Raw genomic sequence first — 55,982 nt, 5'->3', positions numbered from 1 at the left:
GTCCCAGCTGTCGGGGACGTCGGCGAGGCGGGTGTAGCCGGAGCCGTTGGCGAAGCTGGAGTGGAGATAGCCGACGAGGGCGTGCGTCGGCAGGTCCGCCGAGCCGCCGCCACCGCCGCCCGTGCCCGTCGTCGCCGTCACGACCGCCGACTTCGCGGACTCTCCCGCGTCGTTGCTCGCCGTGACCTGGAAGCTGTACGCCGTTGCCGCCGAGAGCCCCGTGACGGTGGCCGAAGTGCCGGTCACGGTCTGGGACTTCACCCCGTCGCGGTAGACCGTGTAGCTCGTGGCGCCGGTCGCGGCCGACCAGGACAGGGCCACGGAGGACGCGGTGACGGATCCGGCGGTCAGGCCCGCGGGGGCGGCGGGCGGCTGTCCGGTGCCGGTGCCGCTGCCGCCGGGGCCGACGAGGGAGATGTCGTCGGCGTCGTAGGCGCCGGTGCCGTACCAGCCGTGGGTGTAGACGGTCACCTTGGTGGTCGTGGGGCCGGTGGTGAAGGTGGTGCTCAGCTGCTGCCAGTCGGGGGCGGACTGGGTCCAGGTGGAGACGTCGGTGGTGCCGGTGCCGGTCGCGCCGAGGTAGACGTAGGAGCCGCGGACGTAACCGGACAGCGTGTACGTCGCGTTCGGCTGAACGGTCACCGTCTGCGTGCACTGGGCGTCGTCGCTGCCGGCCGGGGTTGCCTGGAGCGCCGAACTCCCGCTGTGCACGGGCGAGTCGACCGTCGTACCGGCCGTACAGGTCCAGCCGGTGAGGCCGGACTCGAAGCCGCCGTTCGTCAGGACGTCCGCGTCGGCCGCACGGGCCGCCGACGAGAGCGCGGTGACGCCGGGGACGGCCAGAGCCGCGGCCGTGAGCAGCGCGAGAAGGGGTCTGGGAGGTCTGGCGCGGTCCACAAGGGCCTCCGGTGTCGGGGGAGTTGGAGGAACGGAGCGCCCGCTCCGGGATCGCACCCAACTTGGTCCAGACCAATCTGGTTGTCAAGGCGTCCGGGCACCCCCGCCGGAACGTCCGGCGTCCCAGCCCCAGGGGGTGTCGTTTGGATCATGCCGGCGTCGCGGGGTCGGCCGATCCGCACCGTTCGCCTCGGCCGGCCTGATCCGAACGACACCCCCTAACCGTCCGCACCCCCTCCTCCGCCCCTGGCCAGCCCTGCCGCCGCCTCGTGCATCGCCAGTTCCAGCAGCGCGGGGTCGGTCAGCGTGCCCGAGCCGTCCGGCGGCACCAGCCAGCGCACTCCCCTGGCCGTCCGGCCCGGGTGCGGTACGACGATCCAGGTGCCGGGCCCGGCGGTGCGGATGCCGGTGCCGACCCAGCGGGCCGCGGTGCCCGGTGCCACGAAGAACCCGACCCGGTCGTCGCCGAAGTCGGCGAGGACCGGGCCGGGCCGGTCGAGGACCCGGGTGAGCACGTCCAGGGTCGGGTAGCCGAGGTTGCCGGGCAGGATCAGTACGTCCCAGGCCTTGCCGGCGGGCAGCAGTGCGACCCCGAGGGGGTTGCGTTCCCATTCCCGGCGGCAGGCGCCGGGATCCGGTGCGACGGATGCCAGCCATTCGACGGCCGTCTTCGCCCCAGTCATCAAGAAGGCCTCCCTGCTCTTCCTGTCGACGCGGTCGCGTCAGCAGGAGAGAGGGAGGCCGCCTCGCGGCATTACGCGGGTTCCGCGCACCCGGTGAAGTGACATGGGTCACACTTCAGGAGAAGGTGTCAGCTGTCGAAGCCCAGCCCCAGCCGGTCCATCGTCCGCAGCCACAGGTTGCGCCGGCCGCCGTGCGCGTCCGCGCGGGCCAGGGACCACTTGGTGAGGGCGATGCCGGTCCAGGCGAACGGCTCCGGCGGGAACGGCAGCGGCTTCTTGCGGACCATCTCCAGCTCCGTCCGCTCGGTGCGCGCCCCGTCCAGCAGGTCCAGCATCACGTCCGCGCCGAACCGGGTGGCGCCGACGCCGAGCCCGGTGTACCCCGCCGCGTACGCCACCTTCCCCTCGTGCGCGGTGCCGAAGAACGCCGAGAAGCGCGAGCAGGTGTCGATCGCGCCGCCCCAGGCGTGGGTGAAGCGGACGCCCTCCAGCTGCGGGAAGCAGGTGAAGAAGTGGCCGGCGAGCTTGGCGTAGGTCTCCGGCCGGTCGTCGTACTCCGCGCGCACCCGGCCGCCGTAGTGGTGGACCGCGTCGTAACCGCCCCACAGGATGCGGTTGTCGGCGGACAGCCGGAAGTAGTGGAACTGGTTGGCGCTGTCGCCGAGGCCCTGCCGGTTCTTCCAGCCGATCTCCGAGAGCTGGTCGGCGGTCAGCGGCTCGGTCATCAGCGCGTAGTCGTAGACGGGGACGGTGTAGGAGCGCACGCGGCGCAGCAGGCTCGGGAAGATGTTCGTGCCGAGCGCGACCCGGCGGGCGCGGACCTGGCCGTACGGGGTGCGTACGGCCATTCCGCCGCCGTAGCTCTTCAGGGTCAGGGCGGGCGTGTGCTCGTACACCCGCACGCCCAGCTCGACGCAGGCCTTCTTCAGGCCCCAGGCCAGCTTCGCGGGGTGCAGCATGGCCACGCCCCTGCGGTCCCACAGGCCCGCCTCGAAGGTGGGCGAGTGCACCTCCTCGCGCACGGCGTCGGCGTCCAGGAACTCGATGCCGTCCGCGAGGCCCTTCTCCGTCAACTCCCGGTGCCAGTCCTTCAGTTCCCAGGCCTGGTAGGTCTCGGTGGCGACGTCGATCTCGCCGGTGCGCTCGAAGTCGCAGTCGATGCCGTGCCGGGATACGGCGGCCTCGATCTCGTCGAGGTTGCGCCGGCCCAGCTCCTCCAGTTTGCCGATCTCGTCGGGCCAGCGGGTCAGGCCGTTGGGCAGGCCGTGGGTGAGGGAGGCGGCGCAGAAGCCGCCGTTGCGGCCGGAGGCGGCCCAGCCCACCTCGCGGCCTTCCAGGAGCACCACATCGCGCTGCGGGTCGCGCTCCTTGGCGTTGAGCGCGGTCCACAGCCCGCTGTAACCGCCGCCCACGACCAGCAGGTCGCAGGTGTCGGTGCCGGTGAGGGCGGGCTCGGCGTGCGGCTTTCCGGGGTCTTCCAGCCAGTACGGGACCGGCTGGGCTTCGGAGAGAGAGGCGATCCAGTTGTCTTTGCCACGGCTCATGGCGCTTGGGGCCATGATTTCAACTCCCTACGAGGGCTTTCCTGAAAAGGCAGGACCTGAAAAAGGTTATGCCTTTTGCTTGTTACGGCGGTTGGTGACGACCATCGAGAACAGCGTGATGAGGACGGCGACGAGGAACATGGCCGTACCGATCACGTTGATCTGGACCGGAGTTCCGCGCTGTGCCGAACCCCAGACGAACATCGGGAAGGTGACGGTCGAGCCGGCGTTGAAATTGGTGATGATGAAATCGTCGAAGGAGAGCGCGAAGGACAGCAGCGCGCCCGCGGCGATTCCGGGTGCCGCGATGGGCAGGGTGACCCGCAGGAAGGTCTGCGCGGGACCGGCGTACAGGTCCCGGGCGGCCTCCTCCAGGCGCGGGTCCATCGACATCACGCGCGCCTTGACCGCGGTGACGACGAAGCTGAGGCAGAACATGATGTGGGCGATGAGGATGGTGTAGAAGCCGAGCTGCGCGCCCATGTTGAGGAACAGGGTGAGCAGCGAGGCGGCCATGACGACCTCGGGCATCGCCATCGGCAGGAAGATCAGCGAGTTGACGGCGCCGCGTGCGCGGAAGCGGTAGCGGACCAGCGCGAACGCGATCATCGTGCCGAGGACCGTGGCGCCGATCGTCGCCCACACGGCGATCTGGAGGCTGATGGACAGCGAGCCGCACATGTCGGCGACGCCGCACGGCTGTTTCCAGGCGTCCAGCGAGAACTGCTGCCATTCGTAGTTGAAGCGCCCCTTCGGCTTGTTGAAGGAGAACACCGTCACGATGACGTTGGGCAGCAGCAGATAGGCGAGCGTCAGCAGTCCCGCGATGACGACGAGACGGCGCTTGAGCCAGTTGACGAGGGGCATTTAGACCAGATCCTCCGTCCCGGCCCGGCGGATGTAGATCGTGACCATGGCCAGGATGGCGGCCATGAGGATGAAGGAGAGGGCCGCGGCCGTCGGGTAGTCCAGAATGCGCAGGAACTGCGTCTGGATGACGTTGCCGATCATGCGGGTGTCGGTGGAGCCGAGCAGCTCGGAGTTGACGTAGTCACCGGCCGCCGGGATGAAGGTCAGCAGCGTGCCGGAGACCACGCCCGGCATCGACAGCGGGAAGGTCACCTTGCGGAAGGTGGTCCACGGCTTGGCGTACAGGTCGCCGGCCGCCTCGTGCAGCCGTCCGTCGATCCGCTCCAGCGAGGTGTACAGCGGCAGGATCATGAACGGCAGGAAGTTGTACGTCAGTCCGCACACCACGGCGAGCGGGGTGGCCAGCACCCGGTCGCCGGCCGTCCAGCCGAGCCAGTTGGTGAGGTCCAGGATGTGCAGCGAGTTCAGCGTGTGCACGACCGGGCCGTTGTCGGCGAGGATCGTCTTCCAGGCGAGCGTGCGGATCAGGAAGCTGGTGAAGAACGGCGCGATCACCAGGATCATGATCAGGTTCCGCCAGCGGCCCGCGCGGAAGGCGATCAGGTAGGCCAGCGGGTAGCCGAGCAGCAGGCATCCGACGGTCGCGGCGGCCGCGTAGAGGACGGACCGCAGGAACTGCGGCCAGTACTGGCCGAACGCGTCCCAGTAGGTCGCGAAGTGCCAGGTGACCTTGTAGCCGTCCTCCAGCGAGCCCTGCTGCACGGAGGTGGAGGCCTGGTAGACCATCGGCAGCGCGAAGAAGACGACCAGCCACAGCAGGCCGGGCAGCAGCAGCCAGTACGGGGTGAAGCGGCCGCGCTTGCGCGGGGGCTTGGTCTCCCCGGTCGTGGGAGACAGAGGCGGGGGCGCCTCGGTTTCGGTGAGGGTCGACATCAGGCGGCCGCCTCTTCCTCGGTGCCCGCGTCGATGTCCTGGGCCGCGTCGAGGCCGAACGTGTGCGCAGGGCTCCAGTGCAGGACGACGTCGGCGCCGGGCACGAGACGGCCGTCGCGCTCGACGTTCTGGACGTACACGGCCAGTTCGTCGCAGACCGGGCTGTCGATGACGTACTGCGTGGAGACGCCGATGAAACTCGCGTCGGCGATCGTGCCGGTGAGGCGGTTGCGACCCTCGGGTATCTCGCCCGCGTCGTCGGCGTGCGTGAGCGAGATCTTCTCGGGACGGATGCCGACCAGCACCTTGCCGCCGGCCGTCGTGGGCGCCGAACATCGCGCCTTCGGCAGGACGAGCTTGCCGCCGCCCGCCTTGAGGACGATGTCGTCGCCGTTCTTGGTGTCGACCTCGGCCTCGATGAGGTTGGAGGTGCCGAGGAAGTTCGCGACGAAGGTGGTGTTCGGATTCTCGTACAGGTCGGTGGGCGAGCCGAGCTGCTCGACGCGGCCCGCGTTCATCACGGCGACCGTGTCGGCCATCGTCATGGCCTCCTCCTGGTCGTGCGTGACGTGTACGAAGGTGATGCCGACCTCGGTCTGGATGCGCTTGAGCTCCAGCTGCATCTGGCGGCGCAGCTTGAGGTCGAGGGCGCCGAGGGGCTCGTCGAGCAGGAGCACCTTGGGGTGGTTGATCAGGGCGCGGGCGACGGCGACGCGCTGCTGCTGGCCGCCGGAGAGCTGGTGCGGCTTCTTGCGCGCCTGCTCGCCGAGCTGGACCAGGTCCAGCATGTCCTCGACCTGCTTCTTCACGCTCTTGATGCCGCGCCGGCGCAGCCCGAAGGCGACGTTCTCGAAGATGTCGAGGTGCGGGAAGAGGGCGTAGGACTGGAAGACCGTGTTCACCGGCCGCTTGTAGGGCGGCAGGTGGGTCACTTCCTGGTCGCCGAGGCGGACGGAGCCCGTCGTGGGCTCCTCCAGGCCGGCGATCATGCGCAGGGTGGTGGTCTTGCCGCAGCCGGAGGCGCCGAGCAGGGCGAAGAAGGAGCCCTGCGGGACGGTCAGGTCGAGCGGGTGCACGGCGGTGAAGCCGTTGTCGTACGTCTTGCTGATACCGGAGAGGCGGACGTCGCCGCTGTTGTCTGGTGTCGTCATCGTCGTCGTCACGCCCCTGTGAGCTTCGAGAACTTCTGCTGGTAGGCCGTCTCTTCCTTCTGCGTCAGCGCGCGGAAGGCATGGGACTTGGCCTGCATGGCCTTGTCGGGAATGATCAGCGGGTTCTTCGCCGCCGAAGCGTCGATTTTCGCAAGGTAGGGCTGTACTCCGGCGACGGGGCTCACGTAGTTGATGTAGGCGGCCAGCTCGGCGGCGGGCTCGGGCTCGTAGTAGTAGTCGATGAGCCGCTCGGCGTTCGTCTTGTGGCGCGCCCGGTTGGGGATGAGCAGGTTGTCCGTCGACGTCATGTAGCCGCTGTCGGGGATGACGTAGCCGACGTCCGGGCTGTCCGCCTGGAGCTGGACGATGTCTCCGCCCCAGGCGATGCAGGCCGCGAAGTCGCCCTTGGTGAGGTCCGAGGTGTAGTCGTTGCCGGTGAAGCGGCGGATCTGGCCCTTGTCGACGGCCTTCTGGAGGCGGGCGATCACCGCGTCGTAGTCGTCGTCGGTGAACTTCGCCGGGTCCTTGCCCATGTCGAGCATGGTCATGCCGATGCTGTCGCGCATCTCGGTCAGGAAGCCGACGCGGCCCTTGAGCCTGGGGTTGTCGAGCAGGTCGGAGACCGACTTCACCTCGATGCCGTCGAGCGCCTTCTTGTTGTAGGCGATGACGGTCGAGATGCCCTGCCAGGGGTACGAGTAGGCGCGGCCCGGGTCCCAGTCGGGGGCCCGGAACTGGTCGGACAGGTTGGCGAAGGCGTGCGGCAGGTTGGACGCATCCAGTTTCTGGACGTACCCGAGCCGGATCATGCGGGCGGCCAGCCAGTCGGTGAGCACGATGAGGTCGCGGCCGGTGTCGTGGCCGGCGGCCAGCTCGGGCTGGATCTTGCCGAAGAACTCGTCGTTGTCGTTGATGTCCTCGGTGTAGGTGACCTTGATGCCGGTCCGCCGGGCGAAGTGGTCGAGCGTGGGGTGGCTCTTGCCCTTGGCGTCCACGTCGATGTACTCGGGCCAGTTGGAGAAGTTGACGGTCTTCTCCGTGGCCGAGTGGTCGTCGGCGGAGACCCCGCCCTGGTTCTTGGTCGCCGCGGGGATCCCGCAGGCGCTCAGCGCCCCGAGTCCGCCGACCGCGAGCGCGCCGCCCGCCGAGGCGCGCAGCAGCGACCGGCGGGTCGGGGCCGCGACAGGGGTCGGGCGGTGGGGCTCGTAGTGCTCCATGCGCGTGGTGCCTTTCGGGAAGTGCCCTTGGAGGAAGTGCCCTTGGAGGGGGAGGTGCCGGCCCGGTCGGTGGCCGGCGGGTGCTGAGCGCTCCGCTGGAAGCGCCGCGATGTGCCGTCGGTCGTCTGCGGGTCCGTCGTGGCCGGTCGCGCAGTTCCCCGCGCCCCTTCGGGGCGCTGCCGAACCGGACCGGACTTCGCCGGGCCTGCTCAGCGGTCCCCGAAGACGGTGCGGTGCCAGTCCTTCCTCGCCACCGCCGTGTTGTCGAACATTACGTGCTTGACCTGCGTGTACTCCTCGAATGAGTACACCGACATGTCCTTGCCGAACCCGGACGCCTTGTAGCCGCCGTGCGGCATCTCGCTGATGATCGGGATGTGGTCGTTGATCCACACACAGCCCGCCTTGATCTCGCGGGTCGCGCGATTGGCCCGGTAGACGTTGCCGGTCCACGCGGAGGCGGCCAGGCCGTAGGGGGTGTCGTTGGCCAGCCGGAGCCCCTCCTCATCGCTGTCGAAGGGCAGGACGACCAGGACCGGGCCGAAGATCTCGGACTGGACGATCTCGCTGTCCTGGGCGGCGTCGGCGACCAGCGTCGGCCGGTAGTAGGCGCCGTCCGCCAGCTCCCCCTTCGGTGCCTCGCCGCCGGTCACCACGCGCGCGTAGGCACGCGCCCGGTCCACGAAGCCGGCGACCCGGTCCCGCTGGACGTGCGAGATGAGCGGCCCGAGGTCGGTGCCGGGTGCGAAGGGATCCCCCAGCCGCACGGTCTCCATCAGCGCGGCGGTCCGCTCCACGAACGCCTCGTACAGCGGGCGCTGCACGTACGCGCGCGTGGCGGCCGTGCAGTCCTGGCCGGTGTTGATGAGCGCGCCGGCGACCGCGCCGTTGGCGGCGGCCTCCAGGTCGGCGTCGTCGAACACCACGAAGGGGGCCTTGCCGCCCAGCTCCAGGTGCAGGCGCTTGACGGTGGCGGTGGCGACCTCGGCGACGCGCTTGCCGACGGCGGTGGACCCGGTGAACGAGGTCATGGCGACGTCGGGGTGCCCGACGAGGTGCTCCCCCGCCTCCCGCCCGGTCCCGGTGACGATGTTGATCACGCCGTCGGGGAGGCCGGCGTCCGTGGCGGCCTGAGCGAACAGCAGCGAGGTGAGCGGGGTCAGTTCGGCGGGCTTCAGCACGATCGTGTTGCCCGCGGCGATCGCCGGGAGGATCTTCCAGGCGGCCATCTGGAGGGGGTAGTTCCAGGGGGCGATGGACCCGACGACACCGATGGGTTCCCGGCGGACGTACGAGGTGTGGTCCCCGGAGTACTCGCCGGCTGACTGACCGGCCAGGTGCCGGGCGGCGCCCGCGAAGAAGGCGGTGTTGTCGATGGTGCCCGGCACGTCGAACTCGCGCGTGAGCTTCAGCGGCTTGCCGCACTGGAGGGACTCCGCGCGGGCGAACTCCTCCGCCCGGTCGGCGAGCACGGCGGCGAAGCGGTGCAGCGCGTCCGAGCGCTCGCCCGGGGTGGTCGAGGACCAGCCGGGGAACGCGGCGCGGGCGGCGGCCACGGCCGCGTCGACGTCGTCGGCGCCGGCCAGCTCGTAGGTGTACACCTCCTCGCCGGTCGCGGGGTCGACCACGGCGTGGGTGCGGCCCGAGGTGCCTTTCGTCAGGCGGCCCGCGACGAACTGCGCGCCTTCGGCGAACCGGTCCTGTGCGGGAAATCGTTCCGGGGTGGCGGTGCCCGGGTTGTGCATGTCGCTCTCCTCCGCCGTGCGCCCCGTCCCGGGGGGTTGGGTGGCGTAGCTCCAGCTCGATTTGAGTGCCGATCCTGACAGAGCAAGTGGACTCCAACAAGTGATTCCGTTGTTGCCTTTTGGTTACGCGACGGAATCTGTCGACCAGGTGTCGAGTCGGGGCAGAAAAGGACGGACGGAGTGTCAGTGGTGCGTGCCAGACTCGCGTGCATGGGGAAGATCGACGGGCTCGAAGCCCTGATCAGCGAGGTCCGGTCCGGGGCCCGGGTGAAGTACCTGCACTTCTGGGGGCACCGGCCGACGAAGGACGGCAGCATCGGCGCGAGCTGTCTGAGCCAGTGGTGGCCGTCACCGTTCGTGGTCGAGGGTGTGGAGTACGCGACGGCCGAGCACTGGATGATGGCGGGCAAGGCACGGCTCTTCGAGGACGCGGAGGCCGAGCGCAAGGTGCTCGCCGCCGGGCATCCCTCCCAGGCGAAGAAGGCCGGGCGGCTGGTCCGGCGCTTCGACGAGGAGATATGGGAGCGGGAGCGGTTCCGGATCGTGGTCGAGGGCAGCGTGCACAAGTTCGCGTCCGACGACGCGCTCCGCGCCTTCCTGCTCGGCACCGGTGACCGGGTGCTGGTGGAGGCGAGCCCGGTGGACCGGGTGTGGGGAATCGGCCTCGCGGCGACGGACGAGGCGGCGATGGACCCGCAGCGCTGGAAGGGCCCGAATCTCCTGGGGTTCGCGCTGATGGCGGCGCGGGAGAGGCTGGCGTAGCTCTCCCGCGGGCCGCGCGCCGCTCGGGTCGGCCGCGGTCGGGGGACTCAGTGGAGAAGGGCGATGACGACTGCCCAGAATCCCAGCACCAGCACGATGCCCGCCGACCCGCAGATGAGTCCCGCCAGAGCCATGCCCGGGTTCGTCGCCTCGCCCCGCTTCGCCTTGCCCCGGCCGATCGCGCCGAAGATGATCGCGAGGATGCCCAGCACCAGGGCGATCGGCCACAGCAGGAAGCCGACCGTGGCCAGGATGCCGCAGACCATGGCGGCCGTGCCCAGGCCGTTGCTCGGGGCCGGCTGCATGCCCGGCCAGCCGTAGGCGTTCACGGCCGGGTAGGCGCCGGGGTCGCCGTAGGCCGACGGCGCGGGCGGGTAGTACGGCAGCTGCCCGGGGCCGTCGGGCGCGATGGGCGGCGGGGGCACCGGCTCGGACGCCGGGTACTGCCCGAGGGACGGGGCGTACGGGTGCGCGGTGGCCGGGGCGCCGTACGGGTTCGCGGGCGGCGCCGTGGCCGTCGGCGGGGCGGCCGGGGCCGCGAAGGGGTTCGCCGGGGGCGCGGTGGCGGGGGCAGGCGGGGCCCAGGACGCGGCCGCGGCGTCGGGGGGCAGCGAGATCACCGTCTGCCGGTCATGGACCGAGCCGAAGGAGCCGGACCCGGGGCCCTGGCCGGGAGCCGGTGCCTGCGCGGCCGCAGGCACCGTACCCGCCGGGGCCTGCGGAGCCGCCGGTGCCGTGCCCGCGGTCCTGTCCTGCGACGCCTGGTTCCCCGCGGTCTGCTCCTCTACGGTCTTGTTCAGCGACACCGGGGACGACGCGGGCCGCTCGCCGGCACGTTGCTGTTCCGGTGGCGTGTAGTGCGGCACCTCGTCGGACATCGTGAACGCAACCCCCTCAACTGGATGTGTTCATGCTACGAGCAGCCCCGGACGGCGGCGCGCGCCGGGGGCCTACGATGATCCCGCGCAACCGATCAGCCGATCACCGCGCCCGCACCACGGACCGGTTCCACGGACCCCGTTCCAGGGATCCCGTCCCGAACCCCGTTCCGCGGGCGCCCGTTTCCGGGGAGGACCCCTTGACCGACCACAGCTCCGCACCCGTCACCGGCACCGCCGACCGCGATCTGCGGACCTTCATCGCCGGCCTCCCCAAGGCCGAACTGCACGTCCACCACGTCGGCTCCGCCTCCCCCCGCATCGTCTCGGAACTGGCCGCCCGGCACACCGACTCCAAGGTCCCGGCCGATCCCGAGGCCCTGGCCGAGTACTTCACCTTCACCGACTTCGCGCACTTCATCGAGGTGTACCTGTCGGTGGTGGACCTGATCCGCACCCCCGAGGACATCCGGCTGCTGACCTACGAGGTGGCCCGTGACCTGGCCCGCCAGCAGGTGCGGTACGCCGAGCTGACCATCACGCCGTTCTCCTCCACCCGGCGCGGCATCGACGAGCTGGCCTTCATGGCGGCCATCGAGGACGCCCGCAAGGCGGCCGAGTCCGAGTTCGGGACCGTGCTGCGCTGGTGCTTCGACATTCCCGGCGAGGCCGGGCTGGAGTCCGCCGAGGAGACCGCCCGGCTGGCCACCGACGACCGGATCCGGCCGGAGGGCCTGGTGTCGTTCGGGCTCGGCGGGCCCGAGATCGGCGTACCCCGGCCGCAGTTCAAGCCGTACTTCGACCGGGCCGTCGCCGCCGGTCTGCACTCCGTGCCGCACGCCGGGGAGACGACCGGCCCGCAGACGGTGTGGGACGCGCTGACCGAGCTGAGCGCCGAGCGCATCGGGCACGGCACCAGCTCCGCGCAGGACCCGAAGCTCCTCGCGCACCTCGCCGAGCACCGGATCCCGCTGGAGGTGTGCCCGACCTCCAACATCGCCACCCGCGCGGTGCGCACCCTGGACGAGCACCCGATCAAGGCGTTCGCGAAGGCCGGGGTGCTGGTCACGATCAACTCCGACGACCCGCCGATGTTCGGCACCGACCTCAACAACGAGTACGCGGTGGCCGCCCGCCTGCTCGACCTGGACGAGCGGGGCCTGGCCGGACTCGCGAAGAACGCGGTGGAGGCCTCCTTCCTGGACGCGGCGGGCAAGGCGCGGATCGCGGCGGAGATCGACACCTACACCGCCGCCTGGCTGGCCCGCTGACCCATTCCGTTCGGCCGGGCCCGCCACAATGGGCGTCATGCAGACCGTGACCGCCGTGGCCCACCGCGGCGACCCCTACCGCTTCCGCGAGAACACGACCGACTCGCTGCGTTCCGCGCTCGACCAGGGCGCGGACGCGGTCGAGATCGACGTACGGCTCAGCCGTGACGGTGTCCCCGTGCTGCTGCACGACGAGACGCTGAAACGGCTGTGGGAGGTCGACCGGCCGCTCGCCGCGCTGTCCGCCGAGGAGGTCCGCGGGCTCACGGCGGGCGGCGTGCCGACGCTCGCGCAGGCGCTGGCCGCGACCGGTGACGCCCGGGTGATGGTGGACCTGTGCGGGCGGGTGGAGCGGCGCATGGTGGACCGGGTCATGGACGTGGTCCGGCAGAGCGGGGCCGAGGACCGCGTCTACTACTGCGCGCACGCCGAGGCCATGCTCGCCGTGCGCGCCGCCGACCCGGCCGCCGAGATCGCCCTGACCTGGACGACGCTCGCCCCGCCCCGGCCCGCGCTGCTCGACGTGATCAGGCCGCGCTGGCTCAACTACCGCTTCTCGCTGGTGAGCCGGGACCTGGCCGCGCGTGTCCACCACGACGGCTACCTCGTCTCCGTCTGGACCCCGGACACCCGCCGCTCGATGAACCGGCTGCTGGACCTGGGCGTCGACTCGGTCACCACGAACCGTGTCGACGTGCTGCACGCCTTGCGCGGCGGCGGCTAGACATCGGCCAGACGTCGGACCGCTGGGCCACGGTCGAGGTGTCCGCCGGGGTGGCGCGGGTGAGGTACTGCGGGACCGCGGTGTCGTCCCTGCCGGTGTCGCGGACCAGGCCGTGGCGCCTGGCGCCCTGGGCGGGGCCGGTCGTGACGTCCTTCCCGACGGCGTCCCAGGTGCTCGGGAGGACGTCCGCGTGGCCGCCCAGGGCGCGGCCGACGATGTTGTGGACGAGCGGCAGCCAGCCCGCGGTCAGCTCGTCCAGGGCCCGCCGGTCGCCTCCTTGCGCGGCCGCGACCGTGCCGCGCCGGTCCCGCCCGTCCACCGATCCCGACTCCCGTACGTGTCTCACTTGCTGTAGAGCAGCGTCCCGAAGCCGAGCTGGTCATAGCCTCCGCTGTTCGGCCCGTAGTCGCCGCCCCCGCCCTCCGTACGCACCTTCTCGGCCATGGCCGTGACGTACGGCGTGCTGAGCCTGCGGCGGCGGGCGTAGTGGTTGTGCAGGATCTCCCAGACGGGCCGGAGCCGGCCACGGGCCGTGGCGGAGATCGCGGTCTGCTCCCGCCACTGGCCGTGTCCGGTGCCCGAGCGCCAGCCGTACGGCGTGAAGGGCACGTCCGCGCCGAGGTTGTAGCGGGCGACGTACTCGGCGGCGTGCAGGAAGCGGTTGTCGTCGTAGCCATAGAGGTCGACGCCCTGGTTCCAGGCCATCTCGCAGATCGCGCCGAGCAGGCCGACGCCCATCATGCTGTGCCCCTGGTCGCGGCCGCTCTCCTGCCACTGGGCGAGGCCCCGCCCGGCGTAGCGGAAGGGGATGGCGTTCTTGAAGGAGCCGTTGCCCTCGCCCTTCTGGAGGTACGTCACGGCGCCGCGGAACAGGGCGTGGTCGTCGAGCAGGATCCCGATGGCCATCACCGAGGCGAGGTTGCACAGGTCCCAGTTGGCCCAGTAGTTGGAGATGACGGCGCCGTTGTGGCGGGTCAGGAAGTCGATGTTCATCGGGTAGAAGATCGTGCGCAGCATCTTCCGGAAGCGGGCGAAGTCGAAGTCCGGGTGGTCGCGGACGAGTTCGGCGGCGTTGGCGAACTGGTAGCCGTAGATCCCGGCGGCCAGGAAGCGGTCGGCGTTGCCGGTGAGCCTGGTGAGGGTGGCCGACCAGGTGTTGAGGAGGGCGACGGCCGTGTCTCCGTTGGCCCTGGTACCGCCGATCCTCCAGCGCAGGGCGTTCTGGTAGGCGGCGTGGATGTCGTTGTAGAGGACGGTGTGGTTCCGGCCGGGCACGGCGCCGCGGACGACGGTGGCCTGCGGGCGAGGCCGCCAGGAGCTGGCGGAGTGCGGGTTGGCGGTGAGCCGCTTCCAGCCGGCGAGCCATGGGTCCCGGCCGGCGGCGACACGGGCCTTGGCGCGGTGCAGGTCACCGGCGTTGTGCAGCAGGCCGGGGTGGGCGAAGTGCTTGCGCCCGGCGGACGCCGTGGAGGCGGCGCTCGCGGAGGGGCTCGGGGAGGGGCTCGGGGAGGGGCTCGCACCGGCCGCGCGGGGGGACTGCGCGGCGTCCGCTCCGGCACCGGAGAACGCGGCGATCCCACCGCCGAGCACTCCGGCCGCCGCGAGTCCGCCGCCGACGGTGACGAGACCCCGGCGGCCGAGTCGGTGCTTGTTGACGTGCTGGTGGGCGGGGCTGGGCATGAGGGGGACTCCACACGTGAGGGAACGGTGACGTGCGAAGAGACGGAGTGGAGGGGGCGCGGATCACAGTTTTTCGTCCGCCCGCGCACCGTCCCCGACGACGGTCCACGCACCGGCACGGCACCGGCGGGCCCGCCCTGCGGTCAACCGCTGACGGCCGGCCGGGTCAGCGCCTCCAGTCGCTTGATCTTCTTCCGTACGACGTACAGCGGGACGACCCCGAAGATCCCGAAGGACATGTCGATCAGGCTCCACCAGAAGGGGATCGAGCGGATCGGCCCGCAGACGAGGGCCAGCGGGATGATCCCGGCGCAGGCGATCATCCCGAACTCGACGACCCAGATGTTGCGGACCGGGTCCCGGTACGGCCCGTAGAAGGCGACGGCGATGACGAGGTGGGCGAAGGCCAGCCAGTCGGTGCCGTAGAGGAGGAACGGGTAGTCGGCGTCGGCGGTGTCGAGCCCGTGCCGCACCCGCACGATCCAGCCCATCAGCCCCGGCAGCCGCTCCGGCACGGACAGCGCGCGCAACAGGCTCTCGGTCCAGCGCAGTTCGTGCACGAGGGGGAAGGCGGTGGCCCCACTGAGGACGAGACACACCACGAAGAGGACCAACCAGACGCGAATGCCCTTGAGCAGGGCGGCTCTGTCGCTCATGACAGCAGCCTACGCCGACAATTGAACACGTTCAAAAGCGCTCGATGACGAGCAGAACCCGTCGCCGCGCCCAAGGCGCCTGCGACGTCCGGGACTTCCGGGACACTCGGGCACATGGCTGCGCTCCCGCCGCTCCAGCTCCGCGAGTGGCCGCGCCTTCGACATCGTTGTCGAAGGCGCGGCCTGCGGAAGGTGCGGTCGGCCTACGGCGCGTAGACGGCGTCGCTGCCGTACAGCTCCCTGGTGAACGCGGAGACATCGGCGCTGCGATCGGCGCCGTCGAGGTTGTACGTCAGGTAGACGCCGTACCCCTCAGCGACCGTGCGGCGGGCGAGGTCGGCGGCCGTGCTCTGCGAGGTCCCGCCGATCTCGACGGCCGCGGGCGACAGCTTCGACTTGGGCAGTGCGATGCCGGGGACCTGCCAGGTGCCGTAGTACGGGTTCCAGGCGTAGTCGAAGTCGGACGAGACGTCGACGCCGCCGTAGGACAGGCGCGACGCGGCCGGGCCGATGTCGTAGAGGCTGATGATCTTGTCCGGCATGTTCGCGCGCAGTGCCGACACCAGGTACACGAACGAGCTGTCGTTGGGCTGGCCGGTGCCGTTGTTGCCGTACTCGGCGTACTCGTCGTCGAAGTCGATGCCGTCGAGGCCGTACTCGGCCACGGTGTCCGAGAGTTGTTTCGCGAACGCCGAAGCCGCCTGCCGGGACGGGAAGTTGGCGAAGCCCGCGCCCTGGTGGTTGCCGAGCACCGAGAGGACGACCTTGATGCCCCTCTGCTGCAACGGCCGTATCTGCGTGGCGGCGTTGTCGAGGACGCGTTGCACGTTCTCGTTGAAGTACAGGGTCGCCGCCCTCGTGCCCGTGTCGTAGTTGATGTTCGCCGCGAAGATCACGGCGATGTCGAAGACGTTGCCGCCGCCCGCGAGGGTGTACTTGCCGACGTTCAGCATGCTGTTGTTGTTCACCTCGACGTAGGCCACCGAGGTTGGTCCCTGTTTCGCGGGAGCGGGGGCCGCTGCCGCGCCGGTCGTGGGGGTCGCGCCGAGGGCGAGGGCCGTAGCGGCCAAGAGCGCGAGCGCGGCCGTCCGTACCCTGCTCCGCACCGGAGTGAACATCGTCGATCGGTCTCCCATCGCATGGAGCGGCGCCCGACCTGTCCGCAAGCGCCGAGTGCCCTCCGATCTTTCCGCTCCCGTGACCGAATCCCCAGAACCCTGCGAGAGCTCTTCACGACTCCCACACCGACGGAAGGCATGGGAGATCGGCATGGCCACAGGGGATCCGAGCCCCCGTCAGAGCCCCACGATCGTGTTCCAGCGCTTGGCGAACTCCACGCGTTCCGTGGAGGTGATGTCGCGGGCGATGGCGAGGCGCCCCCGCATGGTGGTGTCAGGGAAGATCAGGGGGTTGTCGGCGAGGGCCGCGGTGTCCTTGTCCTTCGAGGACGCCAGGACCTCCTTGGCCGCGGGGACCGGGCAGACGTAGTTGACCCAGGCGGCGAGCTTCGCGGCGACCTCGGGGTCGTAGTAGTAGTCGATCAGGCGCTCCGCGTTGGCCTTGTGACGGGCGCGGTTGGGGATCATGAGGGAGTCCGACCACAGCTCGGCGCCCTCCTCGGGGACGACGAAGCGGATGTCGGGGTTGTCCGCCTGGAGCTGGATGACGTCGCCGGAGTAGGCCTGGCAGGCGAGCACGTCGCCGCTGACCAGGTCCTTGGTGTAGTCGTTGCCGGTGAAGCGGCGGATCTGGCCGCGGTGGACCTGCCGTTCGACCTCGTCGCAGACGGCGTGGAAGTCGGCCGCCGTCCACCGGGTGATGTCCACCCCGTTGCCCTGCATGAGCAGCGCGAACGACTCGTCCAGGCCGGACAGGAGGGTCACGCGGCCCTTGAGGTCGCTCGCCCAGAGGTCCTTCACCCGGCGGATCTCGCGGCCCAGCTTCTTGTGGTTGTAGGCGATGCCGGTGATGCCCGACTGCCAGGGCACGGTGGACATGCGGCCCTTGTCGAAGGCCGGTGAGCGCAGCAGCGGGTCGAGGTACTTCGCGACGTTCGGCTGGTGGGCGCGGTCCATCCGCTGCACCCAGCCGAGGCGCACGAACCGGGCGCACATCCAGTCGCTGATGACGATCAGGTCGCGGCCGGTGGACTGGTGGTTCATCAGCGCGGGGCTGATCTTGCCGAAGAACTCGTCGTTGTCGTTGATCTCCTCGACGTATTCGACGGAGATGCCGGTGCGCTTCCCGAAGGCATCCAGCGTGGGCCGCCGGTTCGGGTTCTTGTCGTCGGTGTCGATGTACAGCGGCCAGTTCGCCCAGGTCAGCTTCTTGTCGGCCGCGGAGTCGTCCGGGACGGCGCGGTCGCCGGGCTGGACGTAGGCGGCGGGCACCCCACAGCCGGCCAGCGCGCCGAGCGCGGCGGTGCCGCCGAAGGCGCGCAGCAGGGAACGGCGGGACATCACGGACGTACGAGAGGAAGTCTGGGGCACCCCGGAAGGATGCCCTCCCGCCCGCCGAACGGACAATCGACGCTGCGTCGAGCATGCCGTTCCCCGTCCGACACCTTGTCGATCGCGGTCGCGGGGCCGCGGTGTCGACGCGGTCGGGCGCCAACTCCCGAGGGGCGCGGGGAACTGCGCGACCAGCCCCCACGCGCCCGCACCCGGAACGCGGCCGAAACCAGCGGAGCGTTACGCGCCGAGGGACGTCATCACGTGCTTGATGCGCGTGTAGTCCTCGAACCCGTACGCCGAAAGGTCCTTGCCGTAGCCGGACTTCTTGAAGCCGCCGTGCGGCATCTCGGCGACCAGCGGGATGTGGGTGTTGATCCACACGCAGCCGAAGTCGAGCCGCTTGGACATGCGCATCGCGCGGGCGTGGTCCTTGGTCCACACCGAGGAGGCCAGGGCGTAGTCCACGCCGTTGGCCCACTCCACCGCCTGGTCCTCGTCCGTGAAGGACTGGACGGTGATGACCGGGCCGAAGACCTCGTTCTGGATGATCTCGTCGTCCTGCTTCAGGCCGGAGACGACGGTCGCGGCGTAGAAGTAGCCCTTGTCGCCGACCCGCTGGCCGCCCGCCTCGACCTTGGCGTGGGCGGGCAGGCGCTCGATGAAGCCGGAGACCTGCTTGAGCTGGTTCGGGTTGTTCAGGGGGCCGTACAGCACGTCCTCGTCGTCCGGCTGACCCGTCTTCGTCTCGGCGGCGGCCTTGGCGAGCGCGGCCACGAACTCGTCGTGGATGGACTCCTGGACGAGGACACGGGTCGCGGCCGTACAGTCCTGGCCCGCGTTGAAGAAGCCCGCGACCGAGATGTCCTCGACGGCCTTGGCGATGTCGGTGTCCTCGAAGACGACGACCGGGGCCTTGCCGCCCAGCTCCAGGTGGACCCGCTTGAGGTCCTTGGACGCGGACTCGGCGACGGACATGCCCGCGCGGACCGAGCCGGTGATCGAGGCCATCGCCGGGGTGTCGTGCTCGACCATCAGGCGGCCGGTGTCGCGGTCGCCGCAGACGACGTTGAAGACGCCCTTGGGCAGGATCGAGCCCACGATGTCGGCGATCAGGACGGTGGAGGCCGGGGTGGTGTCCGACGGCTTCAGGACGACCGTGTTGCCCGCGGCGATCGCCGGGGCGAACTTCCACACGGCCATCATCATCGGGTAGTTCCACGGGGCGACCTGGGCGCAGACGCCGACCGGCTCACGGCGGATGATCGAGGTCATCCCGTCCATGTACTCACCGGCCGAGCGGCCCTCCAGCAGCCGTGCCGCGCCCGCGAAGAAGCGGATCTGGTCGACCATCGGCGGGATCTCCTCGGAGCGGGTGAGCCCGACCGGCTTGCCCGTGTTCTCCACCTCGGCCGCGATCAGCTCCTCGGCGCGCTCCTCGAAGGCGTCCGCGATCTTCAGCAACGCCTTCTGCCGCTCGGCGGGCGTCGTGTCGCGCCAGGCCGGGAAGGCGCGGGCGGCGGCCTCCATGGCGGCGTCGACGTCCGCCGCACCGGACAGCGGCGCGGTCGCGTACGCCTCGCCCGTCGCGGGGTTGACCACCTCGGTGGTCCGTCCGTCGGCGGCGTCCCGGAACTCACCGTCGATGTAGTTGCGCAGACGACGCAGCTCGGTGCTCACTGCCGGCCTCCTGATTCAGGTACTCGCTGTTACTCGCTGTCCGATTACTGAGACACCCACCCTAGTCGTCAGGCCCACGTTTTCAACACCCCCAGCGGCACCACTTCTGCGAAATCCGCAAGCTTCGAAGCCGTAAACAACGAATTTCATCGCTGTAGGGTTGCGGAACTGTCGAGACCTCGTGCACAGTGAGGTCGTGGCCAGTCGAAGCGCAGACCAGAGGGACTCCACCCGCGAGTCCAGGAACGGCAACAGCCCCCAGCTGGACGCCGTCTCCCTCGCCATCATCCAGCAGCTCCAGGAGGACGGCCGGCGGCCGTATGCCGCGATCGGCAAGGCCGTCGGCCTGTCCGAGGCGGCCGTGCGCCAGCGCGTCCAGAAGCTGCTGGACCAGGGCGTGATGCAGATCGTCGCCGTCACGGACCCGCTCACCGTGGGCTTCCGCCGGCAGGCGATGGTCGGGATCAACGTCGAGGGCGACGTCGAGTCGATCGCGGACGCGCTGACCGCCATGTCGGAAGTCGAGTACGTGGTGATGACCGCGGGCTCGTTCGACATCCTCGCCGAGATCGTCTGCGAGGACGACGACCACCTGCTGGACGTCATCAACAAACGCATCCGGGCCCTGCCCGGGGTGCGCTCCACCGAGAGCTTCGTCTACCTGAAGCTGAAGAAGCAGACCTACATGTGGGGAACCCGATAACCGTGACCCAGAAGGACCTCAGCCGCACCGCGTACGACCACCTGTGGATGCACTTCACCCGCATGTCCTCGTACGAGAACTCCCCCGTCCCGACCATCGTCCGGGGTGAGGGCACCTACATCTACGACGACAAGGGCAAGCGCTACCTCGACGGTCTCGCGGGTCTGTTCGTGGTCCAGGCCGGTCACGGCCGCACGGAACTCGCCGAGACCGCCTTCAAGCAGGCCCAGGAGCTCGCCTTCTTCCCGGTGTGGTCCTACGCCCACCCGAAGGCCGTGGAGCTGGCCGAGCGCCTGGCCGACTACGCGCCGGGCGACCTGAACAAGGTCTTCTTCACCACCGGCGGCGGCGAGGCCGTCGAGACCGCCTGGAAGCTCGCCAAGCAGTACTTCAAGCTCAAGGGCAAGCCCACCAAGTACAAGGTCATCTCGCGTGCCGTCGCCTACCACGGCACCCCGCAGGGCGCCCTGTCCATCACGGGTCTGCCCGGCCTGAAGGCCCCCTTCGAGCCGCTCGTGCCGGGCGCGTACAAGGTGCCGAACACCAACATCTACCGCGCCCCGATATTCGGCGACGACCCGGAGGCCTTCGGCCGCTGGGCCGCCGACCAGATCGAGCAGCAGATCCTCTTCGAGGGCCCCGACACCGTCGCCGCGGTCTTCCTGGAGCCCGTGCAGAACGCCGGCGGCTGCTTCCCGCCCCCGCCCGGCTACTTCCGGCGCGTGCGCGAGATCTGCGACCAGTACGACGTACTGCTCGTGTCGGACGAGGTCATCTGCGCCTTCGGCCGCCTCGGCACGATGTTCGCCTGCGACAAGTTCGGCTACGTCCCGGACATGATCACCTGCGCCAAGGGCATGACCTCGGGCTACTCCCCGATCGGCGCCTGCATCGTCTCCGACAGGCTCGCCGAGCCGTTCTACAAGGGCGACAACACCTTCCTGCACGGCTACACCTTCGGCGGCCACCCGGTGTCGGCGGCCGTGGGTGTCGCCAACCTCGACCTGTTCGAGCGCGAGGGTCTCAACCAGCACGTGCTCGACAACGAGGGCGCCTTCCTGCAGACCCTGCAGAAGCTGCACGACCTGCCGATCGTCGGCGACGTCCGCGGCAACGGCTTCTTCTACGGCATCGAGCTGGTGAAGGACAAGAACACCAAGGAGTCCTTCAACGAGGAGGAGACCGAGCGCGTCCTGTACGGCTTCCTCTCCAAGGCCCTGTTCGAGAACGGCCTGTACTGCCGTGCCGACGACCGCGGCGACCCGGTGATCCAGCTCGCCCCGCCGCTGATCTCCAACCAGGAGACCTTCGACGAGATCGAGCAGATCCTGCGCGCGACGCTGACGGAGGCGTGGACGAAGCTCTGAGCCTCGGTCCTCTGATCAGCTGATCATCACCGGCCCCGGTGCCGTCCGTTCGAGTGGGAACGGCGGCCCGGGGCCGTGTGCTGTCCGGCCTCCCGGCACCGGCTGCCTAGCGTTCCAGTGACCGATCGGCCCAGCCTTCGTTCCCCCACACGAGGGATGAGGCAAACGGGAAAACGGATCAGAACCGAGGTGTACGCCCATGGAGGCCCCACCGGACAACGACGTGCTCTGGGCACGCTCACTGCACTACCGGCACCCCGACGGCTCCCCCGGGCTCGCCGGGGTCTCGCTCGCGGTGCGGGAGGGCGAGATCCTCGCCGTCACCGGCGCCCGCGGCAGCGGCAAGTCGACCCTGCTGTCCTGTCTGTCCGGCCTGGTGCCGGCGAGCGGCGGCGAGGTCTGGTTCAACAGCGTGCCCGTGCACACCCTCGGCCCGATGGCCCGGGAACGGCTGCGCCGGGACCGCTTCGGCTGGATCGGCCCCGCCCCGGTCCTGATCCCCGAGCTGAACGCCTGGGAGAACGCCGCCCTGCCCCTGATGCTGCGCGGCACCGGCCGCCGCCGGGCCAAGGTCGCCGCGCAGGAGTGGCTGGTGCGCCTCGACGTCGGCGACAGGTCCCGCTGCCGGCCGCACCAGCTCCAGCAGGCCGAACGCCAGCGCGTCGCCATCGCCCGGGCGCTGGCCACGGCCCCCACGGTGCTGTTCGCCGACGAGCCGACGGCCCCGCTGCACCGCGCCGACCGCACCCATGTGCTGCGCACGCTCACCACGGCCGCCCGCTCGCACGGCATCACCGTCGTCCTCGCCACGACCGACCCCGACATCGCGGCCCTCGCCGACCGGACGGTCTCGCTGCTGGACGGGCGGCGCGTGCAGAACCTGTACCTGCCGGAGACCTCGCAGACGGAAGGCCGGGCCGCGTGCTCGCTCTCCGTCTGACCCGCGCGGCCCGGCCCGCCGTCCAGCTGCGCCGCCTGCTGGTGGCGACGGCCACCGCGGGCACCGGGTTCCTCCTGCTGTCCTGCCTCGGCTACGCGCTGGGCCACCCGGAGTCGGCCCACGCCGCCACGCTGCGCCTGGTCTGGTGCGCGGTGCCGCTGGCCGCCACGGTGTACCTCGCCCTCGCCGTCGCCCGCACCGACCCCGCCACCCGGCAGCGCCCCGGACTGTCCGCGGCGGGCCTCGGCCCGGCCCGGCTGATGGCGGTCTCCGCCCTGACCACGGCCCTGTCCTGCACGCTGGGTTCGCTGCTCGCCCTGCTGGCCTTCCTCCATCTGCGGGGCGACCTGACGGGCCTGCCCTTCGACGGCGCGGCGGCCGGCTTCCTGGCCGCCGGCCGGCCCTTCCCGGTGCCGGCGGCCCTGACCCTGCTGACCCTGGTCCCGGTCACGGCGTCCGTGACGGTGGCGCTGTCCCTGCGCCCGCGGGACCCGCGCCCCGCCACCCCGGCACCGCGCAGATTCGGCCGCTTCGGGGCGTACGGCGAGGTGAGGGGCCGCGAGACGTTCGGGGCGTACGGCAGGTTCGGCGCGCGTCTGGGCCGCAAGGCCGCGGACGGCGGCACCACCGCGACGGCCGCCGGCCCGGAAGCGGGCACCAACGCATCCGCATCCGAATCCGGCCCCGAGCTCCCGGCCCCGGACCCCGCGCCGGAAGCCACCTGGACCGACGGCACTCCCCCGCCTCCCCAGGGCGCCCCCGCCGGTCTGCCCTGGGGCATCACCCTCGTCACCGCCGGCCTCGCGATGCACGCCTACTCCGCCCGCCAGGACCTCGCCGTCCTCGGCGGCTGGCTCCTCATCGCCGTCGGTCTCGTCCTCGCCGCCCCCGGCCTCACCCACGTGTGCGGCCTGCTCCTCCAGTGCACCCGCCCCGGCGCGCTCCGGCTCCTCTCCGGCCGGGTGCTCATGGCGGAGGCCACCCGGATCGGCCGCCCCCTGGGCGTCGTCTGCGCGGTCGTGTCCGCCGGGTACGCCATGACGTCGCTGTACGGCGGCCCGGCGGCGGCGTTCGGCCCCCTGGCCGGCCTCGGCGCGCTGCTCGTCACCGGCTGCACGGTCGCCACCCTGCTCACCGCGGCCGTGGAGACCCGTCAGTGCCGGGCCGACACGACCGCCGCACTGCTCCGGCTCGGCGCCCCGCCCACGATGCTGCGCGTGGCCGCGGCCCTGCGCGCGGCGGCCCTGCTGGCCCTGTTCGGCCCGCTCACCCTCGCCGTCGCCGCACTGGCGGCGCTGCCCGTGGGCCGCTGAGCGGCAACGTCGGAAACCGCGGAGACTGCGGACGCGGAGACTGCGGAAAAGATCCGCCGAAAGACTTCCGCGATCGCCGATGAGTTCGAGCCGGCCCCCCGGTCTACCTCTCGAACACGCTGACCCCAGCACGCACACCACGGGAGAGAAACCCCATGTACCAGCAGATGATCTTCGTGAACCTGCCCGTGAACGACCTCGACGCCTCGAAGAAGTTCTTCACCGAGCTGGGCTATTCGATCAACCCCCAGTTCAGCGACGAGAAGGCGGCCTCCGTGGTGATCAGCGACACCATCGTCGCGATGCTGCTCACCAAGCCGTTCTACGCGACCTTCACCGACAAGGAGATCGCCGACGCCACGAAGACCAGCGAGGTGCTGGTCTGTCTGAGCGCGGAGAGCCGCGCGAAGGTCGACGAGCTGGTCGACAAGGCGATCGCCGCGGGCGGCACGGAGACCGGCCCGACCCAGGACCAGGGCTTCATGTACGGCAGGGCCTTCGACGACCTCGACGGCCACACCTGGGAGGTCATCTGGATGGACCCGGCGGCGATCGAGGGCTGAGCCCACTGCGCCCGGACGTACGCGCCTAGGTGTACTCGGCCAAGAGGTTGGTGACTCGCGTCGGTAGTTGATCAAAAGAGGACCTCCGGGCGTAGTGGAGATGCCTGTCTTCACGACAACCGGAGGTCTTGGTGACCCACGCTCATGCCCGGCTGACCTTCCACGGCAGACGCCTTCTGGTGCGCCGTGTCGTGCACGATCTGCGTCCGGTGGCGCACGTGGCGAAGGAGCTGGGAGTGTCGCGCCAGTGCGCGCACATGAGCCGCCGGGCGCCTTCGCCTCGGACATCGCGAAGTACTTCGCCGACGCCACCCGGGAGGACGGTCTGCCGACCCGCTCCACCACCGGGGTGGTCTTCCTGCCGGGCACCGCCGGGACCGTGCAGGAGATCTTCGACAACGCGACGCCGAACTACTACGAGTCGCACGGCGAGCCCGCTCCCATGGTGCTGGTGGACGAGGACCACTGGCCACGGGAGCCGCCCACCCGACCGCTGCTGCGCTCGCTCGCGGCGGACCGGTCGATGGAGTCCCGTATCGCCCTCGTTGACCGGATCGAGCAGGCTCCGGAGGCGATCAAACGTCTCGACACTTAATGAGAAGGTAAAGCCAACTGCCGTTGACGGCATATGCATTGACACTGCTTACGGAGCGCTTATAGACCTGTGAGCCTCCTGGGGGTGCTGGGGCGTCTCCCTCATTCGTCGCCGCAACTCCCCCTCAACCCCCCGCAGTTGTGCACTCTGTAAAGGACAAACGTGTCCATATCCCGCCGCAGCGCACGCCGTTCCGTGCGCATCCTGGGTGTTGCCTCCGCCTCTGCCGCCGTGGTCCTGGGCCTGTCCAGCACCGCGTCCGCGTGCAACATCCGTGAGTTCAAGGCCGAAGCCAAGTGCGACGGCGACAAGGGTGTCCTCGTCGTGACCGACAACGACGCCTCCGGTACCCCCGCCACCATCACCGTGTTCCGCACGAACAACGGCGGGGTCGAGAAGCAGATCGGCGAGCAGCAGGTCAAGGGCTCCGCCGAGGGTACCCAGGCCACCTTCCAGGAGAACTGGAAGCCGAACGCGACGTACCGCGTCCACGTCACGGCCAGCCCCTTCGTCGACCAGGACATCACGACTCCGCTGAGCACCCCGTCCACCGCCTGCGCGACCGGGAGCTCCACCCCGACCCCGCCGGCCTCCACGACGCCGAAGCCGTCGCCGTCGGAGTCCACCCCGGCCCAGTCGGCGTCCCCGACCCCGTCGGGCTCCGCCTCCAGTTCCGCCCCGGCGAGCGCGGCCCCGAGCAACGCGCCGTCCCCGGCCGCCGGCAGCTCGAACCTCGCCGAGACCGGTGCGAACTCCAACACCCCCCTGATCGCCGGAGTCGCGGGCGCGCTGGTCGTCGTCGGCGGTGGCGCGGTCTGGTTCGGCATGCGCCGTCGCGGGGCGCGCGGCAACGGCTGACCCCCGCCCCTGCGCACCACCGCCGCGGCCCGTCCCCCCCGATCCTTCCCGGGGGACGGGCCGCGGTCGTACGCCGGGACCTCCGCTCAGCCGAAGGTCGCGCGCCGCAGCCAGAACTCCAGCAGCTCCCGCTCGCCGAGCACCTCCAACTCGGGGCTGTCCAGCGGCAGTCGGCGGTAGAAGGCGAGCAGCACGGAGGTGAGCGGGCCGCGCAGGGCGACCGCGGCCTTCTCGTGCCCGCGCCGCCAGCGCACGCCCTCCGCGCCGAACTCCAGCAGCCATTCGGCGTTCAGGTCCGGGTCGGCGTCGGTGGCGTGGAGGTGGATGGAGCGGGTGGGGCCGTCCAGGCGCAGGGCCTCTTCATGGCCCCGGACCTGCTGGAGGAAGACGGCGAAGTCCAGCCACTCGTCCATCGCGTCGACGGCGATCTCCGGTGCCAGTTCGTAGTCGAGCCCGGCGGCGAGGGTCGCGTCGGCGCGGTGGACGGTGATCTCGTGGGTCATCCGGCGGGCCCAGAACCCGGAGACGGCCTTCCCCGGCAGGAAGCTCCACACCGCGGTGTCCGGGCCCGCCTCGCGCAGCGTGGCGACGACCAGCTCACCGGTCTGCGCCAGCCACTTGTCCAGCGCCGCCGCATCGCCCCGCTCCTCGGGCCCGGCACCGAGCGGCACCTGGTCGCGGGGAACGCTCTCCTGCGCCCGGATGCGCACCGTCGTCTCCACCCACCGCAGGGCGCCGCCCATATGGCGTACGAGGTCCTCCAGCGACCAGTCCGGGCAGGTCGGCACGGTCGCGGACAGATCGGCGCCGGAGGTCACCACGGCCCTCAACTGCGCCACCTGATGGGCGATTTCGTCGCAGTAACGGTCATGCGCGAGCAAAGTCATGCCCCTCACCCTAGAGGTGATCACCCCAGAGGTGGGCGTTCAGTCGATCACCACGATCTCGGCCACGTCGAACTCCACGCCGACCGTGTCCCCGACCCCGGGCGCCTCCCGCAGCGCGCACGCGGCCTCCAGACGCGGCCGCCCGTCCCCCGGCTGGAGGTGGACGGCCACATGGGTGCCCTTGAAGGTGCGGGCGGTCACCGTGCACGCCAGGCCCGCGTCGGCCGCCACGAGCCGTACGCCGGCGGGCCGGACGAGCACGCTGCGCGCGCCCTGCGGGGAGCCGTCGGGCACCGGGAGCTTGCCCCACGGGCTGTCGGCGGCCGGGCCGGCGACGGTCGCCTCGGCCACGTTGTCGAAGCCGAGGAAACGGGCCACGAACGCGTCGGCGGGCCGCTGCCAGACGTCGAGGGGCGTACCGGTCTGGGCGATCCGCCCGTCGCGCATCACCACCACCCGGTCGGCCAGCGCGAACGCCTCGCCCTGGTCGTGGGTCACGGCGAGCACGGTCGTCCCCAACCGGCCGAACAGTTCCCGCAGTTCGACCACCAGCCGCTCGCGCAGCGAGCGGTCGAGCTGGCCGAGCGGCTCGTCCAGCATCAGCAGCCGGGGCCGGGGCGCGAGCGCGCGGGCGAGGGCCACGCGCTGCTGCTCGCCGCCGGACAGGGAGGCCACGGCCCGCCGCGCCGCCCCGGGCAGTCCGACCAGCTCCAGCAACTGCGCGACCTCGGCGTCCCGTTCGCCCCTGGTCACGCCGCGCACGCGTGGCCCGAAGGCGACGTTCGCGCCGACGTCCCGCTGCGGGAAGAGCTGGTGGTCCTGGAACATCAGGCCGACGCCGCGCTTGTGCGCGGGCACGCCCGTCTGGTCGCGGCCGTCGAGCAGGATCCGTCCGCCGGACAGGGGCTGGAGCCCGGCGACCGCCCGCAGCAGGGTGGACTTGCCGCTGCCGCTGGGCCCGAGGACGCACACCACCTCGTGCTCGGCGACGTCGAGGCCGACCGCGTCCAGCACCGGCCGCCCGCCGAAGCGCACGGTCGCGGCGTCGAGGCTGAGCAGCATCAGAACTCCCCCGTCGGCATCTAGAACTCCCCGGTCCGGTCGGTGCGCAGCCGCTCCAGGAGCAGTAGCGCGGCGGCGCACACCACCATCAGAATGGTCGAAAGGGCCATCGCCTGGCCGTAGTTGAGATCACCGGGGCGGCTGAGCAGCCGGGCCACGGCGACCGGGAGCGTGGGGTTGTCGGGCCGGGCGATGAACACGGTCGCCCCGAACTCGCCCAGCGAGACGGCGAACGCGAACCCGGCCGCGACCAGCAGCGCCCTGCGCACCAGCGGCAGATCCACCTCCCGCCACACCCGCCACGGCGAGGCCCCGAGCACGGCGGCGGCCTCCCGGAGCCGGCCGTCCACCGCGCGCAGCACGGGCAGCATGGTCCGTACGACGAAGGGGGCGCCGACCAGCGCCTGGGCGAGGGGGACGAGGATCCAGGACTGCCGCAGGTCCAGCGGCGGCTTGTCGAGGGCGATCAGGAAGCCGAAGCCGACGGTCACGGCGGAGACGCCGAGCGGCAGCATCAGCAGCGCGTCGAAGCTCCGCACCAGCCGTCCGGCGTCCCGGCGGGCGAGCGCGGCGGCGGCGAGAGCGCCGATCACGACGGCGATGACGGTGGCGGCGACGGCGTACTGGAGCGAGGTCCACACCGCGTGGATGGGCGCCACCAGGAACGTACCGCCGTCGGAGCTGGTGAGGGCCCGGTAGTAGCCGAGGCCGGGGGCGTCGAGGGAGCGCTGGACGAGGACGGCGAGCGGCAGAACGAGGAGCAGCGCGACGGTGACGAGGACACCGGCGAGCAGTGCCCACTGCCCGCTCCCGCGCGGCGGGCGGGCGGTCGTCTCGGGGGCGACGAGCCGCAGCGCGGTCTCCCGGCGCCGTACGGTCCAGGCGTGCACGGCGAGGATCGCGCCGACGGCGGCGAACTGGAGGAGGGTGAGGACCGCGGCCGTGGACAGGTCGAAGACCTCGGAGGTCTGCCGGTAGATCTCCACTTCGAGGGTGGAGAAGGTGGGGCCGCCGAGGATCTGGACGACGCCGAAGGAGGTGAAGGTGAACAGGAACACCATCAGCGCGGCGGCGGCCACGGCGGGCGCGAGCGCGGGCAGGGTGACCTTGCGCCAGGCGCCGAACGGCGAGGCGCCCAGCATGCGGGCGGCCTCCTCCTGCCGGGGGTCGAGCTGGGCCCACAGACCGCCGACGGTCCGTACGACGACGGCGTAGTTGAAGAAGACGTGGGCCAGCAGGATCGCCCACACCGTGGTGTCCAGCCGTACGCCCCACAGGTCGTCCAGCAGCCCGCCGTGCCCGACGAGCGCGAGGAAGGCGCTGCCGGCGACGACCGTCGGCAGCACGAACGGGACGGTGACCACGGCCCGCAGCACCTGCTTGCCCGGGAAGTCGAGCCGGGCGAAGACATGGGCGGCGGGCAGCGCGAGGAGCAGGGTGAGCGCGGTGGAGGCGAGCGCCTGCCAGGTGGTGAACCACAGCACATGCCGGATGTCCGGCTGCGTGACCACGTCCGCGATCCGCCCGAACCGCCAGGCGCCGTCCGCCTTCAGCCCGCGCGCGACGATCGCGGCGACCGGCCAGGCGAAGAACAGCGCGAAGAACGCGACGGGCAGGGCCATGAGCCCGAGCCGCGTCACGTTCCCGCGTGTCTTCCGCCGTGTTTCGGCTACTTCAGTACGAGCGAGGTCCACGCCTTGACCCACTGGTCGCGGTTGGCGGCGATCGTGCCGGGGGCCATGGTCTCGGGGTGCTGGGCGGCCGGGCCGTACGCGGTGAACTCGGCGGGCACCTTCGCGCCCTTCAGCACCGGGTAGACGTACATGTTCAGCGGCATGTCCTCCTGGAACTCCTTGGAGACCAGGAAGTCGATGAACGCCTTGGCGCCCTTGGGGTTGTGGGCGTTGCTCAGCAGCCCGGCGAACTCGATCTGCCGGAAGCAGGTGCCGTTCGCCACGCCGGTCGGTGCCGTGCTGGGCCGCTTCTTGGCGTAGATCACCTCGGCGGGCGGGGAGGAGGCGTACGACACGACCAGCGGCCGGTCACCGCCCGCCTTCTTGCCCTCGGAGGAGCCGGAGAACTCCTGGTAGTAGGCCTGCTCCCAGCCGTCGACGACCTTGACGCCGTTGGCCTTGAGCGTCTTCCAGTAGTCCTGCCAGCCGGTGTCGCCGAACTGCGCGGCGCTGCCCAGCAGGAAGCCGAGGCCCGGCGAGGAGGTGGCCGCGTTCTCGGTGACCAGGAGGTTCTTGTACGCGGGCTTGGCCAGGTCGGCGAAGGACTGCGGCGGGGTCAGCTTGTGCTCGCTGAAGTAGGCCTTGTCGTAGTTGACGCAGATGTCGCCGTAGTCGATCGGCGTGACCCGCTGCTTGTCCTTGTCCAACTGGTAGGCGGCGCCGACCTGGTCGAGCCCCTTGGCCTGGTACGGCTGGAAGAGGCCGTTGTCGAGGGCACGGGAGAGCAGGGTGTTGTCGACGCCGAAGAAGACGTCGCCCTGCGGGTTGTCCTTGGTCAGGACGGCCTTGTTGACGGCCTGTCCGGCGTCGCCGTCCTTGAGGACCTTGACCTTGTACCCGGTCTTCTTCTCGAAGTCCTGGAGCACGCTCTTGGAGACGGCCCACGAGTCGTGGCTGACGAGGGTGACGGTCTTGGAGCCGGCGCCGCTCTTGGTGTCCGCGGATCCGCACGCGGTCAGCGTCGACATGGCGACGAGACCGAGGCCGACCGCGACGGCCACGAGGGTCTTGTTGTGCACTGGATGTCCTCCTGGGGTTGGCCAGGAAGAACGCGGCCCTGCCCAGGGAGCTGGGCAGGGCGCAACAGCTTGAGTGATGACCGAACTTCCTACCCAGAATGACCTGGGCGAGGTTCAGAGGGTCTGCGGCCCTGTCCGCCGCACTCTCAGCGCTGTGGCGCTCCCCTGTCGGAATATGAAGGTGTCGATATGGAGATGTCGATATGAAGATGTGCGTGACGGTGGCCAGATTACCGCTCGGTGGCCGCCAGCTGACCACAGGCTCCGTCGATCTCCTGGCCCCGGGTGTCCCGGACGGTGACGGGCACGCCGTGCGCCGCGATGGCTTCGACGAACGCCTTCTCGTCCTCGGGCCGCGAGGCGGTCCACTTCGAGCCCGGCGTCGGGTTCAGCGGAATGAGGTTGACGTGCACGGGCTTGCCGCGCAGCAGCCGGCCGAGCCGGTCACCGCGCCAGGCCTGGTCGTTGATGTCCCGGATCAGCGCGTACTCGATGGACAGCCGGCGCCCGCTCTTCTCGACGTACTCGAACCCGGCGTCCAGCACCTCGCGCACCTTCCACCGTGTGTTCACGGGGACGAGGGTGTCGCGCAGCTCGTCGTCGGGAGCGTGCAGGGAGATCGCGAGCCGGCACTTGAAGCCCTCCTCGGCGAACCGGTGGATGGCGGGCACGAGGCCGACGGTCGAGACGGTGATGCCGCGCTGCGAGAGCCCGAGCCCGTCCGGCGCCGGGTCGGTGAGCGCGCGAATGGCTCCGACCACCCTCTTGTAGTTGGCGAGCGGCTCCCCCATGCCCATGAAGACGATGTTGGAGAGCCGGGCGGGCCCGCCGGGCACCTCCCCGTCCCGCAGCGCGCGCATGCCGTCGACGATCTGGTGGACGATCTCGCCGGTGGACAGGTTCCGGTCCAGGCCCGCCTGTCCGGTGGCGCAGAACGGGCAGTTCATGCCGCAGCCCGCCTGCGAGCTGATGCACATGGTGACCCGGTCCGGGTAGCGCATCAGCACGGACTCGACCAGCGTGCCGTCGAACAGGCGCCACAGCGTCTTGCGGGTGGTGCCCTGGTCGGTGGACAGATGCCGGACGACGGTCATCAGCTCCGGGAACAGCGCGTCGCGCAGTCTCTCCCTCGACCCGGCAGGGATGTCCGTCCACTGCTCCGGGTCGTGCGCGTACCGCGCGAAGTAGTGCTGCGAGAGCTGCTTGGCGCGGAACGGCTTCTCACCGATCTCGGCCACCGCGTCCTTGCGCTCGGCGGGCGTGAGGTCGGCGAGATGCCGCGGCGGCTTCTTGGCTCCGCGCGGGGCGACGAAAGTGAGTTCTCCGGGCTTAGGCATGGCGTTACCAGTGTCGCAGATCCAATCGGGTGACCTGGGGCTGGCGGTCGCTACGACTGTCGTTAGGAGTCGTCACTGGTCGCTGTTGAGCAGCCTCGGACGGCCCAGAGACGGCCCGGCTCCGGGCCCGGAGAAGTCGCTGGCGCTAGCGGCGGGAACGCTGACGTCAGCGACCCCACTAGCGGCCGAAACCCCCGGTGACCAGCATGTCAGCAGTCAGCAGACCGGTTCCTGCGCGATCCCCGCAGCGCTCGGCATACGTGGCCGTCCGACCAGGAGGAGGGCTCAGTCGAGCGTGAATGAGCCGCCCCAGTCCGATGCGCCACTCAAATGCAGGGGACGTTGGCAAAGCCCGGGTAGAAGTAGCGCCCGGCCGGACCAGCGCTGTGGACGCAACGGTCGAAGGTGGGGCTCTGGGGCTTCGGGCTCTCGGTGGCGGCGGTCGCGGTCGGTGCGACGAAGGCGATCACTCCAAGGATCATTGCCGCCACCACAGATTTCTTGCCCGGGATGCACCTCCGGAACGTCTTCATTGCCGCCCTCCTTCGAGCCGAGATGGGAGCGCCGCACGGTTCACAAGGCGACGGTTCGGCGCTCGCGATTCCGCCTATCGTCATATGCCGTACACATAACGTCAATACCCAAAATCATGGTATTAGTGTCGAAAAACGACCATCAGGTCGTCCGTCCGACGCCATGGGCAGGCGTGATCACCCATGGCGGCGAGAGGCGCCCCGGTAAGGAAGGTCGCCGGACTGTGACGCCGGCCGAACGTCTGCATTCAGGTAACCCGGACGCGGCATCGAGATCGACAAAACCCAGCCAGCTTCACTGTCAGGCGTAGCTAGATGGGAAGACGCCGTATGCGGATAGCGGCTGACCTGGCAATTCGCTGACCTCGGTCGACGCCCGACTGGTGCCGCTGTTCCCCGTGAATCCCCGCTAAGTCCCGTCGGAACGGGCACGCAACGGGCACGCAGGGCACAGCCGCTCAACACTGATCGCAGGTCCATTCGGCAACCGATGGCGCTGTGCCGTCAGCGGGCTGACGTTGGATGGCGATCAAGGCGGCGTCGTCGTCGAGCTGGCCGCCGACGTGGTGGAGAAGGTCGCTGCGGAGGTGGTTGAGGAGTGCCGTGGGATGGCGGTGGTTCTGGGGGGTGAGTCGGTCGGCGAGCGGGTAGAACGCGCCGTCGGCGTTGCGGGCTTCGATGGCACCGTCGGTGTAGAGGAGGAGGGTGTCTTCGGCCCCTAGGGCGAAGGTGTCGAGGTGGTAGGTGGTTCGCGTCAACGCGCCCAGGCCCAGCGGGGGAGCGGGTCGGCCGGCTTCCAGGGGCACGACGTCATTCGCTTGCAGGAGTAGCGGTGGGGGGTGTCCGCAGGTGACGCTTCGCACGAGGGGCTCGGCGTCGGGGATTTCGAGGAGAGTGGCGGTGGCGAACACCTCTTCGGCCTGTTCGGGGCTCACTGCTTCAGGTGCGACACTGCGGACACTTGAATCCAGGTAGGCGGCGAGTTCCGGCAGCGTGGTTAGCCGGCGGGCGGCGTCGCGGAACGTGCTGATGATGTGAGCAGCGCCGCCGACCGCCGGCAGGCCCTTGCCTCGAACATCGCCGATGATCAGTCGTGTCCCGGTGGGCGTGCGCACGGCGCCGTAGAAGTCTCCGCCGATGCGTGCTTCATCCTCTGCCGCCAGGTACGTCGAGGCCAGGCGAAGGGGGCCGAGTCGGTGGGGGAGGGGAGGCAGTATGGCGCGTTGCGCGGCCTCGGCCACTGCGTGCAGTTGGACCAGCTTTCGCTGTCCGCGTTCCGCCAGGTGCCGGGCGATCGTGACGGTCGCCGAGGTCGCAACGAGGGCAGCCGCCTGTGGCGGGTTCACGGATTGGCGGACCAGGAAGATGGCCGCCAAAGCCGACATGGTCATGATGGCGACAAGTGAGGTCACCCGGGAGCTCGCGTACCAGGAAGTCAGTACAGGCGCCATGATCAGCAAGTCGCCGAGGTGAACCGAGCCAGGCACCTGAAGATCGATGAGTGTGATCACCAGAATGAGCAGCACGGCGATTGTCAGCACGGATCGCGGTTGCGGCAAGGTGCGCGAGTGAAGGAGTGACGGCCTAGCCCGGTGATGCACCAGGTGTAGCTCCTGCATGCGACCTGGAGCCGTATACGCGGGGTCGCGGACCGTGAATGCCATGCGCCGCTCCGTTTCTAAGAGATCATATCCTCGATTCTGATGATTCTATCAACTTAAACGGACATATATATGCATCTGTGGACATGTGCGGCAAGTCACAAGTGTTGTGGACGCCGGCCAGGCTTGATCAGCACCAGTCTCCGCCGCTGGACCAGGACATTCGCGCGCCATCAACCTGCACCCGATGTGCTCGATCGGACCCAGACGCACCTGTACGCCTCACGCCGGCCTCCACCCACCACCCTCCCCAGCTCCCGTCCCGTACGCCGTCGACCCACACACCGTGGAGCGGGCGTGGTTCAGGGGCGTCAAGGTGGAGCGCGCCACTGTACGAACGACCTTGACGCCCCTGAGCCGCGTCTGCTCGGCTCTGCCTGGGTCGATGGTGTGCGGGATGGGAGCCCCCTGCATCCGCCACGACGGCTCCGGGGTCGGCGACGGCGCCCCCTCCATCCCGGTGCCGGCCGATCCCCCGCCGGAGGCACTGTTCTGACCGTGGCCGCGACGTGCGGTGATCGGCTCATGGCCAACGGCCCTATCTACATGCGGGCGCGCGTCGGCGCAGCCCGCGCGGAGGGGCTACGCCGAGAAGTGGCTCAAGACGCACGGCATCGACCCGGCCAGTCAGGTCGTGGTCGAGCAGCGGTTGCGTCTGCACGCGTTCCGGCTGATCGGGTCTCGGCCGCTGGATTCGTTCCGCCCGGAGCACATCCGTGGCCTGGTGAGCGCGCTGGAGCAAGACCCGGCCGTGAGCGGCGGATATGCGCGGAACATCTACGGTGACGTGCGGGCCGTGCTCAGTGCGGCGGTTGACGACGGGCTGTTGCCCCGTAACCCGTGCTCCGCGAAGTCTGTCCGCCCACCGGCCGCCGAGCAGCGCTGTGTTGTGCCGTGGCTGCCTGCGCAGGTTCAGGCCGTCCGTGCCGCACTCCCCCGGCGCTACCAGCCCATGGTGGACGTGGGTGCCGGGTGCGGGCTCCGTCAAGGCGAGATCGTGGGACTGGCTGAGGATGCCCTCGACTTCGACGGCGGCATCATCCGGGTGGTCCGGCAGGTGAAGCTCATTCGGGGAAAGGCCGTGTTCGCTCCTCCGAAGTGCAACAAGGAGCGGGACGTGCCGTTGCCGCCCTCGGTGGCTGAGGCCCTGCGGGCCCACATGGACGCCTTCAAGCCGGTCGAGATCACGTTGCCCTGGCACAAGCCGGACGGCCCGAAGGTGTCGGCCCGCCTCCTGTTCACGAACACCGCGAGCGGACTCGTCTGGCGCAGCAACTTCAACATCCAGGAGTGGAAGCCCGCTCTCGCGGCTGCTGGCTTGATCGCGGAAGCCGGGACGGACGGCAAGTACCAGTCCGCTCGTGAGCACGGCATGCACGCGCTGAGGCACTTCTACGCCTCGGTGCTGCTGGACGCCGGCGAGAGCATCACGGCAGTGAGTGAGTACCTGGGGCACTCCGACCCGGGGTTGACGCTGCGGGTGTACGCGCACCTGATGCCGTCGAGCCAGGGCCGTACGAGGAAGGCCGTGGATCGGGTGCTCCTGCCGGCCCCGCGCGAGCCTGACGGCCCAGAGACGGCCCAGTGACCCACACCCGGCCCCCTATCCGCGCCGAACGCGCTGGTAGGGGGCTTATTGCTGCCCAACTACTGCCAGTTCTCCGGGCTTAGGCATGGCGTTACCAGTGTCGCAGATCCAATCGGGTGACCTGGGGCGGCGCCGGCGACGACGGGCGTCGGCCGCAGTGGTGATGGCTCGGGTACAGCGAGTGCAACGGGTGAAGGGGACGGCGGGCGGCGTGTGAAATTCTGCCGACGAACGGTCGGGTTTCCTGGTCAGCCCTTGTCCTGCCCTTTGCCGTGCCGTAACAACTGGCGCCATGAACCTTTTCGGCCGCAATTCATTTCACCGGCGCGCGCAGCCGTCCGCCGCGCCCGTGGCGACCGCGTCACCGGTGGCCGGCGCCACCGCCACCGCCGTACTGCCCGACCCCGAGCTGGCGGCTCTCACCGGCGAGTGGCTGATCGATCCCGCGCACAGCAGGATCGGGTTCTCCGTACGGCACGCGATGGTGACCACGGTGCGCGGCGCGTTCGCGCAGTACGAGAGCCGCCTGTACTTCGACGGGCGCGACCCGTCCCGGTCCCGGGCCGACATCGTGCTGTACACCTCCAGCATCGACACCGGCGTCGAGCAACGGGACGCCCATCTGGTCGGCCGCCAGTTCCTGGACGCCGCGGCCCATCCGAGAATGACGTTCACAAGCACGACCGTGCGGCTCGTGGGCAAGGACGTCTACCGCATGACCGGCGACCTCACGATCAAGGACACCACCCGTCCGATCGAGCTGGACCTCACCTACATCGGCCACGTCACCGACGCGTTCGGAGACGAGCGGGTCGGCTTCGACGGCACCACCACGATCAACCGCTCCGACTGGGGCCTGACCTACGACGCCCGGCTGGCCCAGGGCGGGTCCATGGTGAGCGAGACGGTCCGCCTCCAGTTCGACATCGCGGCGATCCGCACCACCCGCGCAGCCTGACCCCGCCACACCAAAGTGCCCCCACCCTGCGTCCAGGGCGGGGGCACTTCCGCGTACGGCCACCGGCTCACGACCGCCACCGACTCACGCCGACCCGACGAACACCACCAACAACAACCACACCACCGGCGCGGTCGGCAGCAAGGAGTCCAGGCGGTCCATGATGCCGCCATGGCCCGGGAGCAAGGTGCCCATGTCCTTGATGCCCAGGTCGCGCTTGATCATGGACTCGCCGAGGTCGCCCAGCGTGGCGCTGGCCGCGACCGCGAGGCCGAGCAGCAGGCCCTGCCACCAGGTGCCGTCGTCGATCAGGAACTGCATGCACAGCGCGCCCGCGACCATGGCGAAGGCCACCGCGCCCAGCAGTCCCTCGCGGGTCTTGCCGGGGCTGATGCGCGGGGCCAGCTTCGTCCTGCCGAAGCGCCAGCCGACCGCGTAGGCGCCGGTGTCGCTGACGACCGTCAGCAGGAGGAAGGTCAGGACGCGCCACGGGCCGTCGTCGGCCGTCAGCATCATCGCCACGAACGTGGCGAGGAAGGGCACGTAGAACGCGGCGAAGACGCCCGCCGTGACGTCCTTGAGATAGCCCTCCGGCGGTTCCGTCATGCGCCAGACCAGCACCGCGAGCGCGGTGAGCGCCATGGCGACCCAGGCGCCCTCGGCGCCGCGCACGTACCCGGCGACCACCATCGCCGCACCACCCACCGCGAGCGGCACGAGTGGCGCCTTGATCTCCTTGCGCTCCCGCAGCCTGCTGGTCAGCTCCCACTGGCCCACGACCACGGCGACCGCGACCACGCCGACGAACACGGCCTTGTACACGAACAGGGACGCGACGATCACCACACCGAGTCCGACGCCGACCCCTATGGCCGCGCTCAGGTCACGGCCCGCGCTCTTCTTCTGCGGCGCTGGCGCCGGCTGGGGGGCGTCGGGCATGGGCTCCGGATTCTGGTTCTCGGCCGAGAGGGACCCACCCGGTGCGGGCTCGGGCCGTACCTCGTTGTGGACCGGGGGGCCGCTCGGCCGAGCGGCCCCCCGGTCGTCCTGGTCTCCGCCATACGCGGGTACGTCGGGCACGATGGGCATGGGGCGAGTGTGCTGCGCCTGAGGCGCATCGTACGCGGGACCCGCCGGGGCGGCTCCCTGGACAGGCCCGCCCCCGGTGGGCCCCCAGTAGCCGGCCGGATCCGCCGCCCGCGGCGCCCCCCAGGAAGAGTCGCTCATCAGACTTCGAGCAGTTCCGCTTCCTTGTGCTTCAGGAGCTCGTCCACCTGGGCGACGTACTTCGCCGTGGTGTCGTCCAGCTCCTTCTCAGCACGACGGCCCTCGTCCTCGCCGACCTCGCCGTCCTTGATCAGCTTGTCGATGGTGTCCTTGGCCTTGCGGCGCACGGAGCGGATGGACACCCGGGAGTCCTCCGCCTTGCCCTTGGCGACCTTGATGTAGTCGCGGCGCCGCTCCTCGGTCAGCTCGGGGAACACCACTCGGATGATGTTGCCGTCGTTGCTCGGGTTGACGCCCAGGTCGGAGTCGCGGATGGCCTGCTCGATGTTGCGCAGCGCGCTCTTGTCGAACGGCGTCACGACCGCCATGCGCGGTTCCGGCACGGAGAACGAGGCCAGCTGGTTGATCGGCGTCAGGGCACCGTAGTAGTCGGCCACGATCTTGTTGAACATCGCCGGGTGCGCACGGCCGGTGCGGATCGCGGCGAAGTCCTCCTTGGCGACCACGACGGCCTTCTCCATCTTCTCCTCGGCCTCGAGGAGGGTCTCTTCGATCACCACTTGCTCCTGCGTGTCTTGAGTAAGGCCCGGCTGCGGTTCCTCGTCGGGGCGGCGGCCGGCTGCGTCGCGTCTTCTTCCTGCACGGTTCCCGACCGGCAGGACATTGTCCATCCCCCGGCCGGCAGCCGGCCCCGTCACGGGGCCGTGCACCACCGGCCGGATCGATGCCGGGTCAGTCCCGGCTGCCCTGGTCGCCGACCAGCGTGCCGATCTTCTCACCCTTGACGGCCCGAGCGATATTGCCCTCCGCGAGCAGCTCGAAGACCAGGATCGGAAGTTTGTTGTCGCGGCACAGCGTGATGGCGGTGGCGTCGGCGACCTTCAGGTCGCGGGTGATGACCTCGCCGTAGCCGAGGGCGTCGAACTTGACGGCGTCCGGATTCCGCTTCGGGTCGGAGTCGTAGACCCCGTCCACGCCGTTCTTGCCCATGAGCAGCGCCTCGGCGTCGATCTCCAGGGCGCGCTGGGCGGCGGTGGTGTCGGTGGAGAAGTACGGCATGCCCATACCGGCGCCGAAGATGACCACACGGCCCTTCTCCAGGTGGCGCACGGCGCGCAGCGGGATGTACGGCTCGGCGACCTGGCCCATGGTGATGGCGGTCTGCACCCGGCTGTCGATGCCCTCCTTCTCCAGGAAGTCCTGGAGGGCGAGGCAGTTCATGACCGTGCCGAGCATGCCCATGTAGTCGGAGCGGGCCCGGTCCATGCCCCGCTGCTGGAGTTCGGCGCCGCGGAAGAAGTTGCCGCCGCCGATGACCACCGCGATCTCGGCACCGTCCCGGACGACGGCCGCGATCTCGCGGGCGATCTTGTGCACCACGTCCGGGTCCACGCCCAGGCCGCCCCCGCCGGAGAAGGCCTCTCCGGACAGCTTCAGCAGAAACCGGCCGCGTACTTTGCCGTCGTCGCTCTTCTGGGCCTTGGTGGTCATGGGAGATTCCGCCTCTTTCACGTGGTGCACATACGAAGAAGGCCATTGCCGGTGGGGTCGCTTTTCGCTCCCATACGCGGCAATGGCCTCCTCGTCAGATCTGCTGCCGTCCGCCTCACGCCGGGGTGGGGCGGTGTACGCGGACGACTGCTTACGACCCTATCGGGATTTCTCCCGGGATCGCTCCCGGAATCCCTCTGTGGGTCGTACGTCGATCGCGGTACGGACTCAGATGCCGACCTTGATGCGCGTGAAGCGCTTCAGGGTGACACCGGCCTCGTCCAGAACCTTCTGGACCGACTTCTTGTTGTCCAGCGCGTAGGGCTGGCCGAGCAGCGTGGCGTCCTTGAAGAAGCCGTTGAGGCGACCCTCGACGATCTTCGGCAGGGCGGCCTCGGGCTTGCCCTCGGCGCGGGTGGTCTCCTCGGCGACGCGGCGCTCGGACTCGACGACCTCGGCCGGGACGTCCTCCTTGGAGAGGTACTTCGGCGCGAAGGCGGCGATGTGCTGGGCGACACCCTTGGCGATCTCGGCGTTCGGCTTGTCCAGCTCGACCAGGACACCGATCTGCGGGGGCAGGTCGGGCATGGTGCGGTGCATGTAGGCCGTGACGTAACCGCCGGAGAACTGCGCGAAGCGGTCCAGGACGATCTTCTCGCCGAGGTTGGCGTTGGCCTCGTCCACGAACGCCTGGACGGTCTTGCCGGCCTCGATCTCGGAGGCGAGCAGGGCCTCGATGTCGGCCGGGGAGGTCTCGGCGACGTGCTCGGCGATGGCCTTGGCCACGGCCTGGAACTTCTCGCCCTTGGCCACGAAGTCCGTCTCGCACTTCAGCTCGACGAGGACGCCGGAGGTGTTGTCGCCGGCGATGATGGAGACCACGGCGCCGTTCTCGGCGGAGCGGCCCTCGCGCTTGGCGACGCCCTTCTGGCCCTTGATGCGGAGCGCCTCGACGGCCTTGTCGACGTTGCCCTCGGCCTCGTCCAGCGCCTTCTTGCAGTCCATCATGCCGGCGCCCGTGAGCTCACGGAGCTTCTTGACGTCGGCGGCGGTGTAGTTCGCCATGAGTCTGTGAGTCTTTCTCGAAGTCTGGAAGATCTTCAGGTCACCACGGTTTTGCGTTCCACATGTACGCGCGGATCACATACATCGTGCCGACCTACGGGTGAACAGCGGGGGCGGACTTCACCGCGCCGGGGCGCTGTGGTTGCAGTACCGCCCCCGCTGTCGACGCCTGCGTCAGGCCTGCTCGCCCTCGGCGGCCTTCTCCTCGGCCGGGGCGGCCTCGGCGGCCGGGGCCTCGGCGGCCGGGGCCTCGGCGGCAGCCTCGGCCGGCTTCTCGGCCTCGGCGGCCGGAGCCGCGTCCTCGGAGTCCGTCTTCTTCTCACCCTCGAGCAGGTCGCGCTCCCACTCGGCGAGCGGCTCGCCCGCGGCCTTCTCGCCCTTGTCACCGGTGGCGACGCGAGAGCGGGAGATGAGGCCCTCGGCGACGGCGTCGGCGATCACGCGGGTGAGCAGGGTGACGGAGCGGATCGCGTCGTCGTTGCCCGGGATCTTGTAGTCGACCTCGTCGGGGTCGCAGTTGGTGTCGAGGATCGCGACGACCGGAATGTTGAGCTTCCGGGCCTCACCAACGGCGATGTGCTCCTTCTTGGTGTCCACGATCCAGACGGCGCTGGGCACCTTCTGCATCTCGCGGATACCACCGAGGGTCTTCTCCAGCTTGGCCTTCTCGCGCGAGAGCACGAGAAGCTCCTTCTTGGTCAGACCCGACGCGGCGACGTCCTCGAAGTCGATCTGCTCGAGCTCCTTGAGGCGCTGCAGACGCTTGTAGACGGTCGAGAAGTTGGTGAGCATGCCGCCCAGCCAGCGCTGGTTGACGTAGGGCATGCCGACGCGGGTGGCCTGCTCGGCGATGGCCTCCTGCGCCTGCTTCTTGGTGCCGACGAACATGACCGTGCCGCCGTGGGCGACGGTCTCCTTGACGAACTCGTAGGCGCGGTCGATGTACGACAGCGACTGGAGCAGGTCGATGATGTAGATGCCGTTGCGCTCGGTGAAGATGAAGCGCTTCATCTTCGGGTTCCAGCGACGGGTCTGGTGACCGAAGTGGACGCCGCTCTCCAGCAGCTCCCGCATCGTGACGACGGCCATGGCCGTATCTCCTCGAAATTCTCGGTTGTGCCGCGTCCGCCGGACGGCGGTCGCGCCTGACGCCCGCGATGCGCCGTGCCGCAAAGGACCGAGAGGCGCTGACACCGACCGCTTGGCGGCCCGGTGTCGGGGCGTGCGAAGTCGACCCGGTGACCCGGATCGCCAGAAGAAGTGTACGGGACCGCCGGGGCACCGGGTGACGCCGCTCTCCACAACCGGGGAGTCGTCCACAGACTCCGGCCATGATCGGCGGGGGTGCGGGACGGTTCTCGCATGCGACGAGCGATGCGATACGCCCTGGTGCCGGCGGCCGTGCTCCTCTGTCTGGCGACGGTGGCCCTGCTGCCGCGCTGGGCCTGGGCGGACCCGTCTCCCCCGGCCCCGCAGACCCCGGTGCCCCGGATCGCCCGCACCTGGCCGGTGGGCGTACGGCCGCCTGTACTGCGCGGCTGGAACCCCCCGGCGACGCCGTACGGCCCGGGCCACCGTGGCGTCGACGTGTCGGCCCCGCCCGGCGCGCCGGTCCGGGCGGTGGCGCCGGGCCGGGTGTCCTTCGCGGGGCGGGTGGCGGGGCAGGGTGTGGTGTCCCTGGACCTGACGGGCACGGACCTGCGCACCACCTACGAGCCGGTCAGCCCGTCGGTACGCAAGGGCGACGAGGTGCGGGCGGGGGATGTGGTGGGCACGCTCGAACAGCCGAGCAACCCCCACTGCCCGTCGGCGTGCCTCCACTGGGGACTGCTCCGGGACGGCACGTACGTGAACCCACTGTCCCTGCTCCCCCCATGGCTGGGGGAGAGCGGCCCATCGAGACTGCTGCCCGTGCTGGACGTACCACTGCCGGACGGTGGGGCGCGGTAGCGGGGTGCTGGAGCAGCGGCCGGCCGGGCTGCGGGAGCGTCCGGGCCAAGCGGGCCACGGGGTGGCGGCTCGGCGGACGGTCGCGGCGGGCCGACCGCCGCAGTGATGGAGCCACGGACGCTCATGCCGCCACGGTGGTGAAGCCGCAGGCGGTCGGGGCGATGGGCCGCGGCCCGTCGGGGCGATGGGGCCGCTGTCGGCCGGGTGCCGGTGGCGGGCCCGGCGTGGGCGGAGGCGTCAGCCCTGTACGCCGTGCAGGACCATCGTCACCGCCGCGTCGGTGATGGCTGCGGGGTCCTCCGCCGCGCCCAGCTCGATCCTGCGCACCGCCGCGTCCACGACCCCCTGCACCAGCATGGCCGCCAGCCGGGGCTGCTCGTGCCCCATGTCCCCGAGTGCCTCGACGATCATCGCGACCAGCCCGCCGTGCGCCGCCCGGATCTTCTCCCGCGCGCCGGCGTCCAGCTCGCTCGCGGAGATGGCCACGACGGCCCGGTGCCGCCGGTCACCGACCAGCGCCAGCTGCCTGCGCACGTACGCCTCGACCTTGCCCTCGGCCGACTCCTCCCGCTTCATCGCGGCGGCCACCTCGGCCGCCCACAGCGGGAAGTCGACCTCGCACAGCTCCTCGACCACGGCGGCCCGCGACCGGAAGTACTCGTACACGGACGAGCGCGCGAGCCCTGTCCGCTCGGCGAGAGCCGGGAAGGTCAGCGCCTCCGTCCCGCCCTCGGACAGCAACGACCGGGCCGCGTCCAGCAGGGCGGCTCGCTGCATCGACCGGTGCTCGGCCACGGAGGCCGCTCGAATCCTTGGCACGCCGACCACTTTACGGACGCCTCGACCCGAACGGGAGAGCCGCTCACCCGCCGTGCGGCCACCGGCACCAGGACGACGACGCGACGGCACCGGCCGCGCGCCGGCCTCACTGTCCGAAGCTCGCCAGCTTGGCCCGCAGCTGGAGCACGGACTTGGTGTGGATCTGACTGACCCGGCTCTCGGTGACCCCGAGGACATTGCCGATCTCGGCGAGCGTGAGCCCCTCGTAGTAGTACAGCGTGACCACGGTCTTCTCGCGCTCGGGCAGTGTGTTGATCGCGCGCGCGAGGAACCTCCGCAGCTCCCGGCCCTCGGCCACCTCCACCGGATCGTCCGCGGCGGTGTCCTCCAGCGTGTCCATGAGGCTGAGCCGGTCGCCGCCCTCGCCGCCGACGTGCAGCAGCTCCTCCAGGGCGACCACGTTGGCCAGCGACAACTGGCTGAACACTGCGTGGAGTTCGTCCACCTCCATCTCCAGCTCGGCGGCGACCTCGCCCTCGCTCGGGGTGCGCCGCAGCCGCGCCTCCAGGGTGGCGTAGGCCCGCTCCACGTTGCGCGCCTTCTGCCGCACCGAGCGCGGGATCCAGTCCAGCGCCCGCAGCTCGTCGATCATCGCGCCCCGGATCCGGGTGATCGCGTACGTCTCGAACTTGATCTCCCGGTCGATGTCGAACTTCTCGATCGCGTCGATCAGCCCGAAGACCCCGGAGGAGACGAAGTCGGCCTGCTCCACGTTGGGCGGCAGCCCGACACTCACCCGGCCCGCCACGTACTTCACGAGCGGCGAGTAGTGCAGGATCAGCTGCTCCCGCAGCCGGTCGTCCCCCGTCGCCTTGTACGACCGCCACAGCTCGTCGAGCGTCGAGGGAGCGGGCGGCCGCACGCTGCCACCGTCGCGGGCGGCTGGGGGGATCGCCGCCCGGTCTGACCCGGAGGTGTGCTGGGGCATTCGTCGCCTAGTGCCGTTCTGCCGTGAAGTGCTGTGAAGTGCTGTGAAGCGCCGTGGGGTGTCGTGGGTGCCGCGGGCCGGCGGGGGTGGGGTTGGTGGGTGAATGGGCTGCCTGGGTGAGCTGTCGGTCTGATGTCGAGTTGGTGCGATCTGTATCACCGTCTTCGTGAGCGTAGCGTGACTGAGGTGTCGCGGTGTGCGAACAGCGAGGCTCCACCCCTGCGCGGGCCCTCCGGCCGGTCTCGCGGGCGCGCTGCGCGACCCGCTCCGCGTGACCGGCCGACGACGCCAACTCCGGGAAACATCAAGGGCGTCGGGGATTCCCCCGGACGGCCGAACCCACCGGGTCAGCGGGGATCACGACCGGTGCGGACGGACATCACCGCCTGGCGTGTCAACTTCCAGCCGTCGCCGTGTCGTTCGACGTAGCCAAGTGCTCGGAGTTCGTACAGTCTCGCGATCGCCTCGTCCCGCGTGGTCCGCGCGCCGAGCGCGATCTCGTCGGCGGGGGCCGCGCGGTCGCCGGGCAGGGCGGCGAGCACGGCCCGGACGGGGGGATCCAGCAGATCGCGCGGAAGTACGGGGCCGCGTCGCACCGGCGCCAGCTCGCCGATGTCGCCGACCAGCTCGACGACCTCCGCGGCATCGGTGACCAGGGCGGCCTCGCCCCGCAGCAGTTCGTGCACGCCGACGGAGAGTGCGCTGGTCACGGGGCCGGGCACGCCCATGGTGAACCGGCCGAGGCGTTGTGCGGCCCGGGCGGTGGACAGGGAGCCGCTGCGCTGGGCGGCCTCCACGACGACGGTGCCTCGGGTCAGTGCGGCGATGACGCGGTTGCGCAGGATGAACCGGCTCGGCGTCGGGTGGTCGCCCGGCGGCAGCTCGCCCACGACCAGTCCCTGCTCCGCGATCCTGCCGATCAGGGCGGCGTGGCCGCGGGGGTAGGGGCGGTCGACACCGCAGGCCAGGACGGCGACGGTGGCTCCGCGGGCGGCGAGGGCGCCTCGGTGGGCGGCGCCGTCGATGCCGTAGGCCCCGCCGGACACCACCACCCAGCCCCGCTCGGCGAGCCCACTGGCGAGGGCGGCGGCCGCATGGGCCCCGTACTCGGTGCAGGCCCGCGCACCCACGACGGCCACGGATCTCAGCGCCCAGATCCGCAGGCTGGGCCGCCCGCGCACCCACAGCCCGAGCGGCCGGGCGTCCCCGAGGTCGTCGAGCTGCCGGGGCCACTCCGCGTCGCGGGGCGCCACGAACCGCGCCCCCGCTCTCGCGGCCGCCTCCAGATCCCGCCCGGCATCGACCTGCCCGGCCCGCGCGACCAGCCCCGCCCACCGCTGCTCGCTCACCCCCGGCAGCGCCTCGCCACCCCGCAACCGCCGCACCACCTCCCCCACCCCGAACTCCCGCACCCAGCGCCCCCCGGCCTCGTCCCCGGGCTCGAAGACGCGAGTGAGGAAGATCCGGCCGAGCAGGTCGCCGTCGGGGCTGTCGTCCGCCGTCATGTCAGCGCCCCGATGGCCATCGGCACACCGCGCGGCACTCCGGTGCGCAGTTGCAGGGCCAGGGCGACGTCCGTCGCGTCCGGCCGGTCGTGTCCGACGAGGTCGGCGACCGTCCAGGCGACGCGCAGGACCCTGTCGATCCCCCGGGCGGTGAGCACGCCCCGTTCGAGGTTGCGCTCGGCCTCGTCCATCGCGCCGGGCGCCGCGTGATAGCGGCTGCGCAGCTCCCGGCCGGGCACCTCGCTGTTGGTGCGCCACGCCGTGCCGGCGAGGCGGGCCGCCGCCCTGTCCCGGGCCTGCCGCACCCGCCCGGCCACGGTCGCCGTCGGCTCGCCCCGGGCTCCGGGGTCGGTGAGCTGGGCGCGCGTGACCGGGTCGACCTCGACGCGCAGGTCCACCCGGTCCAGCAGCGGGCCGGAGAGCCGGGACTGGTAGCGGCGGATGGCCGACGGCGGGCACTCGCACAGCGAGTCGCGTTGCGAGAAACGGCCGCAGGGGCAGGGGTTGGCCGCCAGCACCAGCAGGAAGCGGGCCGGGAACCGCACGACGCCCGCGCTGCGCGCGATCACCACGTGCCCCGACTCCAGGGGCTGGCGCAGCGCGTCGAGGGTCTGGCTGTGGAACTCCGGCGCCTCGTCGAGAAACAGGATTCCGCGATGGGCGAGGGACACCGCGCCGGGGCGTGCGATGCCGGGGCCGCCGCCGACGAGTGACTGCATGGTGGCCGAGTGGTGCGGGGCGCAGTAGGGGGCGACGTCGATGAGCGGTTTGCCCGCTGGCAGCAGTCCGGCCACCGAGTGCACGGCCGTGACCGCCAGCGATTCCCCCCGGGTGAGCCGGGGAAGGACGGCGGGCAGCCGTTCGGCGAGCATGGTCTTGCCCGCGCCCGGCGGCCCTTCGAGGAACAGGTGGTGTCCTCCGGCGGCGGCCACCTCCACGGCCGTACGGGCCGACGTCTGGCCGACGACGTCCGCCAGGTCGTGGTCGTGCTGTGCGGCTCCGACGCTGTGCATGCCGGTGGCCGCGCCGGTGCCGGGCATGCGCAGACCGGCCAGGAGCGGGTCCGGGCGGCCGTGCTCGTCCGGTTGCTCGTCGGGGACGGGTTCGTCGGTGAGGACCGCGATGAGCTGGCGCAGGCTGCGGACGCCGAGCACGGACACCCCGGGGACCAACGAGGCCTCCGCGGCGGCGCATTCGGGCACGACCACCTGCTCGTAGCCGGCGCCGGCCGCCGCCAGTACCGCGGGCAGGATGCCCCGCACCGGCCGTACCCGGCCGTCCAGGCCCAGCTCGCCGATCATGACGATGTCGGCGAGGACTCGGGGATCGATCCGTTCGGCGGCGCCGAGCACCGCGCAGGCGACGGCCAGGTCGAAGCCCGAGCCGGCTTTGGGCACCGATGCCGGGCTGAGCCCCACGGTGAGTTTCTTCTGCGGCCACTCGCCGCCCGAGTTCACCACCGCCGCCCTGACCCGGTCCCGGCTCTCCGTCAGGCTCTTGTCCGGGAGGCCGACGAGGGTGAAGGCGGCGACGCCGGGTTCCAGGTCGGCCTGGACCTCGACGACGACTCCTTCGACGCCGACCAGGGCCACGGAGCACGTGCGGGCGAATCCCATTCAGGCCACCCCCCGCGCGTGCTCGACGGACGGGGCACCGCGCAGGGGCAGCAGGACGCCGATCAGGTCGATGCGGACGCCGCCCGGGGGCGCCCCTCCGTGGGCCTGGATCCAGCGTTCGGCCAGTTCGCGAAGTTTCGCCGCTTTCTCCGGGCCCACCGCGGCCATCGGGTGTTCGTAGCCGCCACCCCGGCGGGTCTTGACCTCGCAGACGACCAGCGCGTCCCCGTCGCGCGCCACGATGTCGATCTCGCCGGACCGCCCGCAGCGCCAGTTCCGCTCCAGGATCGTCATGCCGGATGCGGCGAGCCGCCGGGCGGCCAGGTCCTCGCCGTACTTGCCGAGTGCTTCTCGTGCGTTCATGTCGGCACCACCTCCGGCGCCCACGGTCACGCACCCGGCCGAGACATGTTGATCTAGGTGAGCTACCGGCCGGTTGTGGAAAACTCCGCCACCCGATCGGGTACACCTCGCCCCGTCGGGTCGGGTGCGCCACGCCCCGCCGGGCGACGCCGGCGGTCATCAGCCGCCCGGAAGCTCCAGGTCGCTCTTGTTCAGCTCTTCGATATTCACGTCCTTGAACGTCAATACCCGTACCTGCTTGACGAACCGAGCCGGCCGGTACATGTCCCAGACCCAGGCGTCGGCCATCGTCACCTCGAAGAACACCTCACCCTGGACCGAGTGCACCTGCATCTCGTAGTCGTTGGTGAGGTAGAAGCGCCGCTCAGTCTCGATCACGTATTTGAACAGACCGACGACATCTCGGTACTCCCGGTAGAGCTTCAGCTCCATCTCGGTCTCGTACTTCTCGAGGTCCTCGGCGCTCATGGCATGTTCCCCTTCAGCCGTGCGATCCCACCATTGTGCGCCAGTCCCGGGTGTCCTCAGACGATTTCGGTGTCGAGGGTCACGGGACTGGCCGGGGGACCCTCGTCGAGCAGTCGCTGGAGCAACTCGGCGAGTCTGGTCGGATACACCGTCTCATGTGCCCGGGTCAGTTCCCGGCACGTCCACCAGCGCGCTCCGGCGACACTGCGCCGCTCCAGCTCCGTCAGTGCGGTGGGTGCGGTCGCCGTCTGTGCCGTACGGGCCAGGTAGTACCACTCGTCCTGGTCCCAGCGACGGCCCGCGAAGGGGAAGGAGCACCTGCGCCGCCACAGCACCGGGCCGAGTTCGACGTCGGTGACGCCCGTCTCCTCGGCCAGTTCCCTGAGCGCCGCCTGCTCGCGCGTCTCGGCTCCCTCCAGGCCGCCGCCGGGGGTGAACCACCAGTCGTCCGCCGGGTCTCCCGGCTCATGGCCGTGCAGGAGAAGGATGCGGTCGTCCGGGTCGAGAAGGACCACCCGGGCCACCTTCCGCAGCCCGCCCTCGTACGTCTCCTCGCCGGTCCGCGCGGCCTCAGCGGGCACCGGCCGCCTCCGGCCGGGCACCGCGCGCGCGGGAGCGGCCCGTGCGCGCGGCGATCGGGCCGTAGGCACCGCCGACGAGCACCAGCACGGCACCGGCGACGATCAGGAGCTCGATGATGCGCAGCGGCCCGGGCTGGGAGAGGGGGCCCAGGCTCTCGAAGCCGGTGGGGCGCCCCAGCATGCCCTTCCAGGGCCAGACGACGGCGTCCACGCGCGCGGAGACGGCGTCGCTGGAGACCGTGCCCTTGGCCGCGTCGGTGAGGTGGGCGGTGGAGTCGAGGGAGCCCTGGCGCTCGTCGCCGAGGAGGAAGAGGCGGCCCCTGGGCACGGTCACGGTCGGGAAGTTCATGTTCTCGGCCAGGCTGCCCTTGGGCAGATACGGTTCGTCGATCTGCTTGCCGTTGACGGTCAGCTTGCCGTTCGTGCAGCAGGAGACGGTGTCACCGCCGACCGCGACGACCCGCTTGACCACCTTGGAGTTGGTGACCCAGGTCTTGTCCTCGAAGACGACGACGTCGCCGCGGCGGACGTCGCCGCCGTGGACGCGCTGGGCCAGCACGCGGTCGCCGGCGTCGATGGTGGGGGTCATGGAGCTGGTGGGCACGGTGTAGGGCCGGTAGGACACCGCTCCCCAGGCGAATCCGCCGAGGAACAGCACCAGACCGAGTGCGACGGCCACCCCGGACAACCGCTGTCCGAGCCGGCTGCCGCCGGCCTGTGCCGTGCCTGTCCCGCCGCTGCGCGGGGCCGTACGCGTCGTGCTCTCGCCGCTCATGGATCCGCACCCTACCCGGCGGTACCGGGCGGGGGCAGCCCCTGTCGCGGACCGGCGGCAAAGGCTCGGCCACCGCCGGACTCACGGGCTCCGGATCGCCTCGTCGTCACGGACACGCGGAAGGCCCGGTGCGCACCGACGAGTCGGTGCGCACCGGGCCCTTCGTGGTCACTTGCCGCCCGCGGAGGCCTTCTGCCGCGTCTTGGACTCCAGCCGGTCCCGGCGGCTGCGCCGCCACACCACCACCGGCAGCACCGCCGCGATGGCCACGCCCTGCGGGGCCACCGTGAGGGCGGCGGACGCGGAGGACTGCTGGTTCAGGTTGGGCTGGTCGAAGGTGTCCGGGACGGGCAGGGTGCCCCAGCGGTTGATCGGCCAGGCCTTGACGATCGCGCGGCCCACGACGTCGCTGACCGGGACCATGCCGTGGTGCTTGTCGGTCTGGTTGTAGCGCGAGTCGCGGGAGTTCTGGCGGTGGTCGCCCATCACCCAGATGTATCCCTGGGGGACCGTCACCTTGAACTGGCCGCCCTGGTCGTCCACGCTGCACGGCGTGTTGCCGGGGTAGACGTACGGCTCGTTCAGCGGGTGGCCGTTGACCAGCAGCGGGCCCGAGTTCTTGCACTCGACCGTGTCACCGCCGACGCCGATCACCCGCTTGATCAGGTCCTTCTCCTCCGCCGACGGCATCAGGCCGATCCAGCTGAGGACCTTCTGCACCGGGTTCGGGGTCGGCGTCGGCTCGCCCGCCAGCCAGTTGTCCGGGTCGTGGAAGACGACCACCTCGCCCCGCTCGGGCTCGGAGCCGAACCACGGGGTGAGCTTGTCGACCAGGACGCGGTCGCCCTGTTGCAGGGTGTTCTGCATCGAGTCCGACGGAATCGAGAACGCCTGCACCAGGAACGTCTTGATCAGCAGCGCCAGGACCAGCGCGATGCCGATGAGGATCGGCAGCTCCTTCCAGAAGGAGCGGGGTTTCCTCGGCGCGGGGGCGGCCCCGCCCTCGCCCGCGCCGTCCGCCCCGGGGGGCCGCTGCTCGTCGTCCCGCGTGCCGTCGTCGTCCGTCATCTCGTCATTCCCGGAGGTCACGGCGCCGTCGGGGCCGCTGGCGTTCGCTTCCACGGGGTGCCCGCGGTGCTCTTCGCCGTCGTGTCCCGACCGTGCGCCAACCGCCACATCCCCCACGCCAACTCCTTACTCTGTGCCACCGCCTGCCCGTGACACGGCGCAGGCCCACCACTCCCATAACGAGCGGGAGTTCCGCAGGGGTCGGGAGCTGAGTGATTCCGTTCGGATTCTCGGGGGTAACCCTATGCGACAGCAGGGGAGCGGCGGCCGTACCCGACACGGAGTGGGCGACGCTTGCGAAGGTTTTAGGTTCCTGGAGACGGGTCCAGTGGCCGAAGGGCCAGCCGATGGCGACGGCCCGGCCGACGACGGAATCCACGGAGACCGTGCCGCCGTAGGGCGTGTTCATGTGGAACCGGGAGTCCGCGGAGTTGCCCCGGTGGTCACCCATCACCCACAGCCGGCCCTTGGGGACGGTGATGTCGAAGCGCATCGCGGACGGGGCGTCGCCCGGGTAGATGTAGTTGCCCTCGGTGAGCGGGGTGCCGTTGACGGTGATCCGGCCCTGCGCGTCACAGCACTTGACGTGGTCGCCGCCGACCCCGATGACCCGCTTGATCAGGTCTTTCTCATTGTCCGAGGGCAGCAGGCCGATGAAGGTGAGGCCTTCCTTGGCCTGCTTGACGACGATGGGGTCGTTCGTCTTGGTGGTCTGTTCGTCGGCGAGCCAGCCGCCCGGGTCGTGGAAGACGACGACGTCCCCGCGCTGCGGCTCGGAGCCGAACCACGGGGTGAACTTGTCGACCAGGACGCGGTCGCCGATCCGGATCGTCTGCTCCATGGAGCCGGACGGGATCACGAAGGCCTGGACGAGGAAGGTCTTCAGGACGAGCGCGATGAGAACGGCGACACCGACCAGAAGAGGGACCTCACGAACGGCTGAACGCCTGCGCTTGCGCTTGACCTTGCGCTGGAGCTTGCGCCGTTCCGCGCGCGTGCGGCCGCCGCCGGGCGCCGAGGTGCGGCGCGCTCCCGTGGGCAGCAGGTTGTCGGCGGGACCGGCCGGCACTCCGCGTGGTTTGCCGCGGTTACCCATGCGCACCGTCCGCGGACGGCACGCGCGCGTAGGCGGAGGGTCGCGTCAGATGTGTCCAGTGGCCGTACGGCCAGACGATCCAGTCGGCCCGGCCGATGACGTCGCCGACCGGGATCATGCCGCCGCCGGGCGAGCCGAGGTGGTCGCGGGAATCGCGGGAGTCGCTGCGGTGGTCCCCGAGGACGAACAGGCGCCCCTCGGGCACCGAGACATCGAAAGGCACGCTGGAGGCGCTGTCCCCGGGATAAAGGAAGGACGACTCGTCGACCGCGCGGCCGTTCACCTCGATCCGTCCCTTCTTGTCGCAGCAGACCACATGGTCTCCCCCTACCCCGACCACGCGTTTGACGTAGTCGGCGTCCCCGAAGTACCCGGAGCCGTCGAACACGATCACGTCGCCGCGGCGCGGCTGGGCTCCGAAACGGTACGCCAACTTATCTACGAGAATGCGGTCGCCGATCCTCAAGCCCTGCTCCATCGATCCGCTCGGAATCTGGAACGGTTGCACCACGAATGCGTTGAGGAGCAGCAAAAACGCCAGGCAGACGAAGAGGGTGAGGGTGATGCGGCCGCCCGGCAGCCAGTCGGTGATCCGCGACACCAACGCGAAACGCGACCGTTCCTCCGGCCCCGGGGATTCCGGGTGGGAGGGGCGGTCGCGTTCCGTCGGCTGCGCTTCGGTGTCCATCGGGGCGAGATGCTATCCCGCCTCGCCATGGGCTCCGCGGTGCGCTCAGTTGTCGCGCTTCTCCTTGATCTTCGCGGCCTTGCCGCGCAGGTCACGGAGGTAGTACAGCTTGGCGCGGCGCACGTCACCACGGGTGACGAGCTCGATCTTCTCGACGATCGGGGTGTGCACCGGGAAGGTGCGCTCGACGCCGACGGAGAACGAGACCTTGCGGACCGTGAAGGTCTCGCGGACGCCGGAGCCCTGGCGACGGATCACAACGCCCTTGAACTGCTGCACACGGGAGCGGTTGCCCTCGATGACGCGGACGTGGACGTTGACGGTGTCACCCGGGCGGAAGCCCGGGACGTCGCTGCGCAGCGACGCGGCGTCGACGGAGTCGAGCAGGTGAGACATTTCGTCTGCTTTCTTCGCTGATGCCACAGGTCATCAACGGAAACTAGGTGTTCAAGAGGTCTGCCGTGCGCGTCGGGGCGGGCGTCGTGTCCCCCTGCGGCAGGGGCGCACGCCGGACGGACGCACAACAGCGAGCTATTCTTCCATGCCCTGGGCCCGCCGCCAAAATCGGCCGAACGGCTCTCCTCCGGGGTCGGGTTCCCAGCCGAGGATCGAGAGCATCTCGCGGTCCTTCTTGTCGAAGGCCTTGGGGTCGCAGCGCTCGATCAGGTCGGGCCGGTGCGCGGTCGTACGCGTCAGGGCCTCGTCGCGGCGCCAGCGGGCGATCTTGCCGTGGTGGCCGCTGAGCAGCACCTCCGGGATGTCCCGGCCGCGCCAGACGGGCGGCTTGGTGTAGACGGGGCCCTCCAGCAGGCTCGCCATGGCGCCGGGCGCGAAGGAGTCGTCGCGGTGGGACTCGGCGTTGCCGAGGACGCCGGGCAGCAGCCGGGCCACGGCCTCGGTGATGACGAGGACGGCCGCCTCGCCGCCGGCGAGGACGTAGTCGCCGATGGAGACCTCGTAGACGGGCACCCGGGTCGCGTACTCGTCCGTGACGCGGCGGTCGATGCCCTCGTAGCGGGCCGGCGTGAAGATCAGCCAGGGTCGCTCGGAGAGCTCCACGGCCAGCTCCTGGGTGAAGGGGCGGCCGCTGGGCGTGGGCACGATGATCGCGGGGGCGCTCGCGCCGGTCTCGTAGCCGTCGGCGAGGACCGTGTCGAGGGCGTCGCCCCAGGGGCCGGTCTTCATGACCATGCCGGGGCCGCCGCCGTACGGGGTGTCGTCGACCGTGTTGTGCCGGTCGTACGTCCACGCGCGCAGGTCGTGCACCTGGACGTTCAGCTGTCCACGCGCGCGTGCCTTGCCGACGAGGGAGACGTTCAGCGGTTCGAGGTACTCGGGGAAGATCGTGACGACGTCCAGGCGCATTACGACTCTTCTCCGGACTGTTCCCCCGGCTCATCCCGGGTGGAGTCGATCTCCGCGCGGTCGTCGATCAGGCCCGGCGGGGGCGCGATGACGGCCTTCTGCTCCGCCAGGTCGATCTCGGTGACGATCTCCTCCACGAAGGGGATCATCACCTCGCTGCCGTCGGGGCGCTCCACGATGAACAGGTCCTGGGACGGCAGGTGCGAGATCTCGGTGATCCGGCCGACCTCCTGCCCGTCCTCGGTGACCACGTCGAGGTCCATGAGCTGGTGGTCGTAGTACTCGTCCTCGCCCTCGGGAAGTTCCTCGGGGTCGATCTCGGCGATGAGGAGCGTGTTGCGGAGGGCCTCGGCGCCGTTGCGGTCCTTGACGCCCTCGAAGCGCAGGAGCAGGCGGCCGCTGTGCACCCGGCCGGTCTCGATGGTGAGCGGTCCCGCGGCGGCGGGATCGGTGGCGAGTACGGCGCCGGGCGCGAGCCTGAGCTCGGGTTCGTCGGTGCGTACCTCCACGGTGACCTCGCCCTTGATGCCGTGGGCGCGGCCGATCCGTGCGACTACGAGCTGCACTGTGCTTGGTCTCCTGTCATACGACTACGGGCCGGGGACGGCCCAAGGGCCCTCCCCGGCCCGAGCCGGTTGCGATGAAGCGTCAGCGGACGTGGTCCACGTCGACGAGGTCGACGCGGACACCGCGGCCGCCGATGGCGCCCACGACGGTACGCAGAGCGCGCGCGGTACGGCCGTTGCGGCCGATCACCTTGCCGAGGTCGTCGGGGTGGACCCGGACCTCCAGCACGCGCCCGCGGCGCAGGTCGCGCGAGGCGACCTGCACATCGTCAGGGTTGTCGACGATGCCCTTCACGAGGTGCTCAAGCGCCTCTTCGAGCATGCTGCTCAGGCCTCGGTCGACTCGGACTCAGCCGCGGCCTCGTCCTTCTTCTCAGCCTTCTTCTTCTGGGTGATCGCCTCACCCTTGCCCTCGTCGTCGCCGCCGAGCGCCTCGAACGACGGACGGGCCGACTTCGGGGCGGCGACCAGCAGCGGCGCCGGGGCGGGCTCGCCCTTGAACTTCTGCCAGTCGCCGGTCTTCTTCAGGATGGCGAGGACGGGCTCGGTCGGCTGCGCGCCGACACCCAGCCAGTACGCCACGCGGTCGGCGTCCACCTCGATGACCGACGGGTTGTAGGTCGGGTGGTACTTGCCGATCTCCTCGATCGCACGGCCGTCACGGCGGGTGCGGGAGTCGGCGACGACGATGCGGTAGTGAGGCGAACGGATCTTGCCCAGACGCTTCAGCTTGATCTTGACTGCCACGGGAGTGGGTTCTCCTGGATTTGACGTGGTTGGGCACGGCGAGATTGCCGCGTGGGGTTGCGGTACCCGAGTGCCCGATGGACGCGTCAGCCGGAGGAGAGAGGGGTCCTGTGCGGCTGTCGAGTACAGCTAGCCATTGTGCCACACCCTGCGGGTCGCCTCCGGCCGAGGGGTTCTGCGCCGTATCCGGGCATGCCGGACAGGCATCCGGCGTGGAGGTGAGATCACGTCGGATGCACTGCCCGCTGCCTACGGCGAGGAGCCCGCTTCCGGCACCCACGAGATGCCGGTGTACGCGGCTCGCCTCACGCCGCTCCGGCGACCTCCGGGATTCTGAACGGCTTGCCGCAGCCGCCGCAGACGATCGGCGCCTGGGCCAGGACCGAGGGCACCACCCGGACGTTGCGGCCGCAGTCGCAGACCGCCTTGACGCGGACGCCGCCGCCGGAGGAGCCGTGCCGGGCGGCCGGGCCGCGGAAGCTGCGGGTGGTGTCGGACGTCGTGGCCGCCGTGTGGGCCTTCAGCGCGCGCTGGAGCCGCTCGATCGTCGGGCGGTAGCGCCGCCGCGCCTCGGGGTTGAGCGTGACCAGCGAGAAGCCGCTGCTCGGATGCGGCTCCTCGGGATGGTCCAGGCCCAGCTCCTCGGCGATCGCCAGGAAACGGCGGTTGTGGTATCGGCCGGCGCGGGAGGTGTCGCGGATCCCACGGGCGGCGGCGATGCCGTGGACTGCTTCATGGAGCAGTCGTTCGAAGGAGAGCTCGTGACCGCACGCGGACGACGACTCTCCGATCAGGGACTCTGGCGCGGCGAGGTCCGGCAGCTCGGGGTGGTACCGCTGAATGTCGGCCCACGCCTGCGCCAGCTCCGCGGCGAGAACAGGTGGTGTCTGTGTCGTGCTCACGTAATGACAACGAGCGGGAGCTCGAATGTGTTCCTATTCCGGGTCATCCCAAATATTTTGCACGTACCCGTCAGTTGCCGCTGATGCGTCCTGACGAGGGCGGGTGCGCTGATCTGCGGAGAAGCCTCACAGCTCATAACAAGCTGGTGCGTAGTCCGCCGTACGATCCGGCGCGTAGTGCCCACTGCGGGGTGAGGTCGAGGATGCGCAAGAGACGTTTCGGCCGCGATCGGCGTCACGTCTCGTCTTGATCTGCGTCCGTGACGGTCGTGACGTTACTGCGCACCGCCCGGCCCCCTGGCACCGGCCCCGCCGCGGGAACGCACACCGTACGGCCGTCCAGATTGCCGGGATGTGAAATCTCGCCACAGACACACCCGGACCTCAAGCGGGGCTCCACGACCCCTGGACGCCGTCGCGAGCCGGGAGTTACCTGACATACGTGGGAAGTGCGCGCGCACGGCACGGGGGCCGAACGACCGG

Annotated in this window: 55 protein-coding genes and 3 pseudogenes (1 of these 58 running past the window's edge); 14 read left to right on the top strand and 44 right to left on the bottom strand. The window is 70.4% G+C overall.

Annotation, left to right across the window (positions count from 1 at the left end; translation table 11 throughout):
• From ACZ4MF_RS21100 to ACZ4MF_RS21065, 8 genes are all read right to left on the bottom strand, one after another.
• Positions 1-897 carry the 5' portion of a chitinase gene (locus ACZ4MF_RS21100; protein WP_467493468.1) on the bottom strand. The gene continues 921 nt to the left of window position 1, outside the view, so only the first 897 of its 1,818 coding nucleotides appear in the window; the start codon lies at positions 895-897; the stop codon falls past the left edge of the window.
• Positions 898-1,115: 218 nt separating this feature from the next.
• Entirely contained in the window at positions 1,116-1,580 is a 465-nt protein-coding gene (locus ACZ4MF_RS21095; RefSeq protein ID WP_467493467.1) for a hypothetical protein, read from the bottom strand.
• 128 nt (positions 1,581-1,708) lie between these two features.
• Positions 1,709-3,139, bottom strand: a complete 1,431-nt coding sequence (locus ACZ4MF_RS21090) for an NAD(P)/FAD-dependent oxidoreductase (RefSeq protein ID WP_467493466.1) — start codon at positions 3,137-3,139, stop codon at positions 1,709-1,711.
• A gap of 51 nt (positions 3,140-3,190) precedes the next feature.
• Positions 3,191-3,991, bottom strand: coding sequence for an ABC transporter permease (locus ACZ4MF_RS21085; RefSeq protein WP_467493465.1), 801 nt, complete (start codon positions 3,989-3,991; stop codon positions 3,191-3,193).
• On the bottom strand, positions 3,992-4,927 hold the full coding sequence (locus tag ACZ4MF_RS21080) for an ABC transporter permease (RefSeq protein ID WP_467493464.1): 936 nt from the start codon (positions 4,925-4,927) through the stop codon (positions 3,992-3,994).
• Positions 4,927-6,078, bottom strand: coding sequence for an ABC transporter ATP-binding protein (locus ACZ4MF_RS21075; protein WP_467493463.1), 1,152 nt, complete (start codon positions 6,076-6,078; stop codon positions 4,927-4,929). The genes ACZ4MF_RS21080 and ACZ4MF_RS21075 overlap by 1 nt, the downstream gene beginning before the upstream one ends.
• A gap of 8 nt (positions 6,079-6,086) precedes the next feature.
• The gene (locus ACZ4MF_RS21070) at positions 6,087-7,295 is read right to left on the bottom strand and encodes an ABC transporter substrate-binding protein (protein WP_467493462.1); all 1,209 of its coding nucleotides are present in this window, start codon (positions 7,293-7,295) and stop codon (positions 6,087-6,089) included.
• A gap of 209 nt (positions 7,296-7,504) precedes the next feature.
• Positions 7,505-9,040 carry a gamma-aminobutyraldehyde dehydrogenase gene (locus ACZ4MF_RS21065; protein WP_467493461.1) on the bottom strand — a complete coding sequence of 512 codons (1,536 nt, stop codon included), beginning with the start codon at positions 9,038-9,040 and terminating at the stop codon, positions 7,505-7,507.
• A 210-nt stretch (positions 9,041-9,250) separates the two neighbouring features.
• Between ACZ4MF_RS21065 and ACZ4MF_RS21060 the strand changes: the two genes are divergently transcribed.
• Positions 9,251-9,802: an NADAR family protein gene (locus ACZ4MF_RS21060; protein ID WP_467493460.1), complete on the top strand. Its 552-nt coding sequence runs from the start codon at positions 9,251-9,253 to the stop codon at positions 9,800-9,802.
• A 47-nt stretch (positions 9,803-9,849) separates the two neighbouring features.
• On the opposite strand, the gene ACZ4MF_RS21055 is transcribed toward ACZ4MF_RS21060, so the two are convergent.
• Positions 9,850-10,680, bottom strand: coding sequence for a DUF4190 domain-containing protein (locus tag ACZ4MF_RS21055; RefSeq protein WP_467493459.1), 831 nt, complete (start codon positions 10,678-10,680; stop codon positions 9,850-9,852).
• A 200-nt stretch (positions 10,681-10,880) separates the two neighbouring features.
• On the opposite strand from ACZ4MF_RS21055, the gene ACZ4MF_RS21050 reads away from it, so the two are divergent.
• Positions 10,881-11,951 carry an adenosine deaminase gene (locus ACZ4MF_RS21050; RefSeq protein WP_467493458.1) on the top strand — a complete coding sequence of 357 codons (1,071 nt, stop codon included), beginning with the start codon at positions 10,881-10,883 and terminating at the stop codon, positions 11,949-11,951.
• 37 nt (positions 11,952-11,988) lie between these two features.
• Positions 11,989-12,675, top strand: a complete 687-nt coding sequence (locus tag ACZ4MF_RS21045) for a glycerophosphodiester phosphodiesterase (RefSeq protein WP_467493457.1) — start codon at positions 11,989-11,991, stop codon at positions 12,673-12,675.
• Here ACZ4MF_RS21045 and ACZ4MF_RS21040 read toward each other — a convergent pair.
• The 6 genes from ACZ4MF_RS21040 to ACZ4MF_RS21015 all read right to left on the bottom strand — a co-directional run bounded on the left by ACZ4MF_RS21040 (position 12,626) and on the right by ACZ4MF_RS21015 (position 19,141).
• Positions 12,626-13,021, bottom strand: a complete 396-nt coding sequence (locus tag ACZ4MF_RS21040; protein ID WP_467493536.1) for a hypothetical protein — start codon at positions 13,019-13,021, stop codon at positions 12,626-12,628. The two genes, ACZ4MF_RS21045 and ACZ4MF_RS21040, sit on opposite strands and share 50 nt — an antisense overlap.
• Positions 13,018-14,355, bottom strand: coding sequence for an alginate lyase family protein (locus ACZ4MF_RS21035; protein ID WP_467493456.1), 1,338 nt, complete (start codon positions 14,353-14,355; stop codon positions 13,018-13,020). The genes ACZ4MF_RS21040 and ACZ4MF_RS21035 overlap by 4 nt, the downstream gene beginning before the upstream one ends.
• Before the next feature lie 143 nt (positions 14,356-14,498).
• The gene (locus ACZ4MF_RS21030) at positions 14,499-15,011 is read right to left on the bottom strand and encodes a hypothetical protein (protein WP_467493455.1); all 513 of its coding nucleotides are present in this window, start codon (positions 15,009-15,011) and stop codon (positions 14,499-14,501) included.
• A gap of 203 nt (positions 15,012-15,214) precedes the next feature.
• Entirely contained in the window at positions 15,215-16,129 is a 915-nt protein-coding gene (locus ACZ4MF_RS21025) for an endo-beta-N-acetylglucosaminidase H (protein WP_467493454.1), read from the bottom strand.
• Positions 16,130-16,306: 177 nt separating this feature from the next.
• Entirely contained in the window at positions 16,307-17,500 is a 1,194-nt protein-coding gene (locus ACZ4MF_RS21020) for an ABC transporter substrate-binding protein (protein ID WP_467493453.1), read from the bottom strand.
• 201 nt (positions 17,501-17,701) lie between these two features.
• Positions 17,702-19,141, bottom strand: a complete 1,440-nt coding sequence (locus tag ACZ4MF_RS21015) for a gamma-aminobutyraldehyde dehydrogenase (RefSeq protein ID WP_467493452.1) — start codon at positions 19,139-19,141, stop codon at positions 17,702-17,704.
• A gap of 181 nt (positions 19,142-19,322) precedes the next feature.
• Here ACZ4MF_RS21015 and ACZ4MF_RS21010 point away from each other — a divergent pair, with 181 nt between their 5' ends.
• The 8 genes and pseudogenes from ACZ4MF_RS21010 to ACZ4MF_RS20975 all read left to right on the top strand — a co-directional run bounded on the left by ACZ4MF_RS21010 (position 19,323) and on the right by ACZ4MF_RS20975 (position 25,480).
• Positions 19,323-19,844: an Lrp/AsnC family transcriptional regulator gene (locus ACZ4MF_RS21010; protein ID WP_071375713.1), complete on the top strand. Its 522-nt coding sequence runs from the start codon at positions 19,323-19,325 to the stop codon at positions 19,842-19,844.
• A gap of 2 nt (positions 19,845-19,846) precedes the next feature.
• Positions 19,847-21,211 (top strand): aspartate aminotransferase family protein, encoded by a 1,365-nt coding sequence (locus ACZ4MF_RS21005; protein WP_467493451.1) that lies wholly within the window; start codon positions 19,847-19,849, stop codon positions 21,209-21,211.
• Positions 21,212-21,410: 199 nt separating this feature from the next.
• On the top strand, positions 21,411-22,151 hold the full coding sequence (locus ACZ4MF_RS21000) for an ABC transporter ATP-binding protein (RefSeq protein WP_467493450.1): 741 nt from the start codon (positions 21,411-21,413) through the stop codon (positions 22,149-22,151).
• Entirely contained in the window at positions 22,133-23,464 is a 1,332-nt protein-coding gene (locus ACZ4MF_RS20995; protein ID WP_467493449.1) for a hypothetical protein, read from the top strand. The genes ACZ4MF_RS21000 and ACZ4MF_RS20995 overlap by 19 nt, the downstream gene beginning before the upstream one ends.
• 155 nt (positions 23,465-23,619) lie before the next feature.
• On the top strand, positions 23,620-24,027 hold the full coding sequence (locus ACZ4MF_RS20990; RefSeq protein WP_402066893.1) for a VOC family protein: 408 nt from the start codon (positions 23,620-23,622) through the stop codon (positions 24,025-24,027).
• 131 nt (positions 24,028-24,158) lie between these two features.
• Positions 24,159-24,284 (top strand): annotated as a pseudogene (locus tag ACZ4MF_RS20985) (IS481 family transposase); the annotation flags it as partial.
• Positions 24,281-24,622 (top strand): annotated as a pseudogene (locus ACZ4MF_RS20980) (LOG family protein); the annotation flags it as partial. The pseudogenes ACZ4MF_RS20985 and ACZ4MF_RS20980, both read left to right, overlap by 4 nt.
• A 162-nt stretch (positions 24,623-24,784) precedes the next feature.
• Positions 24,785-25,480, top strand: a complete 696-nt coding sequence (locus tag ACZ4MF_RS20975; RefSeq protein ID WP_467493448.1) for an LAETG motif-containing sortase-dependent surface protein — start codon at positions 24,785-24,787, stop codon at positions 25,478-25,480.
• An 86-nt stretch (positions 25,481-25,566) separates the two neighbouring features.
• Here ACZ4MF_RS20975 and ACZ4MF_RS20970 read toward each other — a convergent pair whose 3' ends face one another.
• The 7 genes from ACZ4MF_RS20970 to ACZ4MF_RS20940 all read right to left on the bottom strand — a co-directional run bounded on the left by ACZ4MF_RS20970 (position 25,567) and on the right by ACZ4MF_RS20940 (position 33,592).
• On the bottom strand, positions 25,567-26,367 hold the full coding sequence (locus ACZ4MF_RS20970; RefSeq protein ID WP_467493447.1) for a maleylpyruvate isomerase family mycothiol-dependent enzyme: 801 nt from the start codon (positions 26,365-26,367) through the stop codon (positions 25,567-25,569).
• 39 nt (positions 26,368-26,406) lie between these two features.
• Positions 26,407-27,429: an ABC transporter ATP-binding protein gene (locus ACZ4MF_RS20965; protein ID WP_467493446.1), complete on the bottom strand. Its 1,023-nt coding sequence runs from the start codon at positions 27,427-27,429 to the stop codon at positions 26,407-26,409.
• 20 nt (positions 27,430-27,449) lie between these two features.
• Positions 27,450-29,051, bottom strand: coding sequence for an ABC transporter permease (locus ACZ4MF_RS20960; protein ID WP_467493531.1), 1,602 nt, complete (start codon positions 29,049-29,051; stop codon positions 27,450-27,452).
• 47 nt (positions 29,052-29,098) lie between these two features.
• Entirely contained in the window at positions 29,099-30,181 is a 1,083-nt protein-coding gene (locus tag ACZ4MF_RS20955; RefSeq protein ID WP_467493445.1) for a thiamine ABC transporter substrate-binding protein, read from the bottom strand.
• 230 nt (positions 30,182-30,411) lie between these two features.
• The gene (gene rlmN / locus ACZ4MF_RS20950; protein WP_467493444.1) at positions 30,412-31,518 is read right to left on the bottom strand and encodes a dual-specificity RNA methyltransferase RlmN; all 1,107 of its coding nucleotides are present in this window, start codon (positions 31,516-31,518) and stop codon (positions 30,412-30,414) included.
• A gap of 326 nt (positions 31,519-31,844) precedes the next feature.
• Positions 31,845-32,051 carry a hypothetical protein gene (locus tag ACZ4MF_RS20945; RefSeq protein ID WP_467493443.1) on the bottom strand — a complete coding sequence of 69 codons (207 nt, stop codon included), beginning with the start codon at positions 32,049-32,051 and terminating at the stop codon, positions 31,845-31,847.
• 458 nt (positions 32,052-32,509) lie between these two features.
• Positions 32,510-33,592, bottom strand: a complete 1,083-nt coding sequence (locus tag ACZ4MF_RS20940) for a PP2C family protein-serine/threonine phosphatase (RefSeq protein WP_467493442.1) — start codon at positions 33,590-33,592, stop codon at positions 32,510-32,512.
• Between the two features lie 700 nt (positions 33,593-34,292).
• Here ACZ4MF_RS20940 and ACZ4MF_RS20935 point away from each other — a divergent pair.
• A pseudogene (locus ACZ4MF_RS20935) lies at positions 34,293-35,300 on the top strand (tyrosine-type recombinase/integrase); the annotation flags it as partial.
• Positions 35,301-35,592: 292 nt separating this feature from the next.
• Positions 35,593-36,258, top strand: a complete 666-nt coding sequence (locus tag ACZ4MF_RS20930) for a YceI family protein (protein WP_467493441.1) — start codon at positions 35,593-35,595, stop codon at positions 36,256-36,258.
• Positions 36,259-36,342: 84 nt separating this feature from the next.
• On the opposite strand, the gene ACZ4MF_RS20925 is transcribed toward ACZ4MF_RS20930, so the two are convergent.
• The 5 genes from ACZ4MF_RS20925 to rpsB form a co-directional block, all read right to left on the bottom strand.
• Positions 36,343-37,485, bottom strand: coding sequence for a phosphatidate cytidylyltransferase (locus ACZ4MF_RS20925; RefSeq protein ID WP_467493440.1), 1,143 nt, complete (start codon positions 37,483-37,485; stop codon positions 36,343-36,345).
• Positions 37,485-38,042, bottom strand: a complete 558-nt coding sequence (gene frr / locus ACZ4MF_RS20920) for a ribosome recycling factor (protein ID WP_071375743.1) — start codon at positions 38,040-38,042, stop codon at positions 37,485-37,487. Before frr ends, ACZ4MF_RS20925 begins: the two co-directional genes overlap by 1 nt.
• A gap of 175 nt (positions 38,043-38,217) precedes the next feature.
• Positions 38,218-38,976, bottom strand: coding sequence for a UMP kinase (gene pyrH / locus ACZ4MF_RS20915; protein ID WP_071379606.1), 759 nt, complete (start codon positions 38,974-38,976; stop codon positions 38,218-38,220).
• A 228-nt stretch (positions 38,977-39,204) separates the two neighbouring features.
• Positions 39,205-40,041: a translation elongation factor Ts gene (gene tsf, locus ACZ4MF_RS20910; RefSeq protein WP_467493439.1), complete on the bottom strand. Its 837-nt coding sequence runs from the start codon at positions 40,039-40,041 to the stop codon at positions 39,205-39,207.
• A gap of 174 nt (positions 40,042-40,215) precedes the next feature.
• Positions 40,216-41,130, bottom strand: coding sequence for a 30S ribosomal protein S2 (rpsB, locus tag ACZ4MF_RS20905; protein WP_356024524.1), 915 nt, complete (start codon positions 41,128-41,130; stop codon positions 40,216-40,218).
• A 273-nt stretch (positions 41,131-41,403) separates the two neighbouring features.
• Here rpsB and ACZ4MF_RS20900 point away from each other — a divergent pair, with 273 nt between their 5' ends.
• Positions 41,404-41,991 carry a murein hydrolase activator EnvC family protein gene (locus tag ACZ4MF_RS20900; protein ID WP_467493438.1) on the top strand — a complete coding sequence of 196 codons (588 nt, stop codon included), beginning with the start codon at positions 41,404-41,406 and terminating at the stop codon, positions 41,989-41,991.
• A gap of 237 nt (positions 41,992-42,228) precedes the next feature.
• Here ACZ4MF_RS20900 and ACZ4MF_RS20895 read toward each other — a convergent pair whose 3' ends face one another.
• The 17 genes from ACZ4MF_RS20895 to ACZ4MF_RS20815 form a co-directional block, all read right to left on the bottom strand.
• On the bottom strand, positions 42,229-42,786 hold the full coding sequence (locus tag ACZ4MF_RS20895) for a TetR/AcrR family transcriptional regulator (RefSeq protein ID WP_467493530.1): 558 nt from the start codon (positions 42,784-42,786) through the stop codon (positions 42,229-42,231).
• Positions 42,787-42,916: 130 nt separating this feature from the next.
• Positions 42,917-43,759 carry an RNA polymerase sigma factor WhiG gene (whiG, locus tag ACZ4MF_RS20890; protein ID WP_467493437.1) on the bottom strand — a complete coding sequence of 281 codons (843 nt, stop codon included), beginning with the start codon at positions 43,757-43,759 and terminating at the stop codon, positions 42,917-42,919.
• A gap of 347 nt (positions 43,760-44,106) precedes the next feature.
• Positions 44,107-45,264, bottom strand: coding sequence for a DNA-processing protein DprA (gene dprA, locus ACZ4MF_RS20885; protein WP_467493436.1), 1,158 nt, complete (start codon positions 45,262-45,264; stop codon positions 44,107-44,109).
• Positions 45,261-46,880 carry a YifB family Mg chelatase-like AAA ATPase gene (locus ACZ4MF_RS20880; RefSeq protein WP_467493435.1) on the bottom strand — a complete coding sequence of 540 codons (1,620 nt, stop codon included), beginning with the start codon at positions 46,878-46,880 and terminating at the stop codon, positions 45,261-45,263. Before ACZ4MF_RS20880 ends, dprA begins: the two co-directional genes overlap by 4 nt.
• The gene (locus tag ACZ4MF_RS20875; RefSeq protein WP_467493434.1) at positions 46,881-47,273 is read right to left on the bottom strand and encodes a YraN family protein; all 393 of its coding nucleotides are present in this window, start codon (positions 47,271-47,273) and stop codon (positions 46,881-46,883) included.
• Positions 47,274-47,402: 129 nt separating this feature from the next.
• Positions 47,403-47,711 (bottom strand): DUF2469 domain-containing protein, encoded by a 309-nt coding sequence (locus tag ACZ4MF_RS20870; protein ID WP_014675276.1) that lies wholly within the window; start codon positions 47,709-47,711, stop codon positions 47,403-47,405.
• A 56-nt stretch (positions 47,712-47,767) separates the two neighbouring features.
• On the bottom strand, positions 47,768-48,292 hold the full coding sequence (locus ACZ4MF_RS20865) for an NUDIX hydrolase (protein WP_467493433.1): 525 nt from the start codon (positions 48,290-48,292) through the stop codon (positions 47,768-47,770).
• Positions 48,282-49,067: a signal peptidase I gene (lepB, locus tag ACZ4MF_RS20860; protein WP_467493432.1), complete on the bottom strand. Its 786-nt coding sequence runs from the start codon at positions 49,065-49,067 to the stop codon at positions 48,282-48,284. Before lepB (ACZ4MF_RS20860) ends, ACZ4MF_RS20865 begins: the two co-directional genes overlap by 11 nt.
• Positions 49,068-49,235: 168 nt before the next feature.
• A complete protein-coding gene (gene lepB / locus ACZ4MF_RS20855) occupies positions 49,236-50,252 on the bottom strand; it encodes a signal peptidase I (protein WP_467493431.1) in 1,017 nt (338 codons plus the stop codon).
• A complete protein-coding gene (gene lepB / locus ACZ4MF_RS20850) occupies positions 50,140-51,231 on the bottom strand; it encodes a signal peptidase I (protein WP_467493430.1) in 1,092 nt (363 codons plus the stop codon). Before lepB (ACZ4MF_RS20850) ends, lepB (ACZ4MF_RS20855) begins: the two co-directional genes overlap by 113 nt.
• Positions 51,224-51,919, bottom strand: coding sequence for a signal peptidase I (gene lepB, locus ACZ4MF_RS20845; protein WP_467493429.1), 696 nt, complete (start codon positions 51,917-51,919; stop codon positions 51,224-51,226). The genes lepB (ACZ4MF_RS20850) and lepB (ACZ4MF_RS20845) overlap by 8 nt, the downstream gene beginning before the upstream one ends.
• A 45-nt stretch (positions 51,920-51,964) precedes the next feature.
• The gene (gene rplS / locus ACZ4MF_RS20840) at positions 51,965-52,315 is read right to left on the bottom strand and encodes a 50S ribosomal protein L19 (RefSeq protein WP_467493428.1); all 351 of its coding nucleotides are present in this window, start codon (positions 52,313-52,315) and stop codon (positions 51,965-51,967) included.
• A gap of 135 nt (positions 52,316-52,450) precedes the next feature.
• On the bottom strand, positions 52,451-53,284 hold the full coding sequence (gene trmD, locus ACZ4MF_RS20835; RefSeq protein WP_356024547.1) for a tRNA (guanosine(37)-N1)-methyltransferase TrmD: 834 nt from the start codon (positions 53,282-53,284) through the stop codon (positions 52,451-52,453).
• Positions 53,284-53,850, bottom strand: coding sequence for a ribosome maturation factor RimM (gene rimM, locus ACZ4MF_RS20830; RefSeq protein WP_467493427.1), 567 nt, complete (start codon positions 53,848-53,850; stop codon positions 53,284-53,286). Before rimM ends, trmD begins: the two co-directional genes overlap by 1 nt.
• Before the next feature lie 82 nt (positions 53,851-53,932).
• Positions 53,933-54,172 (bottom strand): RNA-binding protein, encoded by a 240-nt coding sequence (locus ACZ4MF_RS20825; RefSeq protein WP_005479813.1) that lies wholly within the window; start codon positions 54,170-54,172, stop codon positions 53,933-53,935.
• A gap of 5 nt (positions 54,173-54,177) precedes the next feature.
• Complete coding sequence (gene rpsP / locus ACZ4MF_RS20820; protein WP_467493426.1) at positions 54,178-54,597, bottom strand: 30S ribosomal protein S16; 420 nt, start codon at positions 54,595-54,597, stop codon at positions 54,178-54,180.
• A gap of 305 nt (positions 54,598-54,902) precedes the next feature.
• On the bottom strand, positions 54,903-55,499 hold the full coding sequence (locus ACZ4MF_RS20815; RefSeq protein WP_067041283.1) for a hypothetical protein: 597 nt from the start codon (positions 55,497-55,499) through the stop codon (positions 54,903-54,905).
• Positions 55,500-55,982 lie beyond the last annotated feature (483 nt).

The organism is Streptomyces sp. NPDC025793 (genome assembly GCF_055558375.1).
Note: the sequence above shows the minus strand (reverse complement) of the source record. Positions and strands in the feature narration are given on the sequence as shown.

Bases quoted from the DNA above. Each gene is read 5' to 3' on its own strand.
- ACZ4MF_RS21085 (WP_467493465.1), bottom strand. From the start codon at position 3,991: ATGCCCCTCGTCAACTGGCTCAAGCGCCGTCTCGTCGTCATCGCGGGA.
- ACZ4MF_RS21070 (WP_467493462.1), bottom strand. From the start codon at position 7,295: ATGGAGCACTACGAGCCCCACCGCCCGACCCCTGTCGCGGCCCCGACC.
- ACZ4MF_RS21075 (WP_467493463.1), bottom strand. From the start codon at position 6,078: ATGACGACACCAGACAACAGCGGCGACGTCCGCCTCTCCGGTATCAGC.
- ACZ4MF_RS21055 (WP_467493459.1), bottom strand. From the start codon at position 10,680: ATGTCCGACGAGGTGCCGCACTACACGCCACCGGAACAGCAACGTGCC.
- ACZ4MF_RS21090 (WP_467493466.1), bottom strand. From the start codon at position 3,139: ATGGCCCCAAGCGCCATGAGCCGTGGCAAAGACAACTGGATCGCCTCT.
- rplS (WP_467493428.1), bottom strand. From the start codon at position 52,315: ATGTCTCACCTGCTCGACTCCGTCGACGCCGCGTCGCTGCGCAGCGAC.
- ACZ4MF_RS21035 (WP_467493456.1), bottom strand. From the start codon at position 14,355: ATGCCCAGCCCCGCCCACCAGCACGTCAACAAGCACCGACTCGGCCGC.
- lepB (WP_467493430.1), bottom strand. From the start codon at position 51,231: ATGGGTAACCGCGGCAAACCACGCGGAGTGCCGGCCGGTCCCGCCGAC.
- ACZ4MF_RS21095 (WP_467493467.1), bottom strand. From the start codon at position 1,580: ATGACTGGGGCGAAGACGGCCGTCGAATGGCTGGCATCCGTCGCACCG.
- rlmN (WP_467493444.1), bottom strand. From the start codon at position 31,518: ATGCCTAAGCCCGGAGAACTCACTTTCGTCGCCCCGCGCGGAGCCAAG.
- ACZ4MF_RS20960 (WP_467493531.1), bottom strand. From the start codon at position 29,051: ATGGCCCTGCCCGTCGCGTTCTTCGCGCTGTTCTTCGCCTGGCCGGTC.
- ACZ4MF_RS20930 (WP_467493441.1), top strand. From the start codon at position 35,593: ATGAACCTTTTCGGCCGCAATTCATTTCACCGGCGCGCGCAGCCGTCC.
- dprA (WP_467493436.1), bottom strand. From the start codon at position 45,264: ATGACGGCGGACGACAGCCCCGACGGCGACCTGCTCGGCCGGATCTTC.
- rpsB (WP_356024524.1), bottom strand. From the start codon at position 41,130: ATGGCCGTCGTCACGATGCGGGAGCTGCTGGAGAGCGGCGTCCACTTC.
- ACZ4MF_RS20825 (WP_005479813.1), bottom strand. From the start codon at position 54,172: ATGCTCGAAGAGGCGCTTGAGCACCTCGTGAAGGGCATCGTCGACAAC.
- ACZ4MF_RS21000 (WP_467493450.1), top strand. From the start codon at position 21,411: ATGGAGGCCCCACCGGACAACGACGTGCTCTGGGCACGCTCACTGCAC.
- ACZ4MF_RS20970 (WP_467493447.1), bottom strand. From the start codon at position 26,367: ATGACTTTGCTCGCGCATGACCGTTACTGCGACGAAATCGCCCATCAG.
- ACZ4MF_RS20880 (WP_467493435.1), bottom strand. From the start codon at position 46,880: ATGGGATTCGCCCGCACGTGCTCCGTGGCCCTGGTCGGCGTCGAAGGA.
- trmD (WP_356024547.1), bottom strand. From the start codon at position 53,284: ATGCGCCTGGACGTCGTCACGATCTTCCCCGAGTACCTCGAACCGCTG.
- lepB (WP_467493429.1), bottom strand. From the start codon at position 51,919: ATGGACACCGAAGCGCAGCCGACGGAACGCGACCGCCCCTCCCACCCG.
- ACZ4MF_RS20945 (WP_467493443.1), bottom strand. From the start codon at position 32,051: ATGAAGACGTTCCGGAGGTGCATCCCGGGCAAGAAATCTGTGGTGGCG.
- ACZ4MF_RS21025 (WP_467493454.1), bottom strand. From the start codon at position 16,129: ATGTTCACTCCGGTGCGGAGCAGGGTACGGACGGCCGCGCTCGCGCTC.
- ACZ4MF_RS21080 (WP_467493464.1), bottom strand. From the start codon at position 4,927: ATGTCGACCCTCACCGAAACCGAGGCGCCCCCGCCTCTGTCTCCCACG.
- ACZ4MF_RS21045 (WP_467493457.1), top strand. From the start codon at position 11,989: ATGCAGACCGTGACCGCCGTGGCCCACCGCGGCGACCCCTACCGCTTC.
- ACZ4MF_RS20870 (WP_014675276.1), bottom strand. From the start codon at position 47,711: ATGAGCGCCGAGGACCTCGAGAAGTACGAGACCGAGATGGAGCTGAAG.
- tsf (WP_467493439.1), bottom strand. From the start codon at position 40,041: ATGGCGAACTACACCGCCGCCGACGTCAAGAAGCTCCGTGAGCTCACG.
- ACZ4MF_RS20925 (WP_467493440.1), bottom strand. From the start codon at position 37,485: ATGAGCGACTCTTCCTGGGGGGCGCCGCGGGCGGCGGATCCGGCCGGC.
- ACZ4MF_RS20900 (WP_467493438.1), top strand. From the start codon at position 41,404: ATGCGACGAGCGATGCGATACGCCCTGGTGCCGGCGGCCGTGCTCCTC.
- whiG (WP_467493437.1), bottom strand. From the start codon at position 43,759: ATGCCCCAGCACACCTCCGGGTCAGACCGGGCGGCGATCCCCCCAGCC.
- pyrH (WP_071379606.1), bottom strand. From the start codon at position 38,976: ATGACCACCAAGGCCCAGAAGAGCGACGACGGCAAAGTACGCGGCCGG.
- ACZ4MF_RS21065 (WP_467493461.1), bottom strand. From the start codon at position 9,040: ATGCACAACCCGGGCACCGCCACCCCGGAACGATTTCCCGCACAGGAC.
- ACZ4MF_RS20965 (WP_467493446.1), bottom strand. From the start codon at position 27,429: ATGCTGCTCAGCCTCGACGCCGCGACCGTGCGCTTCGGCGGGCGGCCG.
- ACZ4MF_RS21060 (WP_467493460.1), top strand. From the start codon at position 9,251: ATGGGGAAGATCGACGGGCTCGAAGCCCTGATCAGCGAGGTCCGGTCC.
- ACZ4MF_RS20990 (WP_402066893.1), top strand. From the start codon at position 23,620: ATGTACCAGCAGATGATCTTCGTGAACCTGCCCGTGAACGACCTCGAC.
- ACZ4MF_RS21030 (WP_467493455.1), bottom strand. From the start codon at position 15,011: ATGAGCGACAGAGCCGCCCTGCTCAAGGGCATTCGCGTCTGGTTGGTC.
- lepB (WP_467493432.1), bottom strand. From the start codon at position 49,067: ATGAGCGGCGAGAGCACGACGCGTACGGCCCCGCGCAGCGGCGGGACA.